Annotated in this window: 54 protein-coding genes, 1 pseudogene and 1 other annotated feature (1 of these 56 running past the window's edge); of the genes and pseudogenes, 48 read left to right on the top strand and 7 right to left on the bottom strand. The window is 27.9% G+C overall.

The features are described 5' to 3' along the window. The 5 genes in view from rlmN to rpe are tightly spaced (at most 7 nt apart) and all read left to right on the top strand, a layout consistent with a single transcriptional unit that may run on beyond the window. Nucleotides 1–788, top strand: partial view of a dual-specificity RNA methyltransferase RlmN gene (rlmN, locus tag BN3265_RS05605; RefSeq protein WP_187367054.1) — the 3' portion only. The gene continues 238 nt to the left of window position 1, outside the view; 788 of the gene's 1,026 nt are visible here — the last part of the coding sequence; the start codon falls outside the window, past its left edge; the stop codon is at nt 786–788. 2 nt (nt 789–790) lie between these two features. Further along, nucleotides 791–1,519, top strand: coding sequence for a Stp1/IreP family PP2C-type Ser/Thr phosphatase (locus BN3265_RS05600; RefSeq protein WP_058990565.1), 729 nt, complete (start codon nt 791–793; stop codon nt 1,517–1,519). Nucleotides 1,520–1,526: 7 nt separating this feature from the next. Then, entirely contained in the window at nt 1,527–3,536 is a 2,010-nt protein-coding gene (pknB, locus tag BN3265_RS05595) for a Stk1 family PASTA domain-containing Ser/Thr kinase (protein WP_058990564.1), read from the top strand. Next, a complete protein-coding gene (rsgA, locus tag BN3265_RS05590; RefSeq protein ID WP_058990563.1) occupies nt 3,533–4,396 on the top strand; it encodes a ribosome small subunit-dependent GTPase A in 864 nt (287 codons plus the stop codon). The genes pknB and rsgA overlap by 4 nt, the downstream gene beginning before the upstream one ends. Then, a complete protein-coding gene (rpe, locus tag BN3265_RS05585) occupies nt 4,390–5,052 on the top strand; it encodes a ribulose-phosphate 3-epimerase (RefSeq protein ID WP_058990562.1) in 663 nt (220 codons plus the stop codon). Before rsgA ends, rpe begins: the two co-directional genes overlap by 7 nt. Nucleotides 5,053–5,152: 100 nt before the next feature. Here rpe and rpmB read toward each other — a convergent pair whose 3' ends face one another. Further along, on the bottom strand, nt 5,153–5,341 hold the full coding sequence (gene rpmB / locus BN3265_RS05580) for a 50S ribosomal protein L28 (RefSeq protein WP_004838566.1): 189 nt from the start codon (nt 5,339–5,341) through the stop codon (nt 5,153–5,155). A gap of 165 nt (nt 5,342–5,506) precedes the next feature. Between rpmB and murB the strand changes: the two genes are divergently transcribed. The 13 genes from murB (at nt 5,507) to BN3265_RS09560 (ending at nt 19,728) form a co-directional block, all read left to right on the top strand. Then, a complete protein-coding gene (gene murB / locus BN3265_RS05575; RefSeq protein ID WP_058990561.1) occupies nt 5,507–6,409 on the top strand; it encodes a UDP-N-acetylmuramate dehydrogenase in 903 nt (300 codons plus the stop codon). Then, complete coding sequence (gene rapZ / locus BN3265_RS05570; RefSeq protein ID WP_058990560.1) at nt 6,409–7,263, top strand: RNase adapter RapZ; 855 nt, start codon at nt 6,409–6,411, stop codon at nt 7,261–7,263. Before murB ends, rapZ begins: the two co-directional genes overlap by 1 nt. Further along, the gene (locus BN3265_RS05565; protein ID WP_058990559.1) at nt 7,251–7,973 is read left to right on the top strand and encodes a tyrosine-protein phosphatase; all 723 of its coding nucleotides are present in this window, start codon (nt 7,251–7,253) and stop codon (nt 7,971–7,973) included. Before rapZ ends, BN3265_RS05565 begins: the two co-directional genes overlap by 13 nt. An 11-nt stretch (nt 7,974–7,984) precedes the next feature. Next, entirely contained in the window at nt 7,985–8,905 is a 921-nt protein-coding gene (gene whiA / locus BN3265_RS05560; protein WP_058990558.1) for a DNA-binding protein WhiA, read from the top strand. Beyond that, on the top strand, nt 8,902–12,351 hold the full coding sequence (locus tag BN3265_RS05555; protein ID WP_058990557.1) for a DNA polymerase III subunit alpha: 3,450 nt from the start codon (nt 8,902–8,904) through the stop codon (nt 12,349–12,351). Before whiA ends, BN3265_RS05555 begins: the two co-directional genes overlap by 4 nt. 10 nt (nt 12,352–12,361) lie before the next feature. Beyond that, a complete protein-coding gene (pfkA, locus tag BN3265_RS05550; protein WP_058990556.1) occupies nt 12,362–13,321 on the top strand; it encodes a 6-phosphofructokinase in 960 nt (319 codons plus the stop codon). An 18-nt stretch (nt 13,322–13,339) separates the two neighbouring features. Next, a complete protein-coding gene (gene pyk / locus BN3265_RS05545; RefSeq protein ID WP_058990555.1) occupies nt 13,340–15,112 on the top strand; it encodes a pyruvate kinase in 1,773 nt (590 codons plus the stop codon). Next, nucleotides 15,112–16,359 carry a 23S rRNA (uracil(1939)-C(5))-methyltransferase RlmD gene (rlmD, locus tag BN3265_RS05540; protein WP_058990554.1) on the top strand — a complete coding sequence of 416 codons (1,248 nt, stop codon included), beginning with the start codon at nt 15,112–15,114 and terminating at the stop codon, nt 16,357–16,359. Before pyk ends, rlmD begins: the two co-directional genes overlap by 1 nt. Before the next feature lie 361 nt (nt 16,360–16,720). Next, nucleotides 16,721–17,038, top strand: coding sequence for a DUF6442 family protein (locus tag BN3265_RS05535; protein ID WP_058990553.1), 318 nt, complete (start codon nt 16,721–16,723; stop codon nt 17,036–17,038). A gap of 9 nt (nt 17,039–17,047) precedes the next feature. Continuing rightward, on the top strand, nt 17,048–17,254 hold the full coding sequence (locus BN3265_RS05530; protein WP_004816384.1) for a helix-turn-helix transcriptional regulator: 207 nt from the start codon (nt 17,048–17,050) through the stop codon (nt 17,252–17,254). Between the two features lie 473 nt (nt 17,255–17,727). After that, the gene (locus tag BN3265_RS09670) at nt 17,728–17,877 is read left to right on the top strand and encodes a hypothetical protein (protein ID WP_236785284.1); all 150 of its coding nucleotides are present in this window, start codon (nt 17,728–17,730) and stop codon (nt 17,875–17,877) included. 933 nt (nt 17,878–18,810) lie between these two features. Beyond that, on the top strand, nt 18,811–19,416 hold the full coding sequence (locus BN3265_RS05520) for a CadD family cadmium resistance transporter (protein WP_058990552.1): 606 nt from the start codon (nt 18,811–18,813) through the stop codon (nt 19,414–19,416). A gap of 162 nt (nt 19,417–19,578) precedes the next feature. Beyond that, nucleotides 19,579–19,728, top strand: a complete 150-nt coding sequence (locus BN3265_RS09560; protein ID WP_167338297.1) for a hypothetical protein — start codon at nt 19,579–19,581, stop codon at nt 19,726–19,728. Nucleotides 19,729–20,156: 428 nt separating this feature from the next. On the opposite strand, the gene BN3265_RS05515 is transcribed toward BN3265_RS09560, so the two are convergent. Next, nucleotides 20,157–21,644: a helicase HerA-like domain-containing protein gene (locus BN3265_RS05515; protein WP_058990551.1), complete on the bottom strand. Its 1,488-nt coding sequence runs from the start codon at nt 21,642–21,644 to the stop codon at nt 20,157–20,159. A 629-nt stretch (nt 21,645–22,273) separates the two neighbouring features. On the opposite strand from BN3265_RS05515, the gene BN3265_RS05510 reads away from it, so the two are divergent. The 13 genes from BN3265_RS05510 (at nt 22,274) to BN3265_RS05450 (ending at nt 35,553) form a co-directional block, all read left to right on the top strand. Next, complete coding sequence (locus tag BN3265_RS05510) at nt 22,274–22,774, top strand: GNAT family N-acetyltransferase (RefSeq protein WP_058990550.1); 501 nt, start codon at nt 22,274–22,276, stop codon at nt 22,772–22,774. A 217-nt stretch (nt 22,775–22,991) separates the two neighbouring features. Beyond that, on the top strand, nt 22,992–24,788 hold the full coding sequence (locus BN3265_RS05505) for a serine hydrolase domain-containing protein (protein WP_058990549.1): 1,797 nt from the start codon (nt 22,992–22,994) through the stop codon (nt 24,786–24,788). A 154-nt stretch (nt 24,789–24,942) separates the two neighbouring features. Next, the gene (locus tag BN3265_RS05500; protein ID WP_058990548.1) at nt 24,943–25,506 is read left to right on the top strand and encodes a hypothetical protein; all 564 of its coding nucleotides are present in this window, start codon (nt 24,943–24,945) and stop codon (nt 25,504–25,506) included. Nucleotides 25,507–25,599: 93 nt separating this feature from the next. Continuing rightward, the gene (locus BN3265_RS05495; RefSeq protein ID WP_058990547.1) at nt 25,600–25,932 is read left to right on the top strand and encodes a hypothetical protein; all 333 of its coding nucleotides are present in this window, start codon (nt 25,600–25,602) and stop codon (nt 25,930–25,932) included. Nucleotides 25,933–25,937: 5 nt separating this feature from the next. Continuing rightward, nucleotides 25,938–26,135 (top strand): helix-turn-helix transcriptional regulator, encoded by a 198-nt coding sequence (locus tag BN3265_RS05490; protein ID WP_058990546.1) that lies wholly within the window; start codon nt 25,938–25,940, stop codon nt 26,133–26,135. Nucleotides 26,136–26,303: 168 nt separating this feature from the next. Beyond that, nucleotides 26,304–26,732, top strand: a complete 429-nt coding sequence (locus BN3265_RS05485; protein ID WP_058990545.1) for an ArsR/SmtB family transcription factor — start codon at nt 26,304–26,306, stop codon at nt 26,730–26,732. Nucleotides 26,733–26,806: 74 nt separating this feature from the next. Continuing rightward, a complete protein-coding gene (locus BN3265_RS05480; protein WP_058990544.1) occupies nt 26,807–28,039 on the top strand; it encodes an MFS transporter in 1,233 nt (410 codons plus the stop codon). Between the two features lie 105 nt (nt 28,040–28,144). Beyond that, the gene (locus BN3265_RS05475) at nt 28,145–28,795 is read left to right on the top strand and encodes a response regulator transcription factor (protein ID WP_058990543.1); all 651 of its coding nucleotides are present in this window, start codon (nt 28,145–28,147) and stop codon (nt 28,793–28,795) included. Further along, nucleotides 28,795–29,655, top strand: a complete 861-nt coding sequence (locus BN3265_RS05470; RefSeq protein WP_058990542.1) for a sensor histidine kinase — start codon at nt 28,795–28,797, stop codon at nt 29,653–29,655. The genes BN3265_RS05475 and BN3265_RS05470 overlap by 1 nt, the downstream gene beginning before the upstream one ends. 51 nt (nt 29,656–29,706) lie before the next feature. Beyond that, on the top strand, nt 29,707–30,387 hold the full coding sequence (locus tag BN3265_RS05465) for an ABC transporter ATP-binding protein (protein ID WP_058990541.1): 681 nt from the start codon (nt 29,707–29,709) through the stop codon (nt 30,385–30,387). Next, entirely contained in the window at nt 30,380–32,815 is a 2,436-nt protein-coding gene (locus BN3265_RS05460) for an ABC transporter permease (RefSeq protein WP_058991295.1), read from the top strand. The genes BN3265_RS05465 and BN3265_RS05460 overlap by 8 nt, the downstream gene beginning before the upstream one ends. Nucleotides 32,816–32,900: 85 nt before the next feature. After that, on the top strand, nt 32,901–33,371 hold the full coding sequence (locus tag BN3265_RS05455; protein ID WP_058990540.1) for a GNAT family N-acetyltransferase: 471 nt from the start codon (nt 32,901–32,903) through the stop codon (nt 33,369–33,371). 55 nt (nt 33,372–33,426) lie between these two features. Next, the gene (locus tag BN3265_RS05450) at nt 33,427–35,553 is read left to right on the top strand and encodes a catalase (RefSeq protein WP_082664099.1); all 2,127 of its coding nucleotides are present in this window, start codon (nt 33,427–33,429) and stop codon (nt 35,551–35,553) included. Between the two features lie 120 nt (nt 35,554–35,673). Here BN3265_RS05450 and BN3265_RS05445 read toward each other — a convergent pair. Further along, nucleotides 35,674–36,679, bottom strand: a pseudogene (locus BN3265_RS05445) (IS256 family transposase); the annotation flags it as partial. Between the two features lie 185 nt (nt 36,680–36,864). On the opposite strand from BN3265_RS05445, the gene BN3265_RS05440 reads away from it, so the two are divergent. The 14 genes from BN3265_RS05440 (at nt 36,865) to nhaC (ending at nt 48,580) form a co-directional block, all read left to right on the top strand. Continuing rightward, nucleotides 36,865–37,566, top strand: coding sequence for a CPBP family intramembrane glutamic endopeptidase (locus tag BN3265_RS05440; RefSeq protein ID WP_058990539.1), 702 nt, complete (start codon nt 36,865–36,867; stop codon nt 37,564–37,566). Between the two features lie 218 nt (nt 37,567–37,784). Continuing rightward, nucleotides 37,785–38,255, top strand: a complete 471-nt coding sequence (locus BN3265_RS05435; protein ID WP_167338296.1) for an STM3941 family protein — start codon at nt 37,785–37,787, stop codon at nt 38,253–38,255. 564 nt (nt 38,256–38,819) lie between these two features. Next, nucleotides 38,820–39,131 carry a hypothetical protein gene (locus BN3265_RS05430; RefSeq protein ID WP_058990537.1) on the top strand — a complete coding sequence of 104 codons (312 nt, stop codon included), beginning with the start codon at nt 38,820–38,822 and terminating at the stop codon, nt 39,129–39,131. A gap of 553 nt (nt 39,132–39,684) precedes the next feature. Beyond that, nucleotides 39,685–40,131 (top strand): MarR family transcriptional regulator, encoded by a 447-nt coding sequence (locus BN3265_RS05425; protein WP_058990536.1) that lies wholly within the window; start codon nt 39,685–39,687, stop codon nt 40,129–40,131. Beyond that, the gene (locus tag BN3265_RS05420) at nt 40,115–40,555 is read left to right on the top strand and encodes a hypothetical protein (RefSeq protein ID WP_245191095.1); all 441 of its coding nucleotides are present in this window, start codon (nt 40,115–40,117) and stop codon (nt 40,553–40,555) included. The genes BN3265_RS05425 and BN3265_RS05420 overlap by 17 nt, the downstream gene beginning before the upstream one ends. Beyond that, a complete protein-coding gene (locus tag BN3265_RS05415; protein WP_058990535.1) occupies nt 40,555–41,235 on the top strand; it encodes a hypothetical protein in 681 nt (226 codons plus the stop codon). Before BN3265_RS05420 ends, BN3265_RS05415 begins: the two co-directional genes overlap by 1 nt. Nucleotides 41,236–41,347: 112 nt before the next feature. Continuing rightward, complete coding sequence (locus BN3265_RS05410; RefSeq protein WP_058990534.1) at nt 41,348–42,442, top strand: glycerol dehydrogenase; 1,095 nt, start codon at nt 41,348–41,350, stop codon at nt 42,440–42,442. Nucleotides 42,443–42,556: 114 nt separating this feature from the next. Then, nucleotides 42,557–43,180, top strand: a complete 624-nt coding sequence (locus tag BN3265_RS05405) for a hypothetical protein (RefSeq protein ID WP_058990533.1) — start codon at nt 42,557–42,559, stop codon at nt 43,178–43,180. A gap of 75 nt (nt 43,181–43,255) precedes the next feature. Further along, nucleotides 43,256–43,744, top strand: coding sequence for a prolyl-tRNA synthetase associated domain-containing protein (locus BN3265_RS05400; protein ID WP_058990532.1), 489 nt, complete (start codon nt 43,256–43,258; stop codon nt 43,742–43,744). 146 nt (nt 43,745–43,890) lie between these two features. Then, the gene (locus tag BN3265_RS09595) at nt 43,891–44,856 is read left to right on the top strand and encodes a DUF3137 domain-containing protein (RefSeq protein WP_058990531.1); all 966 of its coding nucleotides are present in this window, start codon (nt 43,891–43,893) and stop codon (nt 44,854–44,856) included. A gap of 9 nt (nt 44,857–44,865) precedes the next feature. Beyond that, on the top strand, nt 44,866–45,426 hold the full coding sequence (locus BN3265_RS09590; RefSeq protein WP_058990530.1) for a LemA family protein: 561 nt from the start codon (nt 44,866–44,868) through the stop codon (nt 45,424–45,426). 67 nt (nt 45,427–45,493) lie between these two features. Beyond that, nucleotides 45,494–45,970: a hotdog domain-containing protein gene (locus tag BN3265_RS05385; protein ID WP_058990529.1), complete on the top strand. Its 477-nt coding sequence runs from the start codon at nt 45,494–45,496 to the stop codon at nt 45,968–45,970. Between the two features lie 108 nt (nt 45,971–46,078). Further along, on the top strand, nt 46,079–46,846 hold the full coding sequence (locus tag BN3265_RS05380; protein ID WP_058990528.1) for an NERD domain-containing protein: 768 nt from the start codon (nt 46,079–46,081) through the stop codon (nt 46,844–46,846). Nucleotides 46,847–47,026: 180 nt separating this feature from the next. Beyond that, nucleotides 47,027–48,580: a Na+/H+ antiporter NhaC gene (gene nhaC / locus BN3265_RS05375; protein ID WP_058990527.1), complete on the top strand. Its 1,554-nt coding sequence runs from the start codon at nt 47,027–47,029 to the stop codon at nt 48,578–48,580. Nucleotides 48,581–48,651: 71 nt separating this feature from the next. Here the strand turns inward: nhaC and BN3265_RS05370 are convergent, their stop codons facing one another. The 3 genes from BN3265_RS05370 to BN3265_RS05360 form a co-directional block, all read right to left on the bottom strand. Next, complete coding sequence (locus BN3265_RS05370; RefSeq protein WP_058990526.1) at nt 48,652–49,842, bottom strand: dicarboxylate/amino acid:cation symporter; 1,191 nt, start codon at nt 49,840–49,842, stop codon at nt 48,652–48,654. 92 nt (nt 49,843–49,934) lie between these two features. After that, on the bottom strand, nt 49,935–51,695 hold the full coding sequence (locus tag BN3265_RS05365) for an ABC transporter ATP-binding protein (RefSeq protein WP_058990525.1): 1,761 nt from the start codon (nt 51,693–51,695) through the stop codon (nt 49,935–49,937). After that, nucleotides 51,692–53,434 (bottom strand): ATP-binding cassette domain-containing protein, encoded by a 1,743-nt coding sequence (locus BN3265_RS05360; protein WP_058990524.1) that lies wholly within the window; start codon nt 53,432–53,434, stop codon nt 51,692–51,694. Before BN3265_RS05360 ends, BN3265_RS05365 begins: the two co-directional genes overlap by 4 nt. Here BN3265_RS05360 and BN3265_RS09550 point away from each other — a divergent pair. Further along, nucleotides 53,367–53,579 (top strand): hypothetical protein, encoded by a 213-nt coding sequence (locus BN3265_RS09550; protein WP_167338293.1) that lies wholly within the window; start codon nt 53,367–53,369, stop codon nt 53,577–53,579. The two genes, BN3265_RS05360 and BN3265_RS09550, sit on opposite strands and share 68 nt — an antisense overlap. A 35-nt stretch (nt 53,580–53,614) precedes the next feature. On the opposite strand, the gene BN3265_RS05355 is transcribed toward BN3265_RS09550, so the two are convergent. Next, on the bottom strand, nt 53,615–55,162 hold the full coding sequence (locus BN3265_RS05355) for an NAD(P)/FAD-dependent oxidoreductase (RefSeq protein WP_058990523.1): 1,548 nt from the start codon (nt 55,160–55,162) through the stop codon (nt 53,615–53,617). An 82-nt stretch (nt 55,163–55,244) separates the two neighbouring features. On the opposite strand from BN3265_RS05355, the gene BN3265_RS05350 reads away from it, so the two are divergent. Both BN3265_RS05350 and brnQ read left to right on the top strand, forming a co-directional pair. After that, nucleotides 55,245–55,706: a GNAT family N-acetyltransferase gene (locus tag BN3265_RS05350; RefSeq protein WP_058990522.1), complete on the top strand. Its 462-nt coding sequence runs from the start codon at nt 55,245–55,247 to the stop codon at nt 55,704–55,706. A gap of 109 nt (nt 55,707–55,815) precedes the next feature. Beyond that, nucleotides 55,816–56,039, top strand: a binding site (T-box leader). A 64-nt stretch (nt 56,040–56,103) separates the two neighbouring features. Beyond that, a complete protein-coding gene (gene brnQ / locus BN3265_RS05345) occupies nt 56,104–57,447 on the top strand; it encodes a branched-chain amino acid transport system II carrier protein (RefSeq protein ID WP_058990521.1) in 1,344 nt (447 codons plus the stop codon). The last annotated feature ends 224 nt before the right edge of the window (nt 57,448–57,671 follow it).

Raw genomic sequence — 57,671 nt, 5'->3', positions numbered from 1 at the left:
AATATCTTTTAGAGCTTGATGATGGAAATATTATTGAAGCGGTTTTTATGGAATATAATAATAGAAATACTATTTGCATTTCATCTCAAGTTGGATGCAAAATGGGATGTAAATTTTGTGCATCAACTAAAAATGGCCTTGAAAGATCCTTAACTTCTGCTGAGATAATTGAAGAAATATATCTTTTGGAAAGAGAAAATTCTGATATTAGTAATATTGTTGTGATGGGGATAGGAGAGCCTTTGGATAATTTTTCAAATATTGAAAGATTTATCAAAATAATTACAGATTCTAAGGGAAGAAATTTATCTCATAGAGCAATAACTATTTCAACTGTAGGTTTAGTTGATAAAATTTATGAGCTTGCAGATTTAGGCTATGATATAAATTTGGCTGTTTCTCTGCATTATGCTTTTGATAAAAAAAGAATAATTTATATGCCAAGCGCAAAAAAATATAAGATTAATGAAATTGTAAAAGCATGTGACTATTATTTAGAAAAAACCAAAAGAAGAGTTTCATATGAATATGTTGTAATAGATGGGGTAAATAATTTAGAAGAGGATGTTGACCAATTAGTTAAACTTTTTAAAGGTAAGAATATTCATATAAATTTGATTCCTTTAAATCCGATTGAAGAATTTAAACATTCAAAAACAAAGGCAAATATTATGGAAAAATTTCAAAAAAAATTAACAAATAAGGGATTGAATGCAACAAGTAGAAGGTCAATGGGATCTGATATTGATGCATCATGTGGTCAATTAAGAAATAACTATGCGAGGTAGAAATGAAATTTAGTACTATTTCAAATATCGGCAAGGTAAGAAGCGAAAATCAGGACTATTATGGAAATTTAGAATTAGATAAGTATAGCTTTTTTATTGTAGCCGATGGTATGGGTGGATATAATGGCGGAGAACTTGCCTCAAAGCTTGCAGCAAAATATTATCTTGAATATATTGATAATTCAAAAATAGAAGATTATTCTTCTATTATTGATTTGCAAGAAGAAGCTTTGCAAAGTGCAAATGATAAAATTTATTCTTTATCAAAATCATACGAAGAATATGCTAATATGGGGACAACTGCAGTTTGTGTTTGTATAGATTATAATAAAAAATCTTACCATATAACTCACATTGGTGATTCTCGTGCTTACATATATTCAGAAAATAAATTACAACGTATAACAAGAGATCACTCTTTGGTAAATGATCTTTTAGATTCAGGTTCACTTACAGAAGATGAGGCAGAAAATTTTGCTAATAAATCAACAATTACAAGAGCTGTTGGTGTTACAAGTAAAATAAAACCAGAATCTAGGTCATTAGATATGAAAGAAAGAGATATTTTGTTGATTGTTACTGACGGTTTGACTAATGAGGTCAGTGATGTAGAAATTGAAGCTATAATTGCAAATAATTCTACAGCTGATAAAATTTCTTCAAGCCTAGTTGATTTGGCTATAAGAAATGGTGGCCATGACAATATTACAGTAACTACAATTTTGATTTGAGGTAAATATGGACAATATTATTTTAGGTAATAGATATAAATTAAAAGATCTAATTGGAGTAGGAGGAATGGCCAAAGTTTATAAGGCCACCGATAGATTACTTCAAAGAGATGTTGCTATAAAAATTTTAAAAGATCAATATGCAGAAGATGATGAATTTGTAAAGAAATTTTCAAATGAGGCTATGTCTGCTGCAAGACTTACTCATGTAAATATAGTAAGTGTTTATGATATAGGCGAAGATTTAATTGAAGGCAAAAAGATTCATTATATTGTAATGGAATATGTCGATGGTGAGACTTTAAAAGATAAAATTGATAGGGAAAAAATTTTATCAAACCACGATATAGTTGATTATTCAATTCAAATCGCCCAAGCTTTAAATCAAGCTCATTCATCAAATATTATTCACAGGGATATTAAGCCTCAAAATATTTTGATGGATAAGTATGGACTTTTAAAAGTTACAGATTTTGGTATAGCAAGAGTTTCTACTAATGCAACTATAACTTACACATCATCAATTTTGGGAACTGTTCATTATATTTCTCCAGAACAAGCCAAGGGAAAATTTGTTGATGCAAAATCAGATTTATATTCTCTTGGAGTTGTAATGTATGAAATGGCAACTGGTAAAGTTCCATTTGATGCAGATAATTCTGTAGGAATTGCTGTAATGCACATTCAAGATGAGCCAGAAAGTCCTATAAAATTAAATGAAAATTTATCACCAAGATTAAATGATATCATAATGAAACTTCTTCAAAAAGATCCTCAAGAAAGATTTAAAAATGCCAACGAATTAATTAGGGCTTTGGAAGATGATTCCTATGATATTGGATATTTTAATAAAGATGATACAGCTAAAATTCAAAAAGTTGATGATGAAATAGAAGAAACAACTTTTATACCAGTTGTTGAAGATAAAAAGAAAAATCCAAAAAAAGAAAAACCAGTTGAACAAGAAGCAGTTTATGTAACACCTACTGATGATTCAGATAATAACACAAAGAAAAAAAAGAAAAAAAGAAAAATTTGGCCTTTAGCTTTATTATTTCTAGCAGTACTTGCTGGATCTTTTTACTTTTTTAAATCTAGCGATTCAAATATGGTTCAAGTACCTACGGTTTTAAATTTATCAGAAGAAGAAGCTGTAAAAATATTAGAAGAAAAACATTTAAAAGCAAATGTTTCTCGCTACGCCCAAAGTAATAACTATGAAGATGGCAAGGTAATGGAGCAAGATCCAAGTCCAAAGACAAAAGTCAAAAAAAATTCAACAGTAAATTTAGTAATAAGTCAAGGAAGAAAAGTCAAAGTTCCAGATCTTTCAGGAATGACTTTACAACAAGCAGAAGAGAAATTAAAAGAACTAGATTTAGCTTTAGGAAAAACTAATACTGAATACAGCGACAGCGTAGCAAAAGATAAAATTATTGATCAAAATCCTAGAGAAAAAGAAAAAGTTCAAGCTGGAAGCGAAGTTGATGTAACTGTAAGTTTGGGCAAAGAAGAACCAGAAACTAAAAATGTAACTATACCTAATTTTGTAGGAAGTTACGAAGAAGATGCAATAAGCACTGCAAGAGAAAATAATTTAGTTGTAAATAAAATTGATTATGAATATTCAGATGATTATGAAAAAGGAATTGTTATAAGTCAATCTATTCCTAAAGGAACCCAAGTAGCCGAACAAACAAGTATTGATTTTGTTGTTTCGAATGGTAAAGATCCAAATAAAGAGGATAGTGAAGATGATGGCAAAGAAAATAGACCTAAACAAGTCAATGTTAAATTTTCTGTAAAAGGACCAAGTGATAAGAATTCATTTAATGTAAAAGTTTATAAATTAGACGATAATAACCAAAAAACAGATCTTTTATATAATGAAAATCACACAAAAGATGAATTGGATGCAAGTGGAAATTTAAATCTAGATTTTAAATCTGTAGTTGGAACAAGGGTAAATATTTTAATAGATGATAAGTCACAAGGAGTATTTGAAGTAAATAGATGATAGGTAAAATAATAAAATCACAAAAAGAAATATATTATGTATTAAGTGAAAATCATACTTTTATGTGCAAGGCTAGGGGAGTTTTTAGAAAAAAAAATATAAAACCTCTTGTAGGGGATAATGTAGAATTTGATGAAACAGAAAATTCTAAGGGTTATATTACAAAAATTTTAGATAGAAAAAACGAAATTAAAAGACCAAATATAGCAAACATTGATCAGATTTTATATTTTATAACCATAAAAAATCCTAGCCTAAATCTTTTTAATATTGATAAATACCTATCTATGTGCGAACACATAAATATAGATGTCGTAATAATTGTTTCAAAAAAAGACTTAGCAAGTAGAAAAGATTTGGAATTTATAAAAATGTATGAAAAAATTGGCTATAAGTTAATTTTTATTGATAATTATAAGGATTTTCCAGAAATTGAGATTTTAAAAATTCTTGAAGGCAAAACTTCAGCAGTTTCAGGTTCATCAGGAGTCGGAAAATCTACATTTTTATCAAATCTTGTTGAGCATGATATAGAAATTGGATCTATTTCAGAAAAATCTAAAAGAGGAAAAAATACAACTAGGCACATAGAAATATTTAATCTTGGAAAAAATACAAATATTTTTGATACACCAGGTTTTGATAGTTTTGATATTGATTTTATTGATGATGAAAAAGATTTAAAATATTGCTTTAAAGAATTTGATAATAATTCATGTAAATTTAATAATTGTAATCATATAAATGAACCAAATTGTAAGGTTAAAGATGACCTTTCAAAGGGGATTATTGAAAAAACAAGGTATGAAAATTATTTGCAACTATTTGAAGAAATAAAAAAAAGGAGACAAACATGGTAGAAATTTCACCATCACTTTTATCAGCAAATTTTGCTAATTTACAAAAAGATTTGGACGAATTGAAAAAATCTAAAATAAAATATATTCATCTTGATATTATGGATGGGAAATTTGTTCCAAATATTTCTTTTGGTTTTCCTATAATTAAAAAAATTAGAAAAGATAATGATTTTATCTTTGATACTCACTTGATGATTGATGAGCCAATTAGGTATATTGATGAATTTAAAGAAAGTGGATCTGATATAATTACAGTTCACTATGAAGCTTGTAAAAATTTGGATGAAACTATTGAAAAAATTAAAGAAAGTGGCTTAAAAGTTGGCCTTAGTTTTAAACCTAAAACTGACATTAATAAAATTATTCCATATCTTGAAAAAATTGACTTGTGCCTTGTTATGAGTGTTGAACCGGGTTTTGGTGGTCAATCTTTTATGGAAGATTCTCTTGAAAAAATTAAAACTATTAGAAAATATATAGACGAGAACAATTTATCTTGTCTTGTTGAAGTTGATGGGGGTATCAAAGATTATAATTTGAAAAAAGTTATTGATGCAGGTTGTGATCTTGTTGTTAGTGGATCTGATATTTTTTCAAATAAAGAAAATTCAATTTGTGACCAAGTTAAAAAATATAAAAAAATAATAAATGAATAAAAAATAAAAACAAAAAATCTCTTTTGAAATTATAAAATAATAATTTCAAAAGAGATTTTTTTAATGAAAAAATAGTGCTATTAGCACTATAAAATTCTTCTTAAGCTTTTTCTACTTTTCCGCTTTTTATACATTTAGTACAAACGTTAATTGTTTTTACGCTTCCATTAACTTTAGCTCTTAATTTATGAACGTTTGGTTTAAAGTTTCTATTTAGTCTTCTATGTGAGAAAGTAACTTTGTTACCAAATTTTGTACCTTTTCCACAGATATCACATTCTCTTGCCATACTTTACACCTCCATGTCTTAGAAATATCTTAGTTATTATATCAAATTTATGATAAATTTACAAATATAATCGCTACTTGCTATTATATAGAAAAACAGACAAAAAATCAAATAAGAGTATAATAAAAATATATTTTGAGTAAATAAGTTAGACAAGGAGGCTTTATGAATTATAGAGCATTGTATGAAAATAAAGATTTTGGAATTATTAAATTTGATGAAAAATTAAAAAATTACACAAATTTTGGCATTGGTGGATGTGCTGATGTTTTGGTTGAAGTAAAAGAGGAATATCAACTTGTTAATCTTTTGAAATTTAATAAAGAAAATGGTATTGAAAGCACAATTCTTGGAAATGGTACAAATATTTTGGTGACAGACAAGGGAATTAGGGGTTGTGTTATAATAATTTCTAAAAATTACGATAGAATTTCACTTGATGGAAATTTATTGAGGGTTAGTGCTGGTTGTCTTTTGTCAAAAGCTAGCAAATTTTCATTTAAAAATTCTTTAACAGGAATGGAAGAAGTTTCTGGAATTCCAGGAAGCCTTGGTGGAGCTGTGGCTATGAATGCTGGAGCTTATGGCGTTGAAATGAAAGATATTATTAAAAGCGTAAGGCTTATTTCAAAAGATGGAGAAATTTTAGAATATGATAACAAGGATATGGATTTTTCTTATAGGCATTCTAGGGTTTTTGATGAGGATTTAATTGTATCTGAGGCAATTTTTGAACTTAAAAAAGATGATCAAGAAAAAATTTATGAAAAATTTGATGATTTTACTAATAGAAGAGTAAGCAAGCAACCTCTTGATAAAAAATCTGCTGGTTCTACTTTTAAAAGGCCTGTTGGATCTTACGCATCAAAATTAATTGATGAATGTGGACTTAGGGGATACAGGAAAGGTGATTGCCAAGTTAGTGAAAAACATTGTGGGTTTTTAATTAATAATGGAAATGCAAGCTATGAAGAAATGATTAATTTTATTGAGGAGGTGGCAAGCATAGTTTTTGAAAAAACTGGCTTTAAACTTGAAAGGGAAGTTAAGATCATAGGAGAAAAATAATGAAGGTAAAGATAATTACAGGTCTTAGTGGGTCTGGAAAAACTACAGCTTTAAGAATATTTGAAGATCTTGATTATTATGCCATGGACAATGTTCCTTCAACACTTTTGGAAAGTTTTATAAAATTAAATAAGGACCAAGATAAACCAATTGAAAAACTTGCTTGTGTTGTGGATTTTAGGTCTATGGAAGTTGATAAAAACTTGGTCAAAAATCTTGAAAATTTAAAAAAAATCAACCAAGATACAAAAATAATTTACTTAACAAGCCAAGATGAAACTATAATAAAAAGATATAATGAGCTAAGAAGGCCTCATCCTTTGGGATCTTTTGGTGATGTAAAGGATGGGCTTATTAAAGAGAAAAGAGAATTAAAAAAAATCAAGGAAATGGCAGATGTTATAATTGACACAAGCTCTTATAATAATAAGGATTTGAAAAAAGTTCTCCTAAATATTTCTGAAAATAAGGAAAATTTTATTATTAATTTGTTTTCTTTTGGTTACAAAAATGGCCTAAGCCTTGATGTAGATGTGGTTTTTGATTTGAGATTTTTGCCTAATCCTTTTTATATAAAAGAATTAAAACATTTAAATGGAACTGATCCAAAACTTCAATCCTATCTTGACGGTTTTGATATAGCAAAAGATTTTCAAAATTTAGTTTATGATAATCTTTTAAAACTTATTCCTTATTTCATTAAAGAAGGCAAAAATTCTATATCCATTGGTTTTGGTTGCACTGGTGGTCAGCACAGGTCAGTTTATATGTGTGAAAAAATTTATGAAAGATTAAGGGGAAGCGACTATATAGTAGTAAGAAAGCACAGGGACAGGGAAAAATGGAAAAAATAAAGTATTTAAAAGTTTTACCCTTTGAAAACATTAAAAATGCAAGGAGTTTGGGAGGATATCCGACTCTTGATGGTAAAATCACTTCTTGGGATTTTTTTATAAGAAGTGCAAACCTTGACGATTCTACTGAAAATGATCTGAAATTATTGGATGATTTAAATGTATCTACAATAATTGACTTAAGACGAGATGATGAGGTTATTTATCATAGGGAAAAAATAAATGTTTTAAAAGAAAAATTTTCATATTATCAAATTTCTCTTTCCCCAAGACCTTTAAGATATGAAGAAATTCGAAGGTTGATTGAGAGAAAAGATACTATTGGAAAGTCTTATATTTCTATAATTGATAATTTTCCTGCTATTAAAAAAGTTTTTGAAACTATGGCTAATGCAAAAGGTACAGTTCTTTTCCATTGCCAAGAGGGAAAAGATAGGACTGGGATAATTTCTATGATTTTACTTGGCCTTGCAGGATCTTTTAGGACAGATATTATGGCAGATTATGAAATTTCATCGGCAAATCTGGGTTATGTTGATAGGTATGATCAAAATGAATCTGAAGCCATTTTTAGGATAACCAGTCCTTACAATATAAAAGAAGCTATGGAATATATAGAAAGAAAATATAAAACTTTCGAACAATATTTGCAATATGCTGGAGTCGATGAGAAAACAATTGAGAAATTAAAAGAAAAAATGATTGAATAGAGAGTGATTTGATGTCTTTTTCAAAAAGATGTAAAAAAGAAATATTAAAAAAAGAGCCTGATTATAAAGAGCTAGATATGGAATTATTAGCCTACCTATATTTTCAAGGCTCTATTAGAATAGTAAAAAATTCCTACCAAATTTTATTTAAGGCGAGCGAAAATATAGAGGCTAGGTATATTTATAAGATTATTAGGGAAAAATATAAATATTCTCCAGCCATGGAAATTCAAAATAAGAGAAAATTTTCAAAAGATAGGTCTTTTGTAGTTTTGGTTGAAGATGCCAGAGTTTCAGATAAAATTTTAAAACTTGCAGATAATTTTAACCTTTATGAAACTGATAAATTTTATGAGAATTTAAAAAGTAGAGAGCAAAAAAAGATTATTTTAAAGTTAGCCTTTTTGCTAAAAGGTTCTATAAATGACCCATATAGGGGTTATAATCTTGAAATAAATCTTCAAGAAAAAGAAGAAGCCCTTTTGATTGGAAAAATTATGGAAGATTTTTCCATAAATCCAAAATTAAATTTAAGAAATGACTTATATTGTGTTTATATAAAAGATTCGGATAAAATTTCAGATTTTTTGGCAATTATTGGGGCGACCAAGTCTCTTTTTGACCTTGAAAACGTAAGGGCAATGAAATCAATAAGAAATGATATAAATAGGCAAACAAATTTTGATAAGGCAAATATAGATAGGACAGTTAAGGCTTCTTTGAGGCAAGTTGATGCAATAAATAAATTAAAAGAGAAAAACATACTCGATAATTTGCCAGAAGATTTACAAAAAATTGCAGAAATTAGGCTAGCTTATCCCTATATTTCCCTTGAAGAATTGGGAAAAATGATGGTGCCAGCCCTTTCAAAAGCAAAGGTTAATTATAGGCTACAAAAACTTATAAAACTTTCAGAAAGTGAGGAAAAATGACAAGCAATTTTACCCACCTTCACCTGCATACAGAATATTCCCTTTTGGATGGTTTTACAAAAATCGATAAATTGATGGGAAAATTAAAAGAATTGGGAATGAATTCTTGTGCCATTACAGATCACGGAAATATGTATGGGGTTATAGAATTTCACAATAAATGCGTTGAAAATGGCATAAAACCAATTATAGGTTGTGAAATTTATCTTGCAGAAAATGATCACAAAATAAAAACACCCCAAAATAAAAGATATTATCATTTAATTCTTTTGGCAAAAAATAATAATGGTTATAAAAATCTTGTGAAAATTGTTTCAAAGGCCTACATAGAAGGATATTATTATAAGCCAAGAATAGATTTTGAAACACTAAAAAAATATAAGGACGATATAATTGCCCTTTCAGCTTGCTTAAATGGAGAGATTAGTCAAAGAATTTTAGAAAATGAAAATGAAAAAGCTTATAAAGCAGCTAAAAAATATTTAGATGTTTTTGGCAAAGAAAATTTTTATTTAGAAGTTCAAAATCACGGACTAAAAGAGCAAAAAAAAGTAAACCAGGCCTTATTACAAATTCACAAGGATTTGGATATTGAACTTGTTTGCACAAATGATGTTCATTATGTAGAAAAAAATGATGCCTTTTACCAAGATGTTTTATCATGTATCCAAACAGGCTCACTGCTTGAAGATGAAAATAGGATGAAAATGCCAGGGGATGAATTTTACCTAAAAGATCCCCAAACTATGGAAGAAATTTTCAAAGAATACCCAAGAGCATTTGAAAATACAAAAAAAATTGCAGATATGTGCAATGTGAAATTGGAGTTTCACAAGCCCCACCTACCATATTTTACAAAAGTTCCAAAAAACATGACTAATTTAGATTATTTAAAACAATTAGTTAATGAAGGACTTGTAAAAAAATATAAAAATCTTGATGAAAATATAAAAAAAAGAGCGGAAAAGGAAATTTCTGTAATAAATAATATGGGTTATGTTGATTATTTCCTAATTGTTTGGGATTTTGTAAGATATGCAAAAGATCACGAAATTGCAGTTGGACCAGGAAGGGGTTCTGCTGCGGGTTCAATTATTTCTTATGCCCTTGATATTACACAAATTGATCCAATAAAATATAACCTACTTTTTGAGAGATTTTTAAATCCTGAAAGAGTTTCAATGCCTGATATTGATATAGATTTTTGCTATGAAAACAGGGACAGGGTTGTTGAATATGTTTATGATTTGTACGGAAAAGACCATGTTTCACAAATTGTGACTTTTGGAAGAATGAAGGCGAGAAATGCCATAAGAGATGTGGGAAGAGTTATGGATATCTCCTTTAAAAAAGTAGATAAAATTGCCAAACTAATCCCTCAAGCAATTGGAATGACAATTGATAAGGCTCTGGAATCAACAGAAAAACTAGCCTACGAATACCAAAACGATGTAGAGACAAAAAGAATGATTGATACGGCAAGAAATATTGAAAATATGCCAAGACACACATCTATTCATGCGGCTGGAGTTGTAATAAGTAAGGAAATTTTAACCGATATAGTTCCTCTTGCTCTTTCAAATGACCAAATAGTAACCCAATTTAATATGATAGAAATTGAAGAGCTGGGTCTTTTGAAAATGGATTTTTTGGGGCTAAGAAACCTCACAGTAATTCAAGATACCATAAAAGATGTAAAGAATAATAAAAATATAGAAATTAATCTGGGAGAAATTGATGAAAATGATCCAAAAGTAATAAGCCAATTTACCAAGGCTGAAACAGTTGGGATTTTTCAATTTGAGTCTGCTGGGATGAGAAATTTTCTCAAAAATTTAAAACCTACACGATTTGATGATTTGGTTGCAGCAAATTCACTTTTTAGGCCAGGACCAATGGATCAAATTCCAAATTATATAAAAAATAAAACAAATCCAGAAAATATTTCCTACATAGACGAGGCCTTAAAACCAATTCTTGAAGTAACATATGGGATAATTGTCTACCAAGAGCAGGTTATGCAAATAGTTCAACAATTAGCTGGATTTTCTCTAGGAGAAGCTGATAATTTAAGACGAGCTATGAGCAAAAAGAAAATGAGTGTAATGGAAGAAAATAGGGGAATATTTGTTCATGGTAAAAAGGATGAAAATGGGAATTATGAAGTCTTGGGCTGTGTAAATAATGGGATTTCAGAAAAAAATGCCAACAAAATCTATGATGAAATGATTTCTTTTGCAAAATACGCTTTTAATAAATCCCACTCAGCAGCCTATTCTCTGGTTGCAATCCAAACAGCATTTTTAAAATATTATTTTAAAGAAGAGTATATGGCAAATCTTTTGACATCAATTATGGGGGATTCCTCAAAAGTTTACCTTTATATTTCAGAGGCGAAAAGACTTGGAATAGAAATACTCCCACCAGATATAAATAAATCTGAAAGAAGATTTGTATCTGGAAAAAATAAAATAATTTTTGGACTTTCAGCCATTAAAAATGTTGGAGATAACTTAATCGATTTGATAGTAAATTTAAGAAAAGAAAAAGAATTTAATACTTTCAAAGATTTTCTCCAAAGAATTGAAGAAAACGACCCATCAGCCTTAAACAAAAAAGCTTTAGAATCCCTTATAAAAGCTGGAGTTTTTGATTCTATGGGCTACAAAAGATCAGAGCTTATGGCAGTTCATGAAACTGCCCTACAGGCAATACACGATAATGAGAAAATAAATCTTAAGGGGCAAATGAATTTGCTTGATTTTGATCAAAAGGAAGAAGAAAACTCAGATGATATAAAATTTCCTCCAGTTAATGAATATAAAAATAAGCAAAAATTAAAACTTGAAAAGGAAGTTTTGGGTTTTTATATTTCTGATCATCCTCTAAATTCTATAGGGAGTAATTTGAAAAATTATGTGAATTTTACTACAGAAATCTTAAATGAATTAAGACCAATTGATTTTGATAGGTATGATAATAAAAAAGTTAGGATGGCGGGAGTTATTACAAATAAATCTGAAACTATGACCAAAAAAAATACTCTAATGGCTTTTTGTTCATTGGAAGATATGTCAGGATCAATAGAAATGATAATTTTTCCAAATATTTACAAGGATTATAGAAATATTTTGGAAAATGATACACTTGTTATGGCTAGTGGAAATCTACAGTCTAGTGACGACGAATTGAAATTGATTGTATCAAATATAAAAGAAATTGATGAAAATTCTTTTAAAAATTTATATATAAAAATGGATTATATAAGGTATAATGAAATACGAAAAGATTTATTAGAAAATCATGGTAGCACACCAGTGGTGATTTATTTTTCTGACAAAAAAAAGACAGTCAAACTTGATAAAAGCTTGTGGATTGACCAAAATTCAGATATAATAAATTACCTAAAGTTGAAGCTTGGAAAAGATAATGTTAAATTAAATTAAAGGAGTGGCAATGAAAACAATAGGTATACTTACTAGTGGTGGAGATGCACCTGGAATGAATTCGGCGATTAGAGCTGCAGTAAGAACAGCCCTAAATAGCGGAATGAGAGTAAAAGGAATAAGGAATGGATATGATGGCTTGATGAAAGGTGATATTTATGAAATGAATGTTTCATCTGTTGCTGATATTATCCACAAGGGTGGTACAATTCTTGGTACTGCAAGATCTACTGAATTTAAAAATGCAGAAGGTCAAAAAAGAGGAGCTCAAATTCTTAAAGATTATGGAATTGAAGGTCTTATAGTTATTGGTGGAGATGGATCATACAAGGGAGCAAAGGCTCTTAGTGATTTGGGAATTAAAACTATAGGAATTCCAGGAACAATAGATAATGATATGGGCTATACTGATTTTACAATTGGATTTTTTACTGCAATTGAAACAGTTACAGATGCAATTGGAAAATTAAGAGATACTTCATCATCTCACGGAAGAGCTGTTGTAATTGAGGTTATGGGCCGTAACTGTGGAGATTTGGCTTTATATTCAGGAATTGCTGGTGGAGCAGAATCAATCATAGTACCAGAACACAAATTTTCAATTGATGAAATTGTAGAAAAAGTAAATCATGGAAGAAAAAGAGGAAAGTTACACCACCTTATAGTTTTGGCTGAAGGTGTTGGAAATCCATATACAGTTGCAAAAGAAGTTGAAGAAAGAAGTGGAGTTGAAACAAAAGTTACAGTCTTAGGCCACGTTCAAAGAGGTGGATCACCATCTGCAGTTGATAGATTACTAGGATCAATTATGGGAGCCAAAGCTACAGAATTATTAAATGAAGAAAAAACAAATATAGCCTTGGGTTATGTAGACGGAAAAATTACTCAAGTTAGTATTGACGAAGCAGTTTCAACAAAAGGCGATTTTAATGAAAGTCTTTATGAACTAGCTAATAAATTGTCTAAATAAGAAAGGTAAGGATAAGTTATGAAACCAGATATTTTAAAGAAAACTAAAATCATATGTACAATAGGACCAGCTTCTGAATCACCAGAAGTTTTGGAACAATTGATTAAAAATGGAATGAATGTTGCAAGATTAAATTTCTCTCATGGATCTCATGAAGAACATCTTGAAAAAATCAAAACAATCAAAAGATTAAGAAGAAAATTAAATGTTCCTTTGGGACTAATGCTTGATACAAAAGGACCAGAAATAAGAATTGGTACATTTGAAGAAAAAGAATATTTCTTAAAACCAGATGATATTTTTACAATAACTACAAGAGATGTTGTTGGAAATAAAGATATAGTTTCTGTTTCTTATCCAGGTTTACCAAATGATGTAGAAAAAGGATCAATTATTTCTGTTGATGATGGTTTAATTCAACTTGAAGTTGTAGAAATCAAAGATGGAACAGATATTGTTTGTAGAGTGCAAAACAATGGTGTAATCTCAGATCACAAGGGAGTAAATCTTCCAGGAAGAGTTACAAATCTTCCAGCAATCACTCCAAAAGATGTTGATGATATAAAATTTGGTATAGAAAATGGCATCGATATGATTGCTGCATCATTTATTAGAAAAAAAGAAGATATATATGATATAAGAAAAGTTCTTGAAGATCACGGTGGAGAAGATATTTTGATTTTATCAAAAATTGAATCACAAGAAGGTGTAGATAATCTTGATGAAATAATTGAAGCAAGTGATGGAATTATGGTTGCCAGAGGAGATTTGGGAGTTGAAATTAGAACTGAGCTTATTCCTCTTGTACAAAAAGAAGTAATAAGAAAATGTAATAAGGCTGCAAAACCAGTAATTACTGCTACACAAATGCTTGATTCAATGCAAAGAAATCCAAGACCTACAAGGGCAGAAACAACTGACGTTGCAAATGCAATTATAGATGGAACAGATTGTGTAATGCTTTCAGGAGAAACAGCAGCAGGAAAATATCCAATAGAAGCCGTAAAAACTATGAGAGATATTTGTATAACAACAGAGCTTTCTGACGACTTTGAAGAAAATATTTATAAAACAGAAATTGATAGAGAAATTACAACAACAAATGCTATTTCAAAATCAACATGTACAATTGCAAGCCAATTAAAAGCAAAAGCAATAATAACATGTACAGCTTCAGGAAATACAGCAAAAGCAGTTTCTAAATTTAGACCAAGAACAAATATAATTGCTTGTACAATTGATGAAAAAGTTGCAAGAAGACTATCAGTATCTTGGGGAGTTTATCCAATAATAGTAGAAAAAGCTCACGAAACAGATGAATTAATAGAAAGAGCAATAGTTGGAGCTTTAAAAGAAAATTATGTTCAAGAAGGAGACCTTACAGTTTTAACTGCAGGAATTCCACTAGGAGTTTCAGGAACATCCAACCTAATAAAAGTTCATGTAATTGGAGATATAATTGCAAACGGAACAGGAGTAGGTAATAAATCTGTTTCAGGAAAAGTTGTTGTAGGATCTACAAAAGAAGAACTTGAAGGAAAATTTGAAGATGGAGATATAATCGTTGCAAAATATACCGACAAGGATATTAACGAATTTATGGAAAGATCTTCAGGAGTAATTGCAGAAAACGGAGGCCTAACAAGTCATACAGCAGTTGTAGCAATTCACTTTGGAATACCAGCAATACTTGGAGTAAAAAATATTACAAACCTATTGGAAGATGGAGATATAATAACAATTGATCCACTTGGAGGAATAATCTACAAGGGAGAAGCAAAGGTATTATAATGGAAATAAAAGATATCAAAATAATTGATATCCTACAAGATGGTAGGGGAGTTGCAAGAACAGAAAGTAAAACTGCCTTCGTAGAAGGAGCAGTTTACGGAGAAGTTTGTAATATAAAAGTAAATAAAGAAAAAAAGAATTTCTTTGAAGCCGAAAAAATAAAAACTTTAAAGAAATCTCCCTACTACAGAAAACCACCATGTACATATTTTTATGAATGTGGTGGTTGTTCTATTATGGATATAAATTATAAAAGCCAAATAGAATTAAAGAAAAATTTAATAAAAAATGCTCTGCTTAAATCAGCAAAAATAAATATAGAAGAATTAGAAATTATTGAAAGCAAAGAATTTTCATATAGAAACAAAATAAGACTACAAATAACAAAAGAAGGAAAACTTGCCTATAACAAAAAATATTCCAATGACCTCGTAGAAATAAAAGATTGTCTTTTGGCAAAAGATTTAATTAGAGAAAATTTAGGGAAAATTGAAAATATAACAAAAGAAATTTCAAAAAAATATCCAAATAGCCTTGAAGAAATAACAATAAGAGCAAACGATAAAGAAATTCTTTTAAATATAAAAATAAAAGACGAAAAAATAATCCCATACATAAAAAATCAATACAAAAATTCATATTTTAATATTAATCTAATAAATAAAAAAGAAAAAATAAATATTTCAGGAAAAGACTATCTAATATATAATCTATTAGGGAAAAAATTTAAAATCACTATGAACGATTTTTACCAAGTAAACGATAATATGACAGAAAAGTTATACAAAACAGCCAAAGATTTCCTAGGAGAAAATCAAAAAGTCCTAGACCTATTTTGCGGATCCGCAACAAGCTCCATTGCTATAAATGGGGACAATGTTGTAGGAATAGAAATAAATAAAAATGCCATAAAAGACGCAAAAGAAAACGCGAAGCTAAACGGCCTAAAAGATTATAAATTTATAGCCAAAAACGCAAACTACATAGACCATAAATTTATAAAAAAAGAAAAAATAGACGCCATAGTTCTAGATCCACCAAGAGCTGGTCTTGATAAAGAAATAATAAAAACCATAGCAAAAACAAAAATAAAAAAAATAGTCTACATATCCTGTAACCCACAAACACTTGCAAGGGATATAAATAGATTTCAAGATAGGGGATATAAATTAGAAAAAATAAAAGCTTGCGATATGTTTTCTGAGACTATGCACGTGGAGACTGTAGTATTGATGTCAAGAAAATAAGAATATAAAATTATATGTTATTTATATTTATCTAGGAATTAGGAGAAAATAATGATAAGGAAATTAGGAAATGTTAACTTATCAAGTTATATTTTGGGGGAAAGTTTTATTGAACATCAAATAAAAATAGGATTAGACAGATTTAGTGGATAGTTTTAGTGTGATGGGTATGTCAAATCTATATGAATAATTCCTATACTAACGGTGCCGCCCTCTCACGTACAAAAAACGGGTTCAAAGGGGGTATTAAAGAATATCATTCGAAAAGTAAAATATTTATTCTAATCTATTGACAATAAAACTTGGCATGATATAATATAAATACCAAGTAAACTTGGCAAAAGTAAAAAGGAGAATGAATATGAAAAGAGATGAAGTTTTAGCAAGAAGTCGTGAGGAGTATAAAGATCACGATGAGATGATGGTTGATATTTTTAAAAAAGCAGGTGAAGTTTCCAGCCAAATCGGATTAGCTGTTGCTGCCATCCTATTTGGAATTGAAGCTTTTTTCTTCAATTCTTTTAATTATGGAATACTAAGTATTTATTTTAGTATTGAAGCAACAAAAGAGATTGTAAAGTATGTAAAATTAAAAGAAAGAAAGCAATTGTTAATGGGGATACTTATGGCAATTATCGGAATTGCCTTATTTGCAGCTAACCTTATAACATTAAAGTAGTGATAGATTATGGATGATAAACTAGTTCTCAAAAATCATTTGAAAGAAGTCAGAAAAGAAAAAGGTTATTCACAACAACAATTAGCTGATGAGGTGGGTGTTTCAAGAAATACAATTAGCTCAATTGAAACTGGTCAATTTAACCCCACTGCTAAATTAGCTTTGATACTTTGCATTGCTTTAGAAAAGAAATTTGAAGATCTTTTCTATTTTTAAACAAACATAGTTAAACTAAAATCTCCCAACAGTAAACAATATAGTTTATTGAAGGGAGATTTTATATTTAAGTATTAGGAGGTGATACTATCGCTAAAGACGGAACATACAGAGGTGGAAGAAGAGTAAAAGCAGGAGTTAAAGAACAGCCTGCTGCTGAAAAAATAAAAAAAGGTAAAAAAGTATAAATATGATGAATGATATTCCTATTTTACTATAGACGAAAATCTAAAAATTGAAAAATCTATTTAAAATATATCCTATATGGAATCATTTCTAAATAAAATTCAATTACATGCGCTTATCCCATATAATGTACTTAGTTTAATTTCCAAAACGGAAATAAGTCTAAGTAGGAAGAAGTCTGGTTTATGAAAATAAAGTATGATTACTATATAAATAAATTAATACGGAAAAAAGGTAATGGATTTATTAAGATTCTTACATGATTTATAAGGATCAGGAAATCTTATTTGTTTAATAATCTATTTTATAATTATTTAATCCAAATTTGTGTATATGAAAAACATATTATAAAATTTGCTTTTGATTCAGGAAGAGATTTATTAAAAATTTTTGAAGATTTAATAGTTTTAGATGTACTAATTTATGAAAGATTATAAAAATTTTAGATAATATAATGAATAAAACAAATGATAAAGAAAATTTTATATCCTTTAAAATAAGCTACAATACTTAAATCATTTTATCAAGTATTAAATGGATTTTTGCGTCAAGATAATTTTTATGCTTACATTACCAGTAGTAATTCTAAATTTTTATCAAAAGATGTTATTACGGAATTTGCAGGTAGAGGAGATGAAACCCATGTTATTCCTCTAGTTTTTAAAAATTTATTCAAACTTTTAATGGCGATAAATAAGATGGTTTAGCTTAATACCAAGTATATGGAGGTCTACCAGCAAGGCTCTAATGAAAAGCAATTAATATAAGATGAATTATCTTAAAGGGCAGATTGAGAATTGCCACTTATGTTGAAACAGTAGGAACAATTTCAAAAAAATAATATGATATTAAATATTGAAAATTTTTAATAGATTTTATAAATTAATAAATAGATTTCATTTTACTAAAAAATTGGAAATATTTTAATTATACCTAGACAGGAAAGTGTAGATGAAAGAGTCAGGAAGATGAGTTTCTCTAAAATTTAAAAGAAATACAAAGTTGTCGATAGAAATTAAAAAATCTATCGATTTTCTATTTCACTTATATACGTGAGTTCAATTAATTATTATTTATAAAACTTATATTTGATGGCATAGTGTCTAGTGACTAAAGCATTCGGATTTTATAAGTAAGGAATGCGAACATATAGAAAGTTAATTATTAGTCTTCATAATTTGTGTTGATATCTATCAGCATAATTGACAAAATCCGACTGTTTTAGTATACTTTAATTAATATTAAAAGGAAAGGTGGGAAAATTGTGAAATTATTTCTTCGAATGTCTCCATTGGCAACTGCCAAGGCACAATGTATTTGCAGTCAATTTTTGATTGTCTAAAAAATTAAACATTTTGAAAGGAGAAATAATGGAAACAATAGTATCCGCTTTATTAGTTTTTGTCTCTACATCAATTGACTACTTAGTTGTTTTGACTATTTTATTCGCTATTCAAGGCAAGGAAGGTTTGAAATCAATTTATGCAGGACAGTATATAGGTACAGGACTGCTTGTACTGGTTAGTCTTATTGCCGCTTACTTTTTAAATTTTATTCCACAAGATTGGATTATCGGACTCCTTGGTCTAATTCCACTAGGTCTTGGTATAAGATCAATTTTTGTGGATGAAGATATTGATGAAGAAGACATCAAGGGAAAAATTACCGGAAATGGATCAAAAATCTTAGCATTTACAAGTTTAACAGTGGCAATGGGTGGAGATAATTTAGGAATTTATATCCCCTATTTTACAGGAAAGAGTTTGATTGAGATTAGTATAAGTTTAGTAATATTTGCGTTAGGAATTTTGATTCTATGCAAATTATCTCAAAATCTCGCCTCAATTTCTGCTATCGGAGAGATTGTAGAAAAGTACGAAAAAATAATTGTACCAGTCGTGTTTATTGGACTCGGTCTATATATATTAACTGAAAATGGAACGATTAATTATCTCATTTCCCTAATCACAAGTTAATAGTCTATTTTTATATTTCAGACCTATTAAAGGAAATCTTTAGTAGGTCTTTTTTGTTTACTTAAAATTCTCTTATCAGTCCTAAGAAATATGAGAAGCAAGAATTGTGTATGATGTTGAAAATAAGTGTTATTTTCTTGCCTGTTATATGGGAGGTAAATTATGCGAATAGAAAAACTGAAAAAGAAAAAAGAAGTTTTATTTGAAGAACACTCAAAAGACTATGTATTAGTAAGAACAAAAATAATAAATAAAATTCGTCTACTATATTTATGCTATTTTATTTATACAAATGATAATTATATATTATAAGTAAATTTAGATTTAGAGATAATTTAAAACATAAGAAATATACTTATGGATATATTCATACATACGACGCTTACTTAAAATATTAAAATTTATCCATACTGATCACTCAAGCCATTTGGAGGCTGTAGTATTGATTTCAAAGGTTAAATAAAAATAGCTGCAAAATTCAAGCTGTACTGAAATTTTTAGGCAATCTGGAAAATTTGGGATAGGGCTAATTGGAGGATTCTAGGGAATTTATCCAAGGACATCTCAACCGAGAAATCCTATGGATTAGTTGATGAGATAAATATCGGTGAGTTGGAGCTGTGAGATTGATGTTGGAGAGATTTCAATTTTGATATAAAAAAATTCCTATTAAAATATCAACTACATTTAAGAATTAAGAAAATACATCAAGGCAGGACTATGGTCCTGCCTCTTTTATCTTATCTTCTTTTTTTCATGGAACCAAGGAGCCCTCTTGCGATTTCACGACCAATGGTTCTTGTAATGGTGCCGAGCATAGAGTCGATGCCCTTATCGAAGTAAGTCTTTTGGCTTCGATTAGACTTTTGTGCTCTTTCGAATTCTTTTTTTTGATCATCAAGTTCCTTCTGTCTTTTGGATTCTGATTCTTCTTTTTCAGCTTCCAATTTTTCTCTTTCGATTCTTTTTAAAAGAATTTCATATGCGGATTCTCTGTCAATTGCTTCCTTGTACTTTGTATAAAGTGGAGAAGAATCAACCAAGGCTCTATATTCCTCATCGCTTAGTGTTGAAAAGGATGAGTGGGGCGGAAGGATTAGTGCCTTGTCTGCAACAGTTGGAGCACCATTTTCATCGGCAAATGAAACCAATGCTTCTCCGGTCCTAAGATTTATGATTTCTTCCTTTATATTCATAGATTCATCCTGCCTAAATGTGTCTGCAACAGCGTTTATCGCCTTTAGTTCCTTTGGAGAATAAGCCCTTAGTTGATGGACGATTCTGTTGGAAAGTTGTGACGAAATGGATTCTGGTATGTCAAGAGGATTTTGTGTAATGAAGAAGACGCCCACACCTTTACTGCGCACGAGACGGACGACTTGGATAATCTTGTCCTGTAAAACTTTTGGCGTGTTGTTAAATAGTAAATGCGCTTCGTCAAAGAAAAATACAAGCTTAGGTCTGTCCAAATCTCCAACTTCTGGGAAGTTTTCATAGATTTCTGAAAGCAAGTATAGAAGAAGCATGGAGTAGAGAAGTGGATTTGAGATTAATTTCGTAGCGTTTAAAATATTTACCACACCCTTGCCACTTGTATCTGTTCTAATAAAATCACCTATATCTATCGCAGGCTCTCCAAAGAATAAATCTCCTCCGGCATCTTCAATAAACAATAGTTTTCTAGAAATTGCAGAGAGACTTTGACTAGCCACATTACCGTAAGTCCTACTAATCTCGTCTCTATTTTCACCAACGAAATTTATCATCTGTTTAAGATCCTTTAAATCGATTAGCAGAAGCCCTTCGCTGTCGGCAACTTTGAAAATAATATTTAAAACCCCAGCCTGCGTATCGTTTAGTTCTAAAATATTTGCGAGCATAAGAGGACCCATCTCAGAAACAGTAACCCTAAGTGGAATTCCTTTTTCGCCGTAGATATCCCACATATTTACAGGATAATTCTTAAAATCAAAATTAGAAATACCAAGTTCTTCAAGTCTTGAATTTAATTTGTCATTCATCTCGCCAGGCTTAGAAATATTTGCAAGATCGCCCTTCACATCCGCAAGAATGGTCGGAACTCCAGAGTCAGAGAGACCTTCCGTAAGCACCTTTAGAGTTACGGTTTTGCCAGTTCCAGTAGCACCGCTGATCAGTCCGTGTCGATTAATTTTATTTAAAAGAATATAATTTTCCTTATTCCCATTGCCAATCAAAATTTTGTCCATGAGAACCTCCTTTCATAACTAATTTCATTATAACATAACAAATTAATATATAGAGGAAAACCTGGATTATAAAAAAATTCCTGAAAAATATGGAAAAGAGTTATCATTTACACATTTAACAAGTAAAAATTTTCAAAATACATGAAATGAAGATGAAAGATTACCTAGTTTAAGAATATGAGAAAGAATATATAATTTCATCGTGGGCACTGGGTATTATAAATATTGATTAGCTTATAATCATTGATTTGTGCTAAAATAATTTTAGCCTTATCCAGATTCTCAATGTCCAAGTCTCCTGATAAGAGTATTTTAATTTGATCTTCATAAGTTTTAAATTGTTTTCTCATGGTCCATCTCATACAAAACCCCACTACCTATGGCGAAGATATATTCTTTAAACAAAAAGATATATTAAATTAAGATTTTACAAAAATAAAATTTGTAGTTATGGTAACTATAAAGATATTTAAAGTGGCTTATAAATAAGTAATGAGTGAAATATTCTCATAGACAAGTCTTTTGAGAATTATTAAATTTTATCCAAACTGACCACTCAAACCACTTGGAAAGTTTGTTGGAATAGAAGATAATTGACATTTAAAGAGGAAGAATTCAAGGTGACAAAAATGTTAAACATAAAAAACATGAGTAAAACTTATAATGTTGAAAAACTTACAGAAAATGATATTGAAACCATATACAGATTCTGCCAAGGCAATAAGTTATATTATCGTTACTGCCAGGCAGAGATAAGTAGAGAACAAATCTTAAGTGACCTTTGTCTAAGACCTGAAGGAGTAAATGAAGATAATAAATATTATTTAGGATTTTTCGAAGATGAACTTTTAGTTGCTGTTTTAGATATTTTAGATGGTTATCCAGACGAAGAAATCTGTTTTATTGGCTTTTTTATGGTAAATATTTTATACCAAGGTCAAGGTATCGGCTCTGAAATTATTGAAAGTGTTCTAGCTTATGTTAAAAAAATAGGGAAAGCAAAAGTTCGTATAGGTATTGACAAGGGAAATCCTCAGTCAAAATCTTTTTGGAAAAAGAATGGCTTTAAGTTTATCAAAGAAGTAGAAAGATCAGGAGGAACAATTTTACTTGCAGAAAAAATACTTTAGTTAGTATTAATTAAATTAGATAAATATATATAATTTTTTTATAGGACTAAGTTTATGTCAAGTCCATAATGTTGTGTAAAATTTATTAGCACAATATTATGGACTTGACTTATATTTTAATAATACAATTATAGAAGTTTTACAAAACTATAATATTGGATTTACATGAAATAGGTATTTGAGTTTTACAATAAAATTAGGAAAGTAGAGGTGTTTTATGAAAAATATAGCTAAATCTTTAAGAAAATTTTTAATATTAACTTTATTTTTTAGCTTGATTTTGTCTCCTACATTATCTTCTGCTTCATCAGAAAATACTTTTCCTTCTGGAATAAGTTATAAAAATCTAGATAAAGAGATCGAAGACTATGTAGAAAATCATAAGTCAACAACTTGTGGATTAAATTTAATTGTTTATGATAGTAATGGTATTGTTTATGAAAATTCATTTGGATATCTGGATAAACAAGCTAAATTAAAGTCTGATTCTGAGTCTGTTTATGAATGGGGCTCTATATCCAAGTTATTAATATGGGTTTCTATAATGCAACTTTATGAAGAGGGAAAAATTGATTTGAAAGCTGATATAAAAGAATATTTACCAGAGGGTTTTCTTAAAAATTTATCTTTTGATAAGCCGATAAGAGTAATGGATCTTATGAACCATCAAGCAGGTTTTCAAGATACATACTTTATCCAGACTAAAAAAGCATCTGATATAATTAGTCTTGAAAAATCTCTTAGCATCAGACAACCACTACAAGTGTATGAACCTGGTGCTCATACTGCATATTCTAATTGGGGAGCAGCTCTTGCAGCCTTTATAGTTCAAAGAGTTTCCGGTATGGATTATGTGGAATATGTCAATAAAAATATTTTTCAACCACTTGATATGAAACAAAGCACTATCAGTCCTACATATACCGATAATGATTGGGTATTGAATAAAAGAAAAAGATTAAAATGCTATGACTTAGAAGGAGAAAGCATTGATGGCAATGGTATCTATTATATTTATCTTTATCCTGCTGGTAGTGCAATGGGCACAATAGGGGATTTGGCAAAATTTGCTAAGGCTATAACTCCTAATGATAAGAGACCATCACCATTATTTAAAAATCAAAAAACCTTAGATGAAATATATAAGGCAACTAGTTACTATAGTGGAACAGATATAGAAAAAAATTATCATGGATTTTTTGCAAGCGAATATGGTATTCAGACAATTGGACATGGTGGCAACACATTCGGATGCTCATCTATGTTACAATTTGATCCTCTTAGTGGGATTGGTATGGTTGTAATGACAAATCAAGCCCATGAAACTACATATAATTACGATATGTATGAGCTTATTTTTGGTAAATTTAAAGATTCTAAGCTCTTTAATATTAATAGAGAACTTCCTAATGGATTAATATTAAATACACGAGGGATTATTAAAGGACCACTTTCATTTTTAGGAGCAATGGGTGTAAGCTCTTATGGTGAAGAAGATTTAGAAAACTGGTGGTATGAAAAAGATGGAATAGTTGAGACTCAGTATTCAGATTTTATTATCTCCACACCAAAAGCTATTACTAACATATTATGTATGGCATTTTTTATAATTGCAGGCATATATGGGTTATTGAAAATTGTTATTAGTGGGATTTTTATCGATATAATAAAAAATAAGAAAAATCCTTTAAAAACAAATCCAATTCTCAAATATTCCTATATCTTATCATTTTTAATGTCAATGTCACTTATTAATTTGATAATAATATTTTTGAGACTTAGTAATGGTTATAGAACAGGTGATATTGGTAGTGTTAGCTCATATATAATTCAAAGTGCAATATTTATACCACTGCTTATTTTAATGGGAATCATTATATTTAAGCTGATAAAAAATTCTAATAAAGACACTAGCAAGAAATTAAAACATAATATTTTTGTAACAACTTTTCTTGCAATGACACAAGTATTAGTAATCTTAAACTTTGAAATGTATAAGTTTTGGGGATTCTAATAACAATGAAATTACTTAAAGTTTAAAAAAAGCAGCTACTATTTAAGGGGTCAGTTTACTTATTTTATAGGGCTGTTTTTAAATTTATATTTTTATAATAAATATTATAATAAATTTTAAAATATTTTGAAATTATATTGTATAGAAGGAGAAAATGAAAAATAGGGTGGAAATTTCTTTTAAAAGGAAAGTTTTTATTGATTTTGTTCTTTTAGTTTTTGCAATAACTTCTTTCTATCTGATTCTAAGCCATGCTTTTGGGTATTATCAAGAAGGAATTATTGGCTTTATTTGTGATATAGTTTTTCGTTTATTTTTTATTGTTATAATAACACTTATCTTAGCATTTGCTTATTATTTTAAGGAAAGTAAGAAATCTATTATTATATGGTGGATTTGTGCTATATTTTCTGGGATTGGATTTTTTTATTTATTAAAAGCACCAATCCTAGATTTAAATTATTTAAAGTCACCTAAATCTTTAAAAATTGATTATGTAAGTTTTGAAGAAGATAATAATTACGAATACTCGATATTTTATAGAATTTCTGGATATAATGAAAAAAACGAGATTAAAATTTTTGAAATAGATTCCAAAACTTATGATGAGGAAAAAGAAAAGTGGAATGATTATGATAATGTTAAAGCTAATATAAAATATTTGCCTCATACAGGAGTGCTGATGAATTTAAAAACATATAAAGAAAAAGAAAAGTAAAAAAATGTAAAGAACTCTTGACATATATACCAAAATTTTATATATTAATGTAAAGATAGTTTTATATTTTGAAATGAAATGGAGGTATTAATTATGAAAAAAGTTTCGAAAATGGATGAAATGGATAGGAATATTTTATTAAGGTCAGAAAGCTTAGCTTATAAGGTTGCAGTCATTGCTTTAAGTTTATGGGTTATTTATTCTTCTTATAAATCCTTGTTTAGTGGTTTTAAATATAATCCACTTCCGGTGTTGATTTTGTGTTTAACCATAAGCGTACAAAATTTTTCAAGAATCTATATAAAAAATAAGATGGTTGAAGGTGATGAGGAATATGTTAGAGAAAATAAATTCATGGAAATTATAGCTCTAACTCTTTCAATTTTTGCAATTATAATTTTTATAGGAATGCAAGTCATTAAATAGATTTTATGAATAATATAATAAAAAAGCTTAGAAAAGAAAATGGCTTAAGACAGGAAGATTTGGCAAAAGAACTTGGAGTTTCTCGTCAAACTATAATTGCAATAGAAAATAATAAGTATGATCCAAGTTTGGAATTGGCGATTAAAATTTCGATATTTTTTGATAAAACAGTAAATGATATATTTTTGTTTGAAAGTAAGTAATTATTTTTGTTTTTATAGTAAATTAAAAAAATTATTTCGATTTAAATTAAACTCTCAAAATTTTAAATTTTGAGAGTTTTTTTAATTATAAACTTTTAACGTTAAAAATTATTTGACAGTTTAGTAAATTTAAGTTACAATAAAGAAAATAAGATATGGAGGTGTAGTTTGAAAGAAGTTCATGTTTTAAATTCATTGGAAGAAATAAATATTGTAAGTGATCCTTTAAGGCTTAAAATAATTATGACTTTAGGAACTAGTCCAAAAAATGCCCAAGATTTATCAGATGCTCTTGGCGTAAGTAGGTCAAAAATTCACTACCACTTAAAAATTTTAGAACAAAATAAAATTATAGAAGTCGTTGATACGGAACTTATTAATGGAATCACACAAAAATATTTTTTGCCAGTGGCTAAGGCTTTTATACCCAATAGCGAAATATTTAATAAAAATTTAGAAGAAAAGGTATTTTCTTTTAAAATTTCAGGAAAATCGTATGAATCATTTGAAAAAGACTTAAATGATTTAATAAAAAAATATAGTGAAGATGAAGATACCCAAGAAAGTTTTCAAGTACAAATTTATAAATTATCTTAAAACCAGTAAGTTAATCCTTACTGGTAAAAAAATACGAAACTGTCAAATAAATTTAAACGTTAAATATAAGGAGAATGTTAAAAATGATTAAAAATAAAGATTTTTATGTCCTGCTTTTAGGACGACTAATAACAAATTTTGGAGATAGCCTATATGCGATTGCATCAACTCTTTTGGTTTATAAAATGAGTGGATCTACAATTTATTCGGGCCTTACTCTTTTTCTTACCTCATCAACTGCCATAGTTCAACTACTATTAAGTCCAATTTTGGATAAAATTAATATGAAAAAATTTTTGATTTTATCTCAATTTTTTCAAGCAATCTTGATTTTAATTATTCCATTTTTATATAAATTTGGAAAATTAAGTGTCTATCACATAATGATAATAATGCCAATAATTTCATTGATTAATCAACTTGTTTATCCAGGTCAAATATCTCTACTTCCAAAAATTTTATCTGAAAAAGAACTTGTTACAGGAAACTCTTTGATGACTATGGCTTATCAAGGATCAAATGCAATTTTTGATACCCTTGCAGGTTTTATAATTTCAATTTGTGGTTTTATGACAGCTTTTTTTGCTGATTCCATAAGTTTTATATTGACTGGGATTTTATTTTGTTTTTTATCAAAAAAACTTAGCCATTCTCAAAAAAGAGAAGAAAAATCAAAAGAAAATCTAATAAAAAATCACTTCAAATCTCTTAAAGATGGACTTGATTTGTTTAAAGATTCAAGTATTTTTGCCCTAGTTTTTGGGATAGTTTTTATAAACTTTTCTGCTACATCAATAAGTGCAGTTTTGCCTGCTTTTGCACAAAATGAAATATTTTATAGTTTGATGCTTGCAGGAATGGGAGCGGGTCTTTTACTTGGGTCTTTGTTTGCGGGATTTCCAAAATTAAAAGAAATTTCTCTTGGAAAATTATATATTTATGGAATGATGATTGTAGCTTTAGCTTGGATCCTTTTTTCTAATTTTCAAAAGAATATAAAAATAGGAGTAGTTTTGTATGGGCTTGGATGGTTTGTTGTAGGTCTTGTAAATGTTTATGCTCAAACTATGGTTCAAATAATAGTTCCAAGTGAAAAAATAGGTTCTGCTATGGGGGCTATGGTAGGAATTTCTACTTTTATGGCACCATTAGGAGCTTTATTTGGTGGATTTTTAGGAGAATATTTATCAAGTTCAAAGGCCATATTTATTGGATCTTTCATTATATTTTTAGTTGCTATCTTTTGGGCATTAAATGAAAATATTAGAAAATTGCCTTCAGTTAATAAATTTCATAAAATCATTTGAATTTATTAGAGAATTTACTAATCCAAAAATATTTCTTTTAATTTAGAATATAATGCTATACTTAAAGTAATGTTATTTTGAAAATTAAAAATGAAGGGATTAGAAATGAAAAATATTTTAATCATAGAAGATAATAAAGAAATAGCCTTACAAATGAAAAAATATTTAAGTAAAAATGGATACAATGTTGAGCTTGCTTCATCTTTTTATGAAGCTAGTTACAAGATGAATATTGATATTGATGTAGCTTTATTAGATATAAATCTTCCAGACAAAGATGGAGAAGATTTGATTGAAAAATTAAAAAGTAAAGATATAAGAGTTATTGTTACTACTGTAAAAAATGATGAAGATTTTATAATATCATCTCTTGATAAGGGAGCAGATGACTATCTTACTAAGCCATTTTCCCTTGCGATTTTAAGGGCAAGAATTGATGCGGTTTTAAGAACTCTTCCAATCTCTCAAGATAAAATTATTAGATATAAGGAAATAAAAATAGATTTAAATAATTCAAAAGCTTATTTTAAAGGGAATCAAGTAGAATTAACTCCACTTGAGTATGAAATCCTGACCTTATTTATTAAAAATCCTCACAGGGTTTATACGAGAGGCCAGCTTTTGGAAATGTTTTGGGAAGATAGGGATAAGTTTGTAAATGATAATACCCTAACATCTACTATCAAAAGAATTAGGGAAAAACTTGATAGGGAAATTATTACTACTGTTAGAGGAATTGGTTATAGGATGGATTAATGGTATATGTATTTTGGATAATAAGTCTATTATTTCTTTATTATTTTTTAGAAAAAAGGAAGAAAAATAGAATAAATGAGCTTATTAATTTAATTGAAAATATGAAAAAGCAAAATTATAAAATTCCTATGAAGCAAGATGACTTTTCAATTTTGGAGGATAAAATTTACAAACTATTTATAGAAATAGTAGAAGCCAAAGAGACAAGTAGAAAAAATAGTGAAAAGCAAATAGAATACCTAGAAGATATTGCCCATCAAATAAAAACTCCTATCACATCTATGCTTTTTTCTATAGAAAATTTGGAGATGGACTTTCCAGATAACGAAGATGTAGAAATTTTGAAAAGACAAACTCTTAGATTAAACTCTCTATCAGATATTTTGCTAAAACTATCAAGCCTTGATGCTAACAAAGATCTTATGAAAAAAGAAGAAATCCGTTTGGATGAATTGGTGGATTATGCATTAGATAGTTTGAATTTAAAGAGATTTACCAATGTAGAAATAGATAAGAGTTTAAAGGGAAATAGTATTTATGGAGATTTTTATTGGTTGGCAGAAGCTCTTATCAATATTTTGAAAAATGCTGAAAATAGGACGACTTGTGATAAAATCATGGTTTCATCTTACAAAAATCCACTTTATACAAGCTTAATCATTAAAGATAATGGCGGAGGAATAAAAAAAGAAAATATGAAAAAAATCTTTAAACGATTTTATAAAACCCCTGACTCAAATGGTTTTGGAATAGGCCTTGCCATGGCAAAGACAATTGTCGAAAAAAATAATGGAGAAATTTCTGTTAAAAATGAAAATAATGGGGCAAGTTTTGAAATAAAATTTTATAATGTCACCTAAAAATCACTTTACTATCATATGCTTATTTTAAAGAAATATAAGGAGTAAAGCATGGAAATATTAAAGGTAGAAAATTTAAGAAAAGAATATGGAGAAGGAAACAATAAGGTCGTTGCCTTAAATAGCATTGATCTTGAAGTAGAAAGAGGAGAATTTCTTGCTGTTGTTGGTCCAAGTGGTTCTGGAAAATCAACACTTTTACATATAATAGGTGGTGTCGATTCTCCTGATTTTGGCAAGGTTTATATTGATGGAAATGATATTTCAAAATATTCTTCAAAAGAGCTTGCTTATTTTAGGAGGAGAAAAGTTGGATTGATTTATCAATTTTATAATTTGATTTCAAATCTAACCGTAAGACATAATATAGAACTTCCTTTAAAGCTTGATAAAAGAAAAATAAATGAAAAAGAATTTTCAGATATTATTAAAAAATTAGGTATAGAAAATAAGCTTGACTCATTTCCAAGTGAACTTTCAGGAGGTCAGCAACAAAGAGTTGCCATAGCAAGAAGTTTGATTTATAGACCATCAATAATTCTTGCAGATGAGCCGACAGGAAATCTAGATAGGAAAAAATCTAAGGAAATTATAGAAATTTTAAAATATTTTAACAAAACATTAAAACAAACGATAATTCTAATAACTCATGATGAAGAAATAGCCCTACAAGCAGGTCGTATTGTAACCATAGTTGATGGAAAAATTGTGGGAGATGAAAAAAATGAATAAGAAAAATTTCCCGATTTTTATTTCATTATTTATTGTAAGTTTATTTTTTACAGTGATTTTTTATTATGGATATACAAATTTAAGGGCTAATTATGGATACTATATGGCTTCAAATTTTAATCATGCAGAGATTAAAGACAAATTATCAAGTGAAGATGTAGAAAAATTAAGATCAATTGAGGATTTAAAATTAGTTGGGAAAATGTCCCTTGATCTTGATAATGCAAAACTTAATGATAACTTAATTGTTATTAACTATCAAGATACAGATGTAAATAAGATGAGAGAGTTTTCTAGACTAAAAGAAGGTAGATTTGCAAAAAATGAAAATGAGCTTGTCCTATCAGAAAGCCTTGTAAAGAAAAATAAACTTAAACTAGGAGATAAAATTGAACTAGATTTTGGAGAAAGAATTTTAGGTGGCAAAAAAATAGGTCCAACTAGTCCAAATACCGACAGGGAAAAATTTGAAAAAACAAAATCTAAAAAATTTACTTTAGTGGGCGTTTATGGAGATGTTTATAATAAATATAGTAAACTAAACTTTGCCATGGGCCTAGAAGATGAAATGAAATCTTTTAAAACATTTGTAAAGTTTGATTCTTTTGAAGATGCCTACAAAAACAAAGATAAGATTCAAAAAGAAATAAATAAAGCTTTGGCTAAGAATGTCAATTTAGAATTTTCTGAAAATCTAATAAACTATTATGGATTAGAAAATGAACCCTTACAAAACATAATGAGCCAAGCAATTATTATATTATCAGTACTAGTTTGTATAGGTGTATTTATATTTTTTATTAAAAATATTTTTTGGGTTTGGGGACTTAGAAAAATTAGAGAGCTTTCAATATACAAATCCATAGGTTCTACCAATGGACAAATTTATTTATTGCTTTTAAAAGAAGGACTTATAATAACTGCAATTCCAATAATTTTGGGACATATTTCAGGTTTTACTTTTATATATTATTTATATAAAAATATAAAAGTAGGAGAAGGAATAAGTGCCTTTGAACTAGTAAAATTTAATCCCTTATTAACTTTAGCAATACTTTTGCTTTCTTTCATTGTTGTTAGTCTTGCAATAAAATCTCCTGCCAAAAAGATTTCAAAAATCAACATCATTGATGGAATTAGGGGGAATATAGATTTTTCAAAATCAAAAAAGAAAAGGGCCAAAGATTTTTGGAAAGAATTAAAACTGAATAATCTAGCATCAATAAAATCACAAAGATATATTTCTGCAATAGGTATTCTTATAATTTCAGTATTTATAATTGTAATAGGCATATCAACTTATTACAGAGATTTTTCACACTTTGATGATGGATATAATTTTTCTGTTGATTATTTTAGTGAAAAAAATCAAGTCCCAAAAATATTAAAAGAAATTACAAATAAAATTCCAAATGAAAAATCTTATATATCAAAAGAAAAATATGTACAAGTGAAAAATAATAATGAGTTTTCACAAGAAGCAAAGAAAGCTGGTCTAGACAAAGAAGCAGAAAAAAATATCAAAAAATATAAAGAAGATGGAATGGATGGATTTATCATAGCTTTGGAAGAGGAGGATTTAAAAGAGCTTGGAGGGAAAAAGGGCGAATTTATTTTATATAATACAATCCAAGAAGATTCATCAATTCCAATAAAAAAGGCAAAGAGGATTCCATATTTTGAAAACCCACAGAGTTTAGATATTAACTTTGAAAATGATTATAAAAAGACGATTAAAATTTCAAAAACAATAACAAATTTGGGAAAATATAAGTCGAGAACAATGCCTTTTGATGTAAAAATTTATACAGATTTTGACACTTATTTTAAACTTATGGAAGAAGCAGGTGATGAGAAATACACAAATTATGCCTATACTTTAAATATGAAGGTAAAAGATTCTGACAGTAAAGACGTAAAAGAATATGTAGAATCCATGATTAGAAGTAAAATCTCACCAGAGGATCGCTTTAATATCACAACAGGTGAAGAAAGTGAAAAAAATAGATATAATGACTTGAAAAGTCTAATAAAAATTGTAATAGGTATTGCTTCAATAATCTTTGTACTAAATATAACTAACGGATATTCATCCATTAATTTAAGCCTCATGAGCAGAAAAAAAGAAATAGGAAGCCTTTACTCTTGTGGTATGGATGTAGATGAGTTAAAGAACATCTATCAAAAAGAATTTATTGGTGAACAAGTAAAGTCATTTATTATTGCAGTTCTTGTAAGTTTAGGACTAATGCTTATAATTTCAATAATTTCTACTGATCTTAAACTGATAACATTAATTAGATATTATGACTATAAAAGCTTTTTAGGATTTTCTTTTATAGTTTATGGAATAAATCTACTTATTTATCACTTCTCCTTAAAGAAAATATTAGATAGACCAACTATTGATTTGATTAGGACAATTTAGAAAAATATCCATTTCTATGAGTTTTAAATTGTTAATATATTTAGCTAAGTTATATAATAAAAATATAAATAGAAATGGAGTAAATATGCTTGTTAGAAGATTTGAAAAAAATGATGCAGAGGAAGTTTCCAAACTTATTATAAAAACTTTAAGAACTACAAATATAAAAGATTATTCAAAAGCCTATATTGAAAAAGGCGTAAAAATTTTAAATGCTAAAAATATAATTGAAAAAGCACACACTAGACATTTTTATGTGGTTTGTCTTGATGAAAAAATTATTGGATGTGGATCTATAGGATACGATGAAGAAAAGGAAGAGTCTTGTTTTTATACTATTTTTGTTTTGCCTGAATATCAAGGAAATGGAATAGGAAGACTAATTGTAAAAAATCTTGAAAAAGATGAGTACGCTAGAAAGTCAAAAAAAATTATCGTTCCATCTTCTATTACTGCAAAATATTTTTATTTAAAATTGGGATATAAAAGTAAATATCAAAGTGATATTCCAAATGAAGATGGATTATTTATATTAGAAAAATCTAAAAATATTTGAATTGTTTTAAAAAGGGTAGTAATAGAATGAAAGAGAAAATTATTAGGAGGTAAAGATGGTAAATAAAAAAGATAAAAGCAAAGATAGTTTTATTAAGGCTCCATTGACACCAGAGGGAGTTAAAAAGATTGACCCTGTTAAAGATAATGATAAGATTAAAGATTTAGAAAAAAATAAGGTTGACAATAAGAAAAAGGCATTTACAACTAACAAGGGTCTAAAGATGGCCGAAGAAGAGTTTTCTCTTAAGGCTGGAAGAAGAGGCCCAACTTTACTTGAAGATTTTCATTTAAGAGAAAAAATAATGCACTTTGATCACGAAAGAATTCCTGAAAGAATAGTTCACGCTCGTGGTGTTGGGGCTCATGGTATTTTTAAATGTACAAAAGATATGAGCAAATATACTAAAGCTTGTTTATTTACTAAAAAAGGCAAAGAAACTCCTTTATTTTCAAGAATATCTACAGTAGCAGGATCTAGAGGTTCAACTGATACTCCTCGTGATGTTCGTGGTTTTGCTATAAAATTTTATACAGAAGAAGGAAACTATGATATAGCTGGAAATAATATGCCAGTATTTATTATTCAAGATGCAATGAAGTTTCCGGATTTTGTTCATGCAGTAAAGCCTGAGCCTGATACAGAAGTCCCTCAAGCTCAATCAGCTCATGATACTTTTTGGGATTTTGTAACTCGAAATCAAGAGTCTGCTCATATGGTTATGTGGCAAATGAGTGATAGGGCAATTCCTCTAAGTCTTCGTATGATAGATGGTTTTGGCATTCATACTTTTAGGTGGATAAATGATGAGGGAAAGGCAACTTTTGTAAGATATCAATGGAATCCTCAATTAGGTGTTCACTCAAGAGTTTGGGATGAAACGCTTAAAGTTTCTGGAAATGATCCTGATAGTCAAAGAAAAGATTTATACGAAGCAATTGATGAGGGAAATTACCCAGTTTGGGATTTTTGCGTTCAACTTTTACCAGAAGAAAAAGAACATGACTTTACTTTTGATATTCTAGATCCAACAAAAGTTTGGCCTGAAGAAGATATACCAAAGGTTAAAATTGGGGAAATGATTTTTAATAGAAATGTTGACAATTATTTTGCAGAAACGGAACAAGTTGCCTTTAATCCAGGAAATGTAATTCCAGGTATTGATTTTTCAAATGACCCTCTACTTCAAGGAAGACTTTTCTCCTACACAGATACTCAACTTCTAAGACTAGGTGGACCAAATTTTGCTCAAATACCAATCAATAGACCAATTTCTGAAGTTCACAACAACCAAAGAGATGGATGGCATCAACATATGATAAACAAGGGACCAGTTTCTTATATGAAATCATCTATTGATGACCAATCACCTTACTATGAAAGTCCAGAAAATGGTGGATATGAACATTATCAAGAAAAAATAGATGCAGAAGTTATAAAGGCGAGAGATGATAGTTTTAGAGATCATTTTAGCCAAGCCACAGCATTTTATAAATCAATTAGTGAAGTTGAACAAAAACATATTATTAATGCGTTTTCATTTGAATTATCAAAAGTTAAAAGAGAAGAAATAAGACAAAATGTCGTAGATATGTTTGCAAATGTTGATAAAAAAATGGCAGAAGAAATAGCTAAAAATGTTGGAGTTGATAAGCCAGATGCTGACCGTGGTTTCGATCCTTCAGGATTAAAAGCAAAAAAAGAAGCTTTAAAAGTTAGAATGCCTGAATTTTCTCAAGAAAATACCATATTTAAGGTTGATACTTTAAAAGTTGGAATATATTCAGATGACGATGATGATTTTGATTTTAAATCTTTGGTTAAAAAAATTGAAGATAAAAAAGCAAAAGCTGAAATTATACAAGCTAATTTAAGTGAAACAAAAGATGGTCAAATGGTTAGCCACAGATATGTTACTATTCATCCTGTATTAGAAGATGCAATGATTGTAGTTGTTCCTAAAAAGCCATCCAAAGAATTTAGTAAAAATGTAAATGAATTTGTAAATGAAACTTTCAACCACTACAAACCTTTATGGATTATTGGAGATGCTTCAGGTATTCTTGATAAAAAACAAGAAAAAGCAGATGGAGTTATGGTTACAAAAGATGCTAAAGATACAAGTAAGTTTATAGAAAATCTAAGTAAACAAAGATTTTGGAACAGAGAAGGTTCAATTTAAACATTTATAGATAAGAGCTTAGTAAGTGCTAAGCTCTTATTTTTATAAAATAGTTTTATTTAAACCTTTAAAAAATTAAGTCAAGCCCATAATATTGTATAAAATTTACTAGCACAATATTTAGTATTTAATTCTAATATACAATTTAGAAGATGTTATCCAATCCTCATTGATATCAATGAGGATTGCTCCTATTTAGCCTGATAGCTGAATCTTCATTAGGAAAAATTCTAATTACTTTTTCACGTCTTCTAATTTCTTGATTTAATCTTACTAAGCAATTTGTAGATTTAACTCTACTATGAATTATATCATTAGCTAAATATGCAAAGGCATCTTCAAATCCTTCAACTAAGGTGTTTAAAGAGTTTTTAAATTTCTTTTCTTTTTCGTATTTTAAGAATATCTCATATTTCATTTTTCTTGCCAAGTTTATGTCTTGGATTTTAAATAGTGCTTTGATGTCTGTTCTAAATTCTTCTGTGTTTTTCTTTGGTGAGTTTGATAGGATATTTCTTAAGAAATGCACTTGGCATCTTTGCCATATTACATTTACGAATGTTTCTTTTATTGCTTTTACTAGGCCTTTATGGGCATCTGATATTACTATTTTAATTCCAGATAGTCCTCTAGCTTTTAAATATTCAAAGAAGTTTGACCATGAGTATTCACTTTCGCTAGCACTTAGGTCTAAGCCTATTATTTCTCTATTTCCTTTTTCAGTTATTCCTATTGCAAAATGACATGCTTTTGATACTACTCGATTGTTTTCCCTTACTTTTATGTATACTACATCTACAATTATGTAGGGATACTTAGTAGCACTTAGGTCTCTATTTCTCCATAGTTTTACTTCTTCGTCAAGTTCTTTAGTTAGGGATAATACAAAGGATTTAGAATATTTTTTACCATACATATTTTCTATCACCTTGGATACTTTTCTTACTTGTGCTCTCTGTACATACATTTCTAGCATGGTTGTAAGTAGAGCTTTTTCATTTCTTTGATATCTTTCAAAAATTTCAGTTGAGAATTTACCATCTCTCGTTCTAGGTGCTCTTAAGGTTAATGTTCCTATTTTTGTTGTATAGTCACGTTCATAGTAGCCATAACGATAAGTACTTCTATACTGACTTTATCTTAATACGTGATAGCAAATATATTTATTAAGATATTTTGTAAGTAAGTATACAGATAAAGTAAAATTTTTTTTACAAACTTGCTTTTAAATTTGATTTTATTATAGTAAATATATAGAAAAAATCAGAAATTTTATTGTATAAATTAATGAAAAATTAAAAGGGGTTAGAAATGTATCGACTTTATCAAAAAAATGAACTTAATTTTGCAATTTTTTGGATTGTAATTTACTGTTTGATTACTAGTTCAATTAGAGGAAAATTTGGGGATGAAAGTTTCTTTATGCTCATCGGCCTAATCTTTATTGCTTTTTCTATTACTTTTTTTATAAATAATCATAAGCTTAAAGAAAAATATGGTCTTGATAAGTATCCAGAAAATTCCAAGAGATATTTATACTTTATTCCAGTATGGATTCTTGTAACTGGCAATTTATGGGGTGGGCTTAATCATGTTTATTCTGGGATTTCCCAGGTATGGTCTATTATTTCAATGCTTTTAATTGGATACATAGAAGAGATAATTTTTCGTGGTTTTTTATTTAAGGCTATTCTAGAAAAAGATGGGGCAAAAAAGTCTATCATAATTGTAGCTGTAACTTTTGGCATTGGTCATATTGTTAATCTATTTGCTGGCCAAGCGAGTCTAGAAACGCTAGCTCAAGTATTTTTCGCCATAGCTTGGGGTTTTATAATGGTAGTTATTTTTTACAAAAGTAAGAGTTTAATTCCATGCATTATTGCACATGGATTGATAGATGCTTTTTCCAAATTTGGCGTAGAAGGTTCATTTTCTCAGTGGATTTATATAGTTGCGACAATTATAATTGCATTTTTTTACTGCAAATATTTGTTGAAACTTGAGGATAAATAAAATTTGGTTTGATTGAATTTACTTTTAATAATGTTTTAAATAATATAATAGGAAAAAACAAAGTGATTAGATCAATATAAAATTTTGTCATATAGTATTTTTAAATAACAATAAATGAATTTAATCTTAGCTTGTTCTTATTACAAACAATAAAGATAATATAATAATATAAAGAAGTAAAAAGATTTACTTGTAGAAAAATTTAATAATATTTAGCATTGAAATGCGTTAGAGGAACAATTGATAGCAGATTAGAAATACGTAGTAGTAGATTAAAAAATATAAATTTGAGTTTATTGGGTATCCTTATGACAATAATTTCAGCATTTATGCTATTAGATGGACTTTGTGGAGGCAGTATTTTATATAATATATTCACAATTTTTATTGGACTGTTTGGAACATTGTTTTTTGGAGCGGCAACATTGTTTTACATTAGAAATATTTTTATAATCAAACCTGTTTTGATTTTAGAAAACGATGAATTTTATGAAAATTCAAGCATATTGTCTATGAAAAATTCTTTAATAAGTTGGGACACAGTTAAGAAGATAAAAAATATGCCTATGATGGGTCAAGGAATGGTATCAATATTTATGAAAGATCAGGATGCATATTTGGATAAGTTACCATTATTTAAAAGGTTAATAACTAAAAAGTTGCTAAAAAAGTTTCTAATCTTATTATAAAAATTTTAAGAACAACTAATATAAAAGATTATTCAAACGCTTATATTGAAAATGGAGTAAGAATATAAAATTCTGAAAATATAGTAGAGAAATCTCAATTTATACATTTTTATGTGGTATGTAATGATGAGAAAATTATTGGCTGTGGATCTATCGGATATGATGAAGATAAAGAAGTATCTTGTTTTATACTATTTTTGTTTTACCATAATATCAAGATAGGGTAGTTGGAAATAAGATTGTTAGAACTCTTAAATATGATGAATATACTAAGAAGTCGAAAAAAATTATAGTTCCATATTCTATAACTGCAAAATCTTTTTATTTAAAATTGGGCTATAAGAGCAAATATTCAAGTGATAATCCAAATGAAGATGGATTATTTATTCAAGAAAAATCAAGGTATAAAAAATTATAAATTCGTATTTGATATCATAATTTTAAATGAGATTGCTTATAGATGTTTTTATAAAGAAAAAGCTTTAAAATATTGTTATTATTTAATAAAAAAGACAGTAATTAAGTGAAAATAGTTAAATATATTAGAATTTAAGGAGGGAAAATATGAAACTAGAAGATTTTACAGATAAAGAAAAAAAAGAAATTGATGATGGACTTTCTACTGCAGAAATTAGTGATAAGGAAGCTGGAGATAAAATTTTAGCTCTTCTTCCAGATGGTTGGATTAAAAAAATTCCTTTTTTTGTTAGAAAACATTCAACGACAAAAACAATAGAAAGAATTGCTAATGATTATCCTGAACTTTTTGCCCTTGCAAAAAAAGAAGGAGAACTACCAGAAAAAGAGCGTGAAGAATTAAGAAAAATTATAACAGATATTTTCCGTGAAAAAATGGAAAAACATAATATTAAATAAGTTTATGTGATTAAATTTAAAATTGATAGCATATAGATATAGATCTATTGATAGAAAATCAAAGTTGATTTAATAAGATTAAAAATCAAAAGACATGATGTTCTAAAAAATATGAGGATTGTATTACTAATTCATCAAAAAGTACTAAAGATTTAAGAAAAATTATAGAAAATTCTGGGCTTAATCCAAATGATCTAAAAACTACTGAATTTTCAATTAATCATACTGTAAAAGACTAGAATCAGCAAAAAACAATTACTGCAAAAGTAATAGAAGATTCAAAAACAAAAGCAAAGATACTTACAAATTATAGTGAGGTTATGCTTGGAGAAATAATTTTCATTGTTTTGAAAGTAAAGTTAATATTGATATAAAAGCGGATGATATAAATATGTTGATACAGTGACTATAGTTTGGAATATAAAATAAATTTAAAATTACAAATATTAATTAAGGCGGAAGAGAAATCTTTCGCTATTTTTTTGACAAAAATATTTTTTGAAAGTAGAATGATTCTAAATAGAACCGTTCTATATAGAACAAAGGAGGACTTATGCATTTTTGGGATCAACATAAAAATATTACCTTATATTATGAATCATTAACAAAATCAATTTGTGATAAATACGATTTGAAACAGATGGAGTATGATATTTTGATGTTTTTACATTTTTACCCTCAATCTAATACGGCTGCTGATATTGTGAAAATTCGAAAATCTACTAAATCTCATGTATCTACTTCTTTAAAAGTTCTTGAAGAAAAAGGACTTATTGAAAAAAAACAAAGCATGGAAGATAAAAAGTGCATTGAAATTTTTCTTCTTAATGATGCTATTGAAATAATAAATGATGGAATTGAGATTCAAAAAAAATTTATGTGGAATTTATTTGAAGGAATTTCTGAAGATGATATGAAAATTTTTAAAGATGTATTTGATCAAATTTGTAAAAATGCTGATAATTTTTTGAAAGAAAGTGATAATGAAAAAAATGTATAAAGTTAAAAAACGAAATCTCTTGCTTATTGCTGGGCTTGTATGGATAATTGCAGGTTTTAATGTAACAAGGCTTGGAATAATTTCTTATAAAATTATTGATAGAAAATGGTATCTGTACTTATTTTCTCTTATTATTTTTTTAATTTTTGGAAGTATGTTTTATAAAATGACTAAAAAGCATACAAAAAGAATTTTAGGATACGAGGATTACAAGCCTTTTTGGAATTTTTTTGATAAAAAAGCCTATTTAATAATGGTTTTTATGATGGGTGGAGGTATAGGATTTAGGGCTATGAAAATTTTTCCTGATATTTTTATTGGGTTTTTTTATACTGGTTTGGGATTAGCTTTGACTTTTTCCGGTTTGATTTTTATAAATAATTTTTTTAAATATAATAAATTGTTAAAAAAGGAGAGTTTGTGATGAAAATTGACCCTTACAATCCAAAAATTTTTGATTTATTTGAGGTTATTTTTGATATTGGATATTTAATCTTTGATTTGATTGCTGGAATTATATTTTTTATTTTTTCAAAAGCTAATCCCTTGTTTATTTTGTATGGAATTTTAACTTTGACCTTGTGTTTTGGAGATGCTTTTCATTTAATTCCTAGAGTGAAAAGAGCTCTTTATGGAAGTAATAAAAAAATAAATAGACAACTAGGCCTTGGCCTTCAAGTTTCATCAATAACAATGACTATTTTTTATATTTTACTCCTTTATATTTGGAAATTAACTTTTCCTGAATTAAAAGCTCCTTTTATAATTGAAATTATTGTTTGGATTACAGGTATTATAAGAATATTTATTTGCTTTTTACCACAAAACAATTGGCTTACAAATGGTGGAAATATGAAATTATCTATAATTAGAAATTCAGTTTTTGCGATTACAGGTCTTGGTATCATTATTTTATATATTATTTCTGGAAATACTAATAATTATAATATGACAAGAATGGTCTGGGCGATAATTATTTCATTTGTTTGTTATTTGCCGGTAACTATATTTAGTAAAAAATATCCAAAGATTGGCATGCTAATGATACCTAAAACTTGTGCCTATATTTGGATAATAGTTATGGGGCTTCAAATATTGTTTTAAATAATTAGGTATAATTTGTTGAAATGAGAGATTTATAAAAAAATTTGATAAAAAAAACACAATAACTTCTAATTAAATTAGATAATGATTTAATTAGAAAAGGAGATGTATTATGAAATTATTAAGAGCCATGCGTGAACCATTAAAGTATGTGCAAGGAAAAGATGCTTTATTAAAATTCCATGAAGAAATGGAATATATGGGAAAAAGATGGCTATTTATATGTTCTAACAGTGGATACAAGGCTTGCCATGAAAAAATAGAAAAATCTTTTGAAGGATATGATGATTATAGGCGCTATGAAGTTTTTGGTGGAATTTCCAGCAAGGGCGAAATTGAAAAGATGAAAAAAATTGTTGAAGATGACAAGATTGATACAGTTGTTGCAGTAGGCGGTGGATCTGCAGTTGATACTGCAAAAGCTACAGCTTTTTATGCAAAAAAACATATAGTTATAGTTCCAACAGTAGTTGCAACCGATGCCCCTTGTACAGGGCTTTCTGTAATTTATAATGATGATGGAAGTTTTGATTCATATTTATTTTATCCAACAAATCCTGATGCAGTTTTGGTTGACAGCCAAGTTATTGCAAACGCTCCAGTTAAATTTTTAATTGCAGGAATGGGAGATGCTTTGGGAACATATTTTGAAGGTAGAGCGTCAATCAGAACAGAATCTCCAAGTTTGGAGGGAACCGGAATTACAAGAACAGGACTTGCAATTGCAAAATTATGCTATGAAACTTTAAGAGCATATGGTTCTCAAGCTATAAAAGCGTGTGAAAATAATGTTGTAACACCAGCTTTAGATGCAATTATCGAAGCAAATACTTATATGTCTGGAGTAGGTGCAGACAATGTAAACTGTGCAGCTGCCCATTCATTTTATAATGGCTTAACTTCATTAGGTGGTCATGAGGCATATCATGGATCATGTGTTGCTTTTGGTACTTTGGTTCAATTAGTTTTGGAAGGAGTTTCAAAAGAAGAATTCGAAGACGTTCAAGGATTTTGCTTAGAGGTTGGACTTCCAGTAACTTTGGAAGAACTTGGAGTAAGTAAAGACGAAGAAATTAAAACAATAGCAAAAAATGCTTGCGTAGAAGGAGAAACAATTCATAATCTTGCAGGAGATGTGACTCCAGATGAATTGTACGCTGCTATAATTGCAACTGATGCAATGGGAAAAGCAGTTTTAGGAAAATAAAATAATATAAGTTAAAAAAGTTTTGATATTTTTTGATGTCAAAACTTTTTTTATCTAAAAATTGAAAACTAAAAAATATAGGATTATAATTAGAAATAATTATAAGGAGTCAATATGAAAGATTTTATAAATATTTTTGAAATTAATGATGAATTTATAAAAGAATATGCATCTGCTCGGTTAAATCGTAAAATTTTTAATGCATATAATAGGATTTTGTGTGTTTTATTGATAATATTTGGTCTTGTCTTAATTATCTTTCCTATAAAGTATTCTATAGGTCCAGATTTAATACTTATTGGAATTTCTGATATTATAGTTAGTCTTATCTTATTTATAAGCTATGTAATTAATTTTAAAAAATATACAAGTACAATGAAGGCAAGAATAGAGATTTTAGGAAAAAATATTAAAGAAGTTAAAAATGAAATTCATGACAATCTTTGTATAACTACTAATAACATAAAAGATAGGAGTTATGAAATATTATTATCTTTTCTTGATGATCATTTTGAAAGTAAAAATTATTATTTTCTTATTTTTACTGGTGATATTCTAGTTACTTTTAAAAAGAATGGATTTATAAAAGGTGATTATATTGAATTTGAAAATTTTCTTGATAAATATCCAAAAAAGAAAAACACAAGAGCTCTTATTCTAGGAGTTTGTTTGACTCTATTAATTTTAATTAATCTTAAATATTTAATTAATTTGTATAAATATTATTTAATTTTTTAAATTTACTTATTTTTGAAAAAGTTTAGCATATTTTCTTATGGGTATAGTATTTCTAAGAATTATAAGGGGGATTTTATGAATCAATATGAAATGGTTGTAGATAAATTAAATAAATTAGGGATTAATTTTAAAATAGTGAATCATCCACCAGCTTTTACAACAGAGCAAGCTGACAAATTTATCGAAGGACATGAAGGAGTTCGTACCAAGTCTATGTTTTTAACCGATAGGAAAAAAAGAAATTTTTATCTAGTTATTCTTGATGAAAGTAAAAGATTAGATATGGATTTTTTCAAGGACTTAGTTGGTGAGAAAAAAGTAAAAATGGCTTCAGAAAATTCTTTGATGGAAAAAATGAAACTTCCAGCAGGGGTTGTTTCTCCATTTGGTTTATTGAATAATGAGGATCATGATATTAAATTTTTTATGGATAAAGAAATTGCAGATGAAGAAATAATGACCTTTCATCCAAATACAAATGAAAAAACACTATTTATTAAAACAAAAGATTTATTTAAATATCTTGAAAATATAGGATATGAGATAAATATAGTAGAATTATAAAATTTCACCTAGGAAACTAGGTGTTTTTATTTTGCGTTTTTACTTAGAATTATTAAATTTATGTAAAATTTTTTGTATTTTTGATAGTAATTAAATTTATCGGGGTAAAATTTTAATGAAAGTAAATGATTTAGAATGGGGGAAGTGTGAGAAAGAAATTTAGGGATAAGTTTACAGATCCTAATCTTATAAAAAAAATTAATGATCTTGAAAATTCTCCACAAATGCAGGAGAAATTAAATTCTATTAAAAAACAGATGAAAAGTAAAACTTTTGATCCTATTTACACAATATCTTCTCTAGGAATTTTTGGAATAATTCTTGCTATTTTTATTTTTTTGTTTTTTGGAAGGTATATTTTAATAATTTTAATTTTGGGTTGGGAATTTATTTCAAAATTTTTAAAAAAAAGAAAGATTGATGTTGGGAAATTATATGCTAATAATTTTTTGCTTCCAATTTTAGAAAGTATTTTACCAAATACAAAGATTAATTATTTTGAAGGTATAAAATATGAGATTATTAAAAATATTTTTTCTGATTTTGAAAAATATTATTCAAATTGTCATATAATTTTTGGGGATGATTATAAGACAGAATTTTCAAATCTACATATTTTTCATTATGTTGAAAACAGCGAAGGGAATAGTAGAAAAGTTTATGATTATATGGGGCAAATATTAGTTTCTAACCTAAAAACTAATATAGACGGTCATATAAGAATTGTTCCTGTTGTTGATAAAAATTTATTTGGATATAAAAAATATGGAATTTATAATAAAAGGCATAAAGATGAAGAAGAAATTGAAACAGAATATATTGATTTTAATGAAACATATTCAATTTTTTCTACAGATGAATTTTATACAAGATTAGTTTTAAATCCTCATATTATGGAGATTTTGAATAAATGGAAGGATAAGATGAGAGTTTCTATTTATATGAATGAGAAATATATTTCTATATCTTTTGAATCTAACGAAAATTTATTTTATCTTCCTAGTACAAAAACAGAAATTGATGGGCTTTCACTTGCTGGTGAATATGAAAAAGTAAGAGAAAAACTTGCGGATTTTTATGGATTAATTGATATAATAAGTGAAAAATTATAAGGAGAAAGTATGAGAAAAATAACATTATTACTGATTTTGCCATTTTTATTGATCTTAGTTTTAAGCTTTTTAATAAAAACATCTAATAAGTTTAATAGGTATGGGATAATTATTGAAGAATCAAAGAGAAATTTGGATGTGGCTTTGGCGAAAAGATACGATACAATTTGTGAAATGATTAAAGTTTGTAAATCATATGCTAGGCATGAAAAAAGCATATTTTCAGAAGTAACTATGGCAAGATCTGGATCTAATATTAAAGATTTTAACAAAACTATTAATAATCAAGATAAGACAATAGAAAAAATATTTGCCTTGGCAGAGGCCTACCCTGAATTAAAATCTTCAGAAGAGTTTTTGAATTTACAAGATCAAATAGACGATGAAAATGAGCAATTGGCTGCTGCAAAAAGAATTGTAAATAATAATATTTCAAAATTAAATCAAGATATAGTAACTTTTCCAAAATCAATAGTTGCAAGTATGAAAGGCTTGAGAAAAGCTGACTTTTTGAATGAAGAGAATATAGAAAGAAAAAAATCATTGGAAGATTTTGATTACGAAGTTTAGATATTTAAATATATATTTAGGGTATAAATTTACAAGAGAAATATTATTTGTAAATTAGGAGAAATATATGGAAAAAGATATTTGTATTCAAGATACCTATGGGGAAAGATTTCAGTATTGTTGGGGTTGTGGTCCCAAAAATGATATGGGACTTCATTTAAAATCATATCCAAGTAAAGACGAGAAAAGTGTAATTGCGAAAATTATTCCAGATAAAATGTATACAGGAGGAGTTCCTCAAAATTTGTTTGGTGGAATGATTGCAATGATTTTTGATTGTCACGGAACAGCTTCTGCAGCTTATTTTTCTCACAAAAATAAAGGCTTGAACCTTGATGAGGATACTGTAATAGAAAGATTTATTACTGCAAGACTTGAAGTTGATTTTAAAAAGCCAACTCCTATGAATGAAGAAATTTTAGTGTCATCAAACTTAGTTGAACTTGGTGAAAGAAAAGCAATAATTGAAATGGAAATGACAGCAAAGGGAGAGGTTAGAGCTAGAGCAAAAATGATTGCTGTTAAAGTAAAAGATAATATGTAAGAATTTACCAACTCTATGTATTTGATTTTAGGGTTGGTTTTTTATTTAAAAATTAGTGAAAAATTTGGGTAATTATTTAATAATAAATCAATTTCAAGAGGAGTTTTTATGAACAAGTTTTACCTAATTATAATTTTTTTATTAATTTTATTTATTTATCTAAACAAAAAGATCCCTCAAATCAAAGGCAAAATGGGAGAGAGCGCTGTTAAGATTCTATTAAATAAGTTAGATAAAGAAAAATATAAAGTTATTAATGATGTGATTTTTGAAAATAAGTATGAAAATAACAAAAGTTCTCAAATAGACCATTTAGTAGTTTCTAAATATGGAATTTTTTGCATAGAAACAAAAAATTATAAGGGACTAATTTATGGAGGTGAAAATTCTAGACAATGGACTCAAAATATTTATGGAAAAAAATATAAATTTAAAAATCCAATTTTTCAAAATTATGGGCATATTAAAGTTATAGAAAATTTGCTTTTGGAAAATTCTTTTAGTGAAATTCCAATATTTTCAATAATAGCTTTTGAAAAGGAAGCAAAATTAAATATTAAAGCTGAAAAAGCAAATATAATAAAAATTCCATACATAGTAGATACAATTAAAGATTTATCTCAAGAAGAAGTTTTAAATGAAGATCAAGTAAATAAAATATATAATTTGATAATGGAAGAAAAACTAAAGGATAGGTCAATAAAAGAGCATGTAAAAAATATTAAAGAAAGAAAAAAATCGGAAAAAGATTTGATAAATAAACAAATTTGTCCAAAATGTGGTGGAAATCTTATTTTAAGAGAAGGCAAGTATGGGAAGTTTTATGCTTGTACAAATTTCCCAAAATGTAGATTTACTTGTGATTATAAAGAATAAATCAAAAACCATTTACAAAGAAAAATTGTAAATGGTTTTTTTAGATAAATTCGCTTTACTTTAGTAGTAAAATAAAATTATTGAATTTAAAATTGACAAAGAAATTTTTATATTGTAGAATAAACTTATATTAAAAATTAACATTTAATTTTAATTAGATAATAAGAAAAAGGAGAGAATATGGAAAAGAAAAAATCGGTTAGATTACCTAGTTTTTTTGAAGCAATTTTACCAATTATTACCATGGTTTCATTGATGATTTATGTTTTTGTTTTTGCAAAAGAAAAAGTTGATGGGAAAATGGAAGCAATTTATGACGGAGCTCATATGCCACTTATTTGTGGAATTATTGTAGCTTGCTTTGTTGGAATAATTTGTGGTCATTCTTTTAAAGAAATGCTAGCAGGAATGATTGATAGGATTAATACAACTTTGGATGCAATTTTAATTTTACTTACTGTTGGTCTATTGATTTCTTCATTTATGATGAGTGGAACAATTCCCGCTTTAATTTATTATGGTCTAGAATTATTAAATCCAAAATTATTTTTGCCTATCGGTTGTATAATTACTGCTATTGTAGGTCTTGCTTGTGGGTCATCTTGGACTGCAACTGCAACGATTGGTATTGCATTTATGACGATTGGACAAGGACTTGGAATTAATCCTGCAATAACTGCTGGAATGGTTATATCTGGTGCTTATATTGGTGATAAATTTTCTCCCTTGTCTGATACAACAAATCTTGCAGCTGGGGTTTCAAAAACTGGCTTATTTGATCACGTAACAGCAATGATTTCTACAACTGGTCCTGTATTTTTAATTTCATTGATTTTATACACAATTTTGGGACTTAGAGCAAATGTTGTAAATTATGATCCGACGATTGCTGAAGGAATAAAAACATCACTTGCAAATAATTTTAACTTAAACCCTTTGGTTTTACTTCCAATACTTATTATTGTTTTAGTTTGCGTTTTAAGAATTGAAGGTCTTGCTGGCGTTATGATTTCTGTTGTTGTTGGAATTATTTTTTCTCAAATATTTCAAGAAACAAAATCCTTGGCTGAAATTTTTGGGATTTTACACTATGGTCCGGAGATAGAAACAGGAAATGATTTTGTTGATGCAGCTTTGGCAAAAGGTGGAATGGATAATCAGATGTGGACTATAAATTTAATTTTACTTGCAGTATCTTTTGGTGGGGCTTTGGAAAAATCTGGAGTTGTTGAAAAGTTATTTGCTCACTTAAAAGAAAAAATAAATTCAGTGGGTGGACTTGTTCTTACAACAATGGCTACTTCAATTTTCTGCGATGCAACCATGTGTGATCAATTTTTAGGAATTGGTGTTCCAGCTCCCTTATATGAAGATAAATATGACGAGATGGGTCTTTCAAGAAATTTCCTATCAAGAACCTTAGAAGATGCAGGAACTTTGTGGGCAGTAATGTTTCCATGGACAGCTTGTGGGGCGTATCAAATGAAAACTTTAGGAGTAAATCCACTTTATTATTTCCCATTTGCTTTTGTGAACTTATTAAGTCCTATTTATGCTCTTACAACAGCGTATTTAAAAAGAAATATATTTTGGGCAGATGGATCATACACAAATATTTTTGGAAAAACAAAAATGAAAAAGAAAGCGCATGCTCCAAAAGAAGTAGAAGAATATGCAATTAATCAATTAGATAAATTAAGAAAAGAAGGAAAAGCTCCAAATATTTCACTATAAAATCCTCCAAAAGATCAAGGAGTTTTCTTTCAAAAAAATAATGCTATACAAAAAAAGTATAGCATTATTTTTTAGTCTTTAATTTCTTTAGCATCTTTTGGAACCTTATCAAAAATTCCTGTAACCATAAGAGCTATTGCTCCATCACCTGTTACGTTACAAGCTGTTCCAAATGAATCTTGTAGGGCAAATATAGAAAGCATTAAAGCTGTTCCCGTATCATTGAATCCTAAAACAGAAATAATTAATCCTAAACTAGCAACTACTGTTCCTCCAGGAACTCCCGGTGCTGCAATTGCGAAAATTCCAAGAAGAGCAATAAATACAATCATATTTGAAGTTGATGGCAATTGTCCTGTTAGAATTTGTGAAACTGTCATTACAAAAAATACTTCTGTTAAAACTGACCCACAAAGATGTGTGTTAGAACAAAGTGGAATTACAAAATCTCTGATTTTTGGATCTAAAGTTTTTGATTTCCTAGCACATTTAAGGGCAACTGAAAGGGTTGCTGCTGAAGACATTGTTCCTAAAGCTGTAAGGTAAGCTGGCAAATAATGTCCAAAAACTTCTTTTGGATTTGTTTTTGAAAAAATTCCTCCCAAAGTGTACAAGAGTGTCATCCAAATAAAGTGTCCAACAATAACAATTAAAATTATTTTTATAAATACTGGCAATTCTTGTAATACTACTCCTTCATAAGCTAAAACTGCAAAAGTTGAAGCAATATAAAAAGGAAGCATATTTATAACAATTACATCTACAATTTTTAAAACAATATTATTAAGTTCTAATAATAAATTTTCCCAAGTTTGAGATTTTGTAAGAATTACAGCAATTCCAAAAATAATTGATGTAACAAGGGCAGTCATTACTGGCATTATTGGATCAATTGATAATTTAAAAATTGATTCTGGAATTTCTTTTGCTCCTGCAACATTAGATGCGATGTTTAAATGAGGAATTATAGCTTTTCCTGCTAAAAAACTAAATGTACCTGCACCAATTGATGATAAGTAACAAATCAAAAGTGTTACTGTAAGGATTTTTCCTGCATTTTCTTTAAGTGAAACAATTGCAGGAGTAACAAAACCAAGAATAATTAAAGGAACAATATAACCAATCATATCGCCAAGAATGGTTTTTATCGAACTAACCACCAAAATAGCGGATTCGTTTGCAATCTGTCCAATAAAAATACCGATAACAATTCCCATCACTAGTTTAAAAACTAATGAGTTGAAAAAGCTTTTCTTTTTCATTTTTTATACCTCTTTCATTCATTTTAATAATATTCTACATTATTATAGGGAAATTACAATACTATAATAGTCTTTTATTGTAATAAAATATATTATTTATAAAGTTCTGCTTGACTTAAGTACATTTTTTTGTAAAGTCCACCATCTTTCATAAGCTTTTCATGATTTCCATTTTCAGTAATTTTTTTATTATCACAAACAATAATCCTATCTGCATACTTTGTTGATGAAAGCCTGTGAGAAATAAAAAGTGAAGTTTGTCCTTTTGAAATATCTAGCATTTTTTTAAAAATTTCTTCCTCGCTTCTCGGATCAAGAGCGCTAGTCGGCTCATCCATTATAAAAAATTTTCCTTCGTGTACCATTGACCTTGATAGGGCAAGTTTTTGTCCGATTCCACCAGAAGGTTCGACAGAATTTTTTGAAAAAAGAAAAGTTAAAAATGTATCTTCTTTATTTATAAGTTTGTCTATCCAAGATTTCAAATTCAAAAGATAAAAAGATTCTTCCATTTTTTCTCTTTGATAACTTGTAATTTCATCTAATAAATTTGCAGAAATATTTTCAGAAATTCTAAATGGGAATAGTCTAAAATCTTGAAAGGTTGGGGAGAGGATTTTGTAATATGTTTTTGTATCAATATCATTTATATTAATCCCATTCAAATAAATATTTCCTTTTGTAGGCTTATAAAATTTGCACAAAAGTTTTACAATTGTAGATTTTCCAGCGCCATTTTTTCCAACAAGAGCTACGGTTTCTCCATTTTTAATTTCAAAAGAGCAATTTTCTAAAATGTATTCTTTTGATTTTGGATATTTAAAGCTAACATTATCAAATTTAATAGTGATTTTTTCTGTGTCTATTTTTTTAATTTTTCCCTCATCAAAATTTTCTTCTTTTTGATTTAAAAAATCAAATAAGCTTTGAAGCTGAGCATTAAAGGCGATTACTTGGGCATAATTTTTTTGTATTTCCTTGCTTGCATTTATTAAACTTATTAATGAGTTAAAATATAAAGTAAAATCAGCAAGGCTTATGGCTTTTTCTATAAGCTTTACTACAAGAAAAAACAAAGATCCAAGAATAGAAAAATTAGAAAATACATTCATAAGCCCAACATAAATCCCATTTTTTGTATAATATGCACTAGAATTTTTTACTAATTTTTTATGGAACATTTCAGACTTTTTCAAAATAAAATCTTCTCCATTATAAATTTTTATATCTTTAAAATACCTGTGATCTTGAGAAAAATTTACAAAAAATCTGTAAGCCCTTAGTTCTGGAATATCATTTTTTTGGTGGTCTAATTCATTTTTCTTTATCAATTCTACAATTTTTTTATTTAAAAGTATTAAAATAAGTACTACAAGTACAACAAAAACCGACAAGTTCATAAGAACTATTAAAGAAAAAATACCTGTAATTGTTGAGTTTATTGTTATTGCAAATAAATCATATATTTTAAAAATTTCGAATATAGCATAATGAGCTTTTTCCATTTCATCTTGAACTTTTTTGCTATCCGATTTTTCTATTGGAAGCTTAATAGCCTTTTCGCTTAATTTAAAAGTATAGACATCAAAAAAAGATTCAAAAGATTCTGTTAGTAAATTTGCATTTAATTTATTAACTAATCCCCTAATCAAATCAAAAATTAAAACTAGAAAAGCAATTGTAAAAATAATTTTTAATCTTTTTTGTCCGTATATTTCATCAATTATTAACTTGGGTGCAATTATAGAAAAAACAGGAAGTATTCCCATAAGAAGGGAAAATATTACAAATTTTTTGATGAAATTTTTTTGTATTTCATCTATTTTTTTTAATAATTTAAAAATATTTTTCATACTTCCTCCTTATAATTTTTTGCTTGAAGATTGTATAAATCTTTGTAATCAGAATCACTTATCATAAGTTCTTCATGACTTCCTGTAGATTTTATTTCTCCATCTTTTAGATAGACTATCCTATGGCAAAATTTAGTTGATGCAAGACGGTGAGATATAAAAATTGATGATTTATCTTTTGTTAAATCATTATACAAAGTGTATAATTCTCTTTCTGCAAGAGCGTCAAGTTGGGCGGTGGGTTCATCCAAAATTAAAAGTTTTGAAGAATTTTTTTCAATACTTCTTGCTAGATATAATTTTTGCTTTTGCCCACCAGAAAGATCAACTCCATCATCATCCAAAATTCTAAGCAAAGTTTGATCATCTTTTTTGTCATAAGATTCTATAATTTTATCTAAATGAGTAAGCTCATAGGTTTTTTCTAGATTTTTATTAGAATCATTTAACAAAATATTTTCTTTAATAGAAAATGGAAAAATTTGAGAATCTTGAAAGACAGCTGAAACCAAGCTGTTATAATCATAATCTAGTTTTTTGAAATTTTTACCATTAATAAAAATTTCCCCTTCATAAGATTTATAAAAACCTGCAAGAATAAGAGCGAGAGTAGATTTTCCAGCTCCATTTTCTCCTACTAAGGCTATTGATTCATTATTGTTGATTGTCAAATTTATATTTTTTAGGACATATTTGTCAGAGTTTGGATATTTAAATGATAAATTTACTAAATCGATTTTTAAATTTTTTGGTAAATTTTTATTTTCAAAAGATTTTTGATAAGGATTTATAATTTTAAAAAACGGCTTAAATCTTGTGAGATTATCAAAAAAATCATTAAAAATCCACATAAATAAATTGTTAAAATTTACAAAAGCTAAAATTGCTGTAAAATAAACATAAAAATCTCCAAGGTCAAGATTTCCATTAATTAAATTCGTAATAAGCCAATACATAATAAGAGCATCTCTAATAAAATTAATAAGTCTTACAAGGCTATAAATTTTAAAGGTTTTTTTATCTGTCCTAATTAGATAGGCTATTCTATCTTGGTTGGTTTTCTTGTAAAAACTTTTAAAGACATTTATAAAATCAAAAATTAGTATATCTTGTTTTGATAAAGGAGATCTTAGTTCATTATTTAATTTTGCAAATTTATTGTAGTTTTCGTTTTGGTCCTTCCAAAATTTAGAAAATTCTCTAGGTATTTTATTTGCAATAATGGTTGAAATTATTGTCAAAATTATTATCAAAGATAAAATTATTCCACCAATTTTTAAAAAAATCCACAAAAATCCTGCGATAGAAGTTAGGGCTGCTAAAAATTCTGGCAAAGTCATCATTACAGCACCTGCTCCTAAAAATGGACTATCTACAGCCTTATTGGCACTATTTATTTTTTCAGATTCGGATTTTTTCATTTTTTCTTCATAGGGAAGGTAGAGGGCATATTTTGTTACCATATTCATATATTTATATCTGATATTATTCATTTTCATACGGTAATTACCCATGATAAAAGATTCGAAAAAACTTATAATAGTTGAAAGGACTAATAATAAAATAAAAAAGCCCAACATAAAATCAAGTCCATTTTGATAATTTTTCAATATGTAGGCAGGTGAAATAATCCATATAAATGGCTTTAAACCAATAAATATGGAGTAAAGTATGATTAATAAATACATGCTTGGCTCATACTTAGCCATTGATTTAAAAATATATTTTAATTCTTTCATAAAAAGCCTAAACGGCATCCTCCTTGTTTTAGTAAGTCAAGGAGCTTTTCCTCACTTACAAGTTACAAATTTCCTCACTATTTTTAATATTATTGATCATTTTTCTTATCCTTTCTTTAAAGCTAATTTAATATTAGCAATTTAATTTAATGAAGTCAAAAAAAGATGGTAAAAACCATCTTAATTTTCTAATATTTCTATTGCACATTTTAATCCATCAAGAGCTGATGATATTATTCCACCGGCGTATCCTGCTCCTTCACCAATCGGTCTTAAATTTTTAAATTTTAATGTAGAATAATTTTTATTTCTTTCAATTCTAATTGGACAAGAAGTCCTTGTTTCAACTCCAGTTAAAATTGCATTATCATCGGCGAAAGCTTTCATTTTTTTGGAAAAATCAATTAGGGCAAGTTTTATGGCTTCGTTGATTTTTTCTGGATAAATCTCATTTAAATCTGCAAATTTATAAGAAGGTTTATAAGTTGGTTGAATTTTTCCTAAATCTTTTGATACTATGCCATTAATATAATCACCAACTTTTTGAACAGGAGCTATAAAATCACCTCCGCCGAGTTTATAGGCTTTTTCTTCAATTTCTCTTTGAAATTTTATACCAGCAAGATTATCATCTCCCAAAATTTCTGATCCAATAGCACAAACAATGGCAGAATTCGAATTATAATTTCCCCTATCATGATAACTCATCCCATTTACACAAAGACGATTTTCTTCACTTGATGCAGGAACAACATAGCCACCAGGACACATACAAAAAGTATAAACAGAAATATTTTTCGTCCTATCAAAATATTTAAGGGCATAGGAAGCCTGTGGAAGTCTATCATCATTTATTTTATATTGGCTAAGATTAATATCTTTTTGTAAATGTTCAATCCTAAAGCCAACTGCAAAATTCTTTTGACTTATATCGACATACTTATCAAGCATTATAAAAGTATCACGAGAAGAATTTCCCAAGGCAAGAATATATTCATCAGCCTTGTATTCATTTTTATTTGTAATAAGAGATTTTATCTCTCCATTTTCAATTTTTAAATCCGTAAAAATTTCATTAAAATGAAAATTTCCGCCCATTTCAATAATTTTTTTCCTAATATTTATTATGACTTTTCTTAAAAGATCTGTCCCAACATGGGGCATTTGGGTGTATAAAATGTCTTCTGGAGCACCATTTTCAACTAAAATCCTAAAAATTTCCCTAGACCTTTTATCCTTTGACCTTGAAGTAAGTTTACCATCAGAAAAAGTACCAGCGCCTCCTTCACCAAATTGAATATTTGACTCAGGATTTAATTTTAAATTTTTAATAAAATTGTCGATAGTTTTCACCCTATCTTCAATTTTTTCTCCTCTTTCAATAAGAGTAACTTTAACACCATTTTTACAAAGAGCATAGGCACAAAAAAGTCCAGCTGGCCCAGAACCTACAATTACAGCAGATTTTACTTTATTTTTATTTGATAAATCTAAATCTTCTTCAACAAATTCACCAATATCATTTTTTAATTTTTTTCTAGTTTTTTTATCAATTTCACAATCAAGCAAAACTTGATAAACATAAAAAATACCACGCCTTGCATCAATTGACTTTTTATAAATTTTAAAAGAATCAATTTTTTTATTGATTTTTTCTTCAATAGCTTTATTTAAATTTTCATGATTATCCAAATCGTATGGAATTTTAATATTTCTAATTATATACATAAGACATCCTTTCCTAACTATTTTAGCAGATTTTAGCTACTAAATAAATTTAAAATGATATATAATAAATAAAGGGGAACTTATGGAAGTTAGTTTAGTTGAAAATAAATTAGAAAAAGAAAATATTTCATCTTTCATCTTAAATGATTTAAATTCATGGTTTGAAGATTATGATGCTGTAAAAAATTACATAGAAAGATCTAAAGATTATTATTTTTTCAAAGCAAGTGAAAAAACAAAAAATCTTGGCTTTATCGTTTATAAAAAAACTTCGGATTATACTATTGAAATATTCGTAATGGGAGTTTTGAAAAATTATCATAGAAAAAATATAGGAAGAAATTTATTTGAAAAATCTATTGAAATTTTAAAAAAATATAATTATGAATTTGTCCAAGTAAAAACTTTAAAAGAAGGAATAGACGATGGATATGATAAAACAAATAAATTTTATCAAGCTTTGGGATTTAGAAAATTTGAAGTGATTGAAGAGATTTGGTCGAAAGATAATCCTTGCCAAATTTATGTGAAAAGTATTTTTTGACAAGGCAATTAAATAATTTTTATCCTAAAAAATGATAATTTATAAAAAAATATTTGACAATATAAAAAACAGGTCTTATAATAAACACAACAATAATTTATTTATAAAAATTTATGAAAAAAAGAGTAGGCTTGTGGAAAAGCACAGAGAGTTGGAGTTTGGTGAGATCCATCCTTTGAAATAAGTTCGAAAATCATTTTTCTTTTGCATGTCTGAATTATAGTAAGATATGTCGCCATGGTTGGCGTTATCAAAACCCGGCATTGTTTGATGCTTGAAGAGCTTATTTTTATATAAGAATAAAGGTGGTAACGCGGAATTTTCGTCCTTTGTCTAAATTTTAGACAAGGGACTTTTTTAATGAATAAATATTGTAATAAATTTTTTGGAGGATAGAATGAAAAAATTATCAAGAAGTCAATTTTTACAAGTTAGTGTAATGCTATTCGGTTTATTTTTTGGAGCTGGAAATTTAATTTTCCCTCCACTTTTAGGAAACCAAGCAGGATCTTTAACATTTATTTCTTTATTAGCATTTTGCGTTACTGCAATTATATTTCCTGTTATGGGCGCAATAGTTGTTGGAAAAACTGAAGGATTAACAAATTTATCAAACAGAGTTTCTCCTTTATTTTCTGTAGTCTTTACTACAGCTATATATTTATCAATAGGACCTGGACTTGGAATACCAAGAGCTGGATCTGTTCCTTTTGAAATGGCAATAGCTCCATACATACCAGAAGAATTTAATATGAATCTTGCTAGATTTTTATACACTTTGGTATTTTTCTCTGTAGCTTTGTTTGTATGTTTAAAACCAAATAAACTAGTAAAAAGAGTTGGAAAATATTTAACGCCTGCACTTTTAACTATGATAGTTTTTATGTTTTTAAAAGTTATAACAATGGATAAAAATATAGGAGTTCCTGTTGGAGAATATAAAAATGCTCCTTTAGTTAAGGGATTTTTGGAAGGATATAATACCATGGATGCAGTTGCTGCATTAAATTTTGGTTTTGTTATAGCCCAATCCATAAAAAGATTTGGAATAAAAGATAAAAATGAAGTTACAAATTATACGATAAAAGCAGGACTTGTAGCAGGTAGTGTTTTATTTTTAGTTTATGCAATGCTTGCGAGTGTAGGAATGATAGGATCATCAAAACTTGTTGGGGCAAAAAATGGTGCTGTAATATTAACCTATGCAGTTAAAAATGTTTTCGGAAATTTCGGATTAGTTTTACTTGCAGCAATATTTACACTTGCATGTCTTACTACTTGTATAGGACTTATAACAAGTGGTGGAGAATATTTTGAATCATTATTTAACCACAAATTATCATACAGGAAATGGGTTTTAGTTTGGACTTTATTTTCATTTTTGATGGCAAACTTTGGACTAAATAAATTATTAGCATTTTCAGTTCCACTTTTGACAATAATATATCCAGTTGCCTTAGTATTAATAGTAATGGGAATAAGTCATGATTTTGTAAAATATTCAAAAGAATCTTACCTATTTACAGCAAGCTTAGCAGTCTTTATTCCATTAGTAGAAGTATTAAATAATTCATTTGGAATAAAATTGTGGTTTGTCACAAATTTAGTAGAATCTTTGCCTTTATATAAAGAAGGACTTTCATGGCTACTACCAAGTTTATTAGTTTTAGTTATAACAACAGCAGTTTTCAAATTATTAGAAACATTTAAAGAAGATGAAACAGTTAAAGAAAGATATTAGAATATAGTCGGGGAAACTCGACTATTTTTTATAATCTTGCTGATTTATGAAACTATATTAGATTTTATTTTATTTATTAGTTTAATTGGCACAATATAATAAATTTATATTGGTCAAATATCGAAAATTATTTATAGCAATAATTGCTATAAATTAATCTATATTTAAGCGAACTTTGTAGCTTTAATTAATTGACAACAAAAATAATTTGCTGTATATTGAAA

Source organism: Anaerococcus rubeinfantis (assembly GCF_001487145.1).
In the GTDB taxonomy this organism is placed as follows: Bacteria; Bacillota; Clostridia; order Tissierellales; family Peptoniphilaceae; genus Anaerococcus; species Anaerococcus rubeinfantis.
This window is presented reverse-complemented; position numbering and strand designations above follow the sequence as displayed.

Excerpts from the sequence above, each read along its gene's own strand:
- rpe (WP_058990562.1), top strand. The coding sequence starts at position 4,390 with ATGGTAGAAATTTCACCATCACTTTTATCAGCAAATTTTGCTAATTTA.
- BN3265_RS05420 (WP_245191095.1), top strand. The coding sequence starts at position 40,115 with ATGAAAAAAATGTATAAAGTTAAAAAACGAAATCTCTTGCTTATTGCT.
- BN3265_RS05450 (WP_082664099.1), top strand. The coding sequence starts at position 33,427 with ATGGTAAATAAAAAAGATAAAAGCAAAGATAGTTTTATTAAGGCTCCA.
- BN3265_RS09590 (WP_058990530.1), top strand. The coding sequence starts at position 44,866 with ATGAGAAAAATAACATTATTACTGATTTTGCCATTTTTATTGATCTTA.
- BN3265_RS05365 (WP_058990525.1), bottom strand. The coding sequence starts at position 51,695 with ATGAAAAATATTTTTAAATTATTAAAAAAAATAGATGAAATACAAAAA.
- BN3265_RS05465 (WP_058990541.1), top strand. The coding sequence starts at position 29,707 with ATGGAAATATTAAAGGTAGAAAATTTAAGAAAAGAATATGGAGAAGGA.
- BN3265_RS05565 (WP_058990559.1), top strand. The coding sequence starts at position 7,251 with ATGGAAAAAATAAAGTATTTAAAAGTTTTACCCTTTGAAAACATTAAA.
- BN3265_RS05360 (WP_058990524.1), bottom strand. The coding sequence starts at position 53,434 with ATGAAAGAATTAAAATATATTTTTAAATCAATGGCTAAGTATGAGCCA.
- BN3265_RS05460 (WP_058991295.1), top strand. The coding sequence starts at position 30,380 with ATGAATAAGAAAAATTTCCCGATTTTTATTTCATTATTTATTGTAAGT.
- rpmB (WP_004838566.1), bottom strand. The coding sequence starts at position 5,341 with ATGGCAAGAGAATGTGATATCTGTGGAAAAGGTACAAAATTTGGTAAC.
- BN3265_RS05470 (WP_058990542.1), top strand. The coding sequence starts at position 28,795 with ATGGTATATGTATTTTGGATAATAAGTCTATTATTTCTTTATTATTTT.
- BN3265_RS05355 (WP_058990523.1), bottom strand. The coding sequence starts at position 55,162 with ATGTATATAATTAGAAATATTAAAATTCCATACGATTTGGATAATCAT.
- BN3265_RS05520 (WP_058990552.1), top strand. The coding sequence starts at position 18,811 with ATGGAAACAATAGTATCCGCTTTATTAGTTTTTGTCTCTACATCAATT.
- BN3265_RS05410 (WP_058990534.1), top strand. The coding sequence starts at position 41,348 with ATGAAATTATTAAGAGCCATGCGTGAACCATTAAAGTATGTGCAAGGA.
- BN3265_RS05425 (WP_058990536.1), top strand. The coding sequence starts at position 39,685 with ATGCATTTTTGGGATCAACATAAAAATATTACCTTATATTATGAATCA.
- BN3265_RS05380 (WP_058990528.1), top strand. The coding sequence starts at position 46,079 with ATGAACAAGTTTTACCTAATTATAATTTTTTTATTAATTTTATTTATT.
- BN3265_RS05515 (WP_058990551.1), bottom strand. The coding sequence starts at position 21,644 with ATGGACAAAATTTTGATTGGCAATGGGAATAAGGAAAATTATATTCTT.
- whiA (WP_058990558.1), top strand. The coding sequence starts at position 7,985 with ATGTCTTTTTCAAAAAGATGTAAAAAAGAAATATTAAAAAAAGAGCCT.
- rlmD (WP_058990554.1), top strand. The coding sequence starts at position 15,112 with ATGGAAATAAAAGATATCAAAATAATTGATATCCTACAAGATGGTAGG.
- BN3265_RS05530 (WP_004816384.1), top strand. The coding sequence starts at position 17,048 with ATGGATGATAAACTAGTTCTCAAAAATCATTTGAAAGAAGTCAGAAAA.
- rapZ (WP_058990560.1), top strand. The coding sequence starts at position 6,409 with ATGAAGGTAAAGATAATTACAGGTCTTAGTGGGTCTGGAAAAACTACA.
- pfkA (WP_058990556.1), top strand. The coding sequence starts at position 12,362 with ATGAAAACAATAGGTATACTTACTAGTGGTGGAGATGCACCTGGAATG.
- brnQ (WP_058990521.1), top strand. The coding sequence starts at position 56,104 with ATGAAAAAATTATCAAGAAGTCAATTTTTACAAGTTAGTGTAATGCTA.
- BN3265_RS05475 (WP_058990543.1), top strand. The coding sequence starts at position 28,145 with ATGAAAAATATTTTAATCATAGAAGATAATAAAGAAATAGCCTTACAA.
- BN3265_RS05600 (WP_058990565.1), top strand. The coding sequence starts at position 791 with ATGAAATTTAGTACTATTTCAAATATCGGCAAGGTAAGAAGCGAAAAT.
- BN3265_RS05500 (WP_058990548.1), top strand. The coding sequence starts at position 24,943 with ATGAAAAATAGGGTGGAAATTTCTTTTAAAAGGAAAGTTTTTATTGAT.
- BN3265_RS09550 (WP_167338293.1), top strand. The coding sequence starts at position 53,367 with ATGATTAATAAATACATGCTTGGCTCATACTTAGCCATTGATTTAAAA.
- pyk (WP_058990555.1), top strand. The coding sequence starts at position 13,340 with ATGAAACCAGATATTTTAAAGAAAACTAAAATCATATGTACAATAGGA.
- BN3265_RS05415 (WP_058990535.1), top strand. The coding sequence starts at position 40,555 with ATGAAAATTGACCCTTACAATCCAAAAATTTTTGATTTATTTGAGGTT.
- BN3265_RS09560 (WP_167338297.1), top strand. The coding sequence starts at position 19,579 with ATGCGAATAGAAAAACTGAAAAAGAAAAAAGAAGTTTTATTTGAAGAA.
- BN3265_RS05510 (WP_058990550.1), top strand. The coding sequence starts at position 22,274 with ATGTTAAACATAAAAAACATGAGTAAAACTTATAATGTTGAAAAACTT.
- nhaC (WP_058990527.1), top strand. The coding sequence starts at position 47,027 with ATGGAAAAGAAAAAATCGGTTAGATTACCTAGTTTTTTTGAAGCAATT.
- BN3265_RS05350 (WP_058990522.1), top strand. The coding sequence starts at position 55,245 with ATGGAAGTTAGTTTAGTTGAAAATAAATTAGAAAAAGAAAATATTTCA.
- BN3265_RS05505 (WP_058990549.1), top strand. The coding sequence starts at position 22,992 with ATGAAAAATATAGCTAAATCTTTAAGAAAATTTTTAATATTAACTTTA.
- BN3265_RS05430 (WP_058990537.1), top strand. The coding sequence starts at position 38,820 with ATGAAACTAGAAGATTTTACAGATAAAGAAAAAAAAGAAATTGATGAT.
- BN3265_RS05405 (WP_058990533.1), top strand. The coding sequence starts at position 42,557 with ATGAAAGATTTTATAAATATTTTTGAAATTAATGATGAATTTATAAAA.
- BN3265_RS05440 (WP_058990539.1), top strand. The coding sequence starts at position 36,865 with ATGTATCGACTTTATCAAAAAAATGAACTTAATTTTGCAATTTTTTGG.
- BN3265_RS05455 (WP_058990540.1), top strand. The coding sequence starts at position 32,901 with ATGCTTGTTAGAAGATTTGAAAAAAATGATGCAGAGGAAGTTTCCAAA.
- rsgA (WP_058990563.1), top strand. The coding sequence starts at position 3,533 with ATGATAGGTAAAATAATAAAATCACAAAAAGAAATATATTATGTATTA.
- BN3265_RS05480 (WP_058990544.1), top strand. The coding sequence starts at position 26,807 with ATGTTAAAAATGATTAAAAATAAAGATTTTTATGTCCTGCTTTTAGGA.
- pknB (WP_058990564.1), top strand. The coding sequence starts at position 1,527 with ATGGACAATATTATTTTAGGTAATAGATATAAATTAAAAGATCTAATT.
- BN3265_RS05555 (WP_058990557.1), top strand. The coding sequence starts at position 8,902 with ATGACAAGCAATTTTACCCACCTTCACCTGCATACAGAATATTCCCTT.
- BN3265_RS05495 (WP_058990547.1), top strand. The coding sequence starts at position 25,600 with ATGAAAAAAGTTTCGAAAATGGATGAAATGGATAGGAATATTTTATTA.
- BN3265_RS05535 (WP_058990553.1), top strand. The coding sequence starts at position 16,721 with ATGAAAAGAGATGAAGTTTTAGCAAGAAGTCGTGAGGAGTATAAAGAT.
- BN3265_RS05400 (WP_058990532.1), top strand. The coding sequence starts at position 43,256 with ATGAATCAATATGAAATGGTTGTAGATAAATTAAATAAATTAGGGATT.
- murB (WP_058990561.1), top strand. The coding sequence starts at position 5,507 with ATGAATTATAGAGCATTGTATGAAAATAAAGATTTTGGAATTATTAAA.
- BN3265_RS05370 (WP_058990526.1), bottom strand. The coding sequence starts at position 49,842 with ATGAAAAAGAAAAGCTTTTTCAACTCATTAGTTTTTAAACTAGTGATG.
- BN3265_RS05385 (WP_058990529.1), top strand. The coding sequence starts at position 45,494 with ATGGAAAAAGATATTTGTATTCAAGATACCTATGGGGAAAGATTTCAG.
- BN3265_RS05490 (WP_058990546.1), top strand. The coding sequence starts at position 25,938 with ATGAATAATATAATAAAAAAGCTTAGAAAAGAAAATGGCTTAAGACAG.